Source organism: Psychrobacter sp. JCM 18901 (genome assembly GCF_000586435.1).
Classification (GTDB): Bacteria; Pseudomonadota; Gammaproteobacteria; order Pseudomonadales; family Moraxellaceae; genus Psychrobacter.
Genome location: NZ_BAWH01000001.1, coordinates 115,344 through 173,014 on the forward strand (window position 1 = coordinate 115,344; position 57,671 = coordinate 173,014).

Annotated in this window: 39 protein-coding genes and 16 pseudogenes (1 of these 55 only partly in view); 33 read left to right on the forward strand and 22 right to left on the reverse strand. The window is 42.4% G+C overall.

Going from position 1 to position 57,671, the window contains the following annotated elements; all coding sequences use genetic code 11:
• The first annotated feature begins 995 nt into the window (after positions 1-995).
• The 20 genes and pseudogenes from TT11_RS00565 (at position 996) to TT11_RS00655 (ending at position 21,441) form a co-directional block, all read left to right on the forward strand.
• Positions 996-1,417 (forward strand): annotated as a pseudogene (locus tag TT11_RS00565) (lipocalin family protein).
• A gap of 344 nt (positions 1,418-1,761) precedes the next feature.
• Positions 1,762-3,205, forward strand: a pseudogene (locus tag TT11_RS00570) (glyceraldehyde-3-phosphate dehydrogenase).
• A gap of 290 nt (positions 3,206-3,495) precedes the next feature.
• On the forward strand, positions 3,496-4,701 hold the full coding sequence (cgtA, locus tag TT11_RS00575; protein ID WP_057759175.1) for an Obg family GTPase CgtA: 1,206 nt from the start codon (positions 3,496-3,498) through the stop codon (positions 4,699-4,701).
• 78 nt (positions 4,702-4,779) lie between these two features.
• A pseudogene (gene proB, locus TT11_RS00580) lies at positions 4,780-5,954 on the forward strand (glutamate 5-kinase).
• Positions 5,955-6,112: 158 nt separating this feature from the next.
• Positions 6,113-7,187, forward strand: a pseudogene (gene hemE, locus TT11_RS00585) (uroporphyrinogen decarboxylase).
• Positions 7,188-7,324: 137 nt separating this feature from the next.
• Positions 7,325-8,393, forward strand: a pseudogene (gene argC / locus TT11_RS00590) (N-acetyl-gamma-glutamyl-phosphate reductase).
• Positions 8,394-8,496: 103 nt separating this feature from the next.
• Positions 8,497-8,805, forward strand: coding sequence for a hypothetical protein (locus TT11_RS00595; protein WP_261868744.1), 309 nt, complete (start codon positions 8,497-8,499; stop codon positions 8,803-8,805).
• Complete coding sequence (locus TT11_RS00600) at positions 8,748-9,362, forward strand: hypothetical protein (RefSeq protein ID WP_261868745.1); 615 nt, start codon at positions 8,748-8,750, stop codon at positions 9,360-9,362. Before TT11_RS00595 ends, TT11_RS00600 begins: the two co-directional genes overlap by 58 nt.
• 58 nt (positions 9,363-9,420) lie before the next feature.
• Positions 9,421-9,780 (forward strand): hypothetical protein, encoded by a 360-nt coding sequence (locus TT11_RS00605; RefSeq protein WP_370587726.1) that lies wholly within the window; start codon positions 9,421-9,423, stop codon positions 9,778-9,780.
• On the forward strand, positions 9,753-9,860 hold the full coding sequence (locus TT11_RS16780) for an ATP-dependent Clp protease adaptor ClpS (RefSeq protein WP_370587727.1): 108 nt from the start codon (positions 9,753-9,755) through the stop codon (positions 9,858-9,860). The genes TT11_RS00605 and TT11_RS16780 overlap by 28 nt, the downstream gene beginning before the upstream one ends.
• Positions 9,861-10,557: 697 nt before the next feature.
• Positions 10,558-13,101 (forward strand): annotated as a pseudogene (locus TT11_RS00610) (AAA family ATPase).
• 180 nt (positions 13,102-13,281) lie between these two features.
• Positions 13,282-14,019, forward strand: a complete 738-nt coding sequence (locus TT11_RS00615; protein WP_261868746.1) for a uracil-DNA glycosylase — start codon at positions 13,282-13,284, stop codon at positions 14,017-14,019.
• A 90-nt stretch (positions 14,020-14,109) separates the two neighbouring features.
• Positions 14,110-14,688: a tRNA adenosine(34) deaminase TadA gene (gene tadA / locus TT11_RS00620; RefSeq protein ID WP_370587728.1), complete on the forward strand. Its 579-nt coding sequence runs from the start codon at positions 14,110-14,112 to the stop codon at positions 14,686-14,688.
• Between the two features lie 74 nt (positions 14,689-14,762).
• Positions 14,763-15,530, forward strand: a complete 768-nt coding sequence (cmk, locus tag TT11_RS00625; RefSeq protein ID WP_261868747.1) for a (d)CMP kinase — start codon at positions 14,763-14,765, stop codon at positions 15,528-15,530.
• A gap of 301 nt (positions 15,531-15,831) precedes the next feature.
• Entirely contained in the window at positions 15,832-17,520 is a 1,689-nt protein-coding gene (gene rpsA / locus TT11_RS00630; RefSeq protein ID WP_261868748.1) for a 30S ribosomal protein S1, read from the forward strand.
• Positions 17,521-17,845: 325 nt separating this feature from the next.
• Positions 17,846-18,151: an integration host factor subunit beta gene (locus tag TT11_RS00635; protein WP_261868749.1), complete on the forward strand. Its 306-nt coding sequence runs from the start codon at positions 17,846-17,848 to the stop codon at positions 18,149-18,151.
• 62 nt (positions 18,152-18,213) lie between these two features.
• Complete coding sequence (locus TT11_RS00640) at positions 18,214-18,621, forward strand: lipopolysaccharide assembly protein LapA domain-containing protein (protein WP_102091942.1); 408 nt, start codon at positions 18,214-18,216, stop codon at positions 18,619-18,621.
• A gap of 104 nt (positions 18,622-18,725) precedes the next feature.
• A complete protein-coding gene (pyrF, locus tag TT11_RS00645) occupies positions 18,726-19,424 on the forward strand; it encodes an orotidine-5'-phosphate decarboxylase (protein ID WP_261868750.1) in 699 nt (232 codons plus the stop codon).
• Positions 19,425-19,633: 209 nt separating this feature from the next.
• Complete coding sequence (locus TT11_RS00650; RefSeq protein WP_261868751.1) at positions 19,634-20,446, forward strand: metallophosphoesterase; 813 nt, start codon at positions 19,634-19,636, stop codon at positions 20,444-20,446.
• Between the two features lie 159 nt (positions 20,447-20,605).
• Positions 20,606-21,441 (forward strand): annotated as a pseudogene (locus TT11_RS00655) (histidine phosphatase family protein).
• A gap of 147 nt (positions 21,442-21,588) precedes the next feature.
• Here the strand turns inward: TT11_RS00655 and rpsT are convergent.
• Positions 21,589-21,855 carry a 30S ribosomal protein S20 gene (rpsT, locus tag TT11_RS00660; protein ID WP_010200097.1) on the reverse strand — a complete coding sequence of 89 codons (267 nt, stop codon included), beginning with the start codon at positions 21,853-21,855 and terminating at the stop codon, positions 21,589-21,591.
• Positions 21,856-22,319: 464 nt separating this feature from the next.
• On the opposite strand from rpsT, the pseudogene TT11_RS16785 reads away from it, so the two are divergent.
• From TT11_RS16785 to TT11_RS00690, 5 genes and pseudogenes are all read left to right on the forward strand, one after another.
• Positions 22,320-23,023 (forward strand): annotated as a pseudogene (locus TT11_RS16785) (NAD-dependent epimerase/dehydratase family protein).
• 190 nt (positions 23,024-23,213) lie between these two features.
• Positions 23,214-23,750: a ribonuclease E activity regulator RraA gene (gene rraA / locus TT11_RS00675; protein WP_261868754.1), complete on the forward strand. Its 537-nt coding sequence runs from the start codon at positions 23,214-23,216 to the stop codon at positions 23,748-23,750.
• 218 nt (positions 23,751-23,968) lie between these two features.
• On the forward strand, positions 23,969-27,682 hold the full coding sequence (mfd, locus tag TT11_RS00680; RefSeq protein WP_261868755.1) for a transcription-repair coupling factor: 3,714 nt from the start codon (positions 23,969-23,971) through the stop codon (positions 27,680-27,682).
• A gap of 150 nt (positions 27,683-27,832) precedes the next feature.
• A pseudogene (locus tag TT11_RS00685) lies at positions 27,833-28,265 on the forward strand (HIT domain-containing protein).
• A gap of 414 nt (positions 28,266-28,679) precedes the next feature.
• The gene (locus tag TT11_RS00690) at positions 28,680-29,999 is read left to right on the forward strand and encodes an adenylate/guanylate cyclase domain-containing protein (RefSeq protein WP_261868756.1); all 1,320 of its coding nucleotides are present in this window, start codon (positions 28,680-28,682) and stop codon (positions 29,997-29,999) included.
• Positions 30,000-30,096: 97 nt separating this feature from the next.
• Here TT11_RS00690 and fdx read toward each other — a convergent pair whose 3' ends face one another.
• The 9 genes and pseudogenes from fdx to TT11_RS00735 all read right to left on the reverse strand — a co-directional run bounded on the left by fdx (position 30,097) and on the right by TT11_RS00735 (position 37,249).
• Positions 30,097-30,435, reverse strand: a complete 339-nt coding sequence (gene fdx / locus TT11_RS00695; protein ID WP_101206134.1) for an ISC system 2Fe-2S type ferredoxin — start codon at positions 30,433-30,435, stop codon at positions 30,097-30,099.
• Positions 30,436-30,522: 87 nt separating this feature from the next.
• Positions 30,523-32,402: pseudogene (gene hscA / locus TT11_RS00700) on the reverse strand (Fe-S protein assembly chaperone HscA).
• A 209-nt stretch (positions 32,403-32,611) separates the two neighbouring features.
• Entirely contained in the window at positions 32,612-33,193 is a 582-nt protein-coding gene (gene hscB, locus TT11_RS00705; RefSeq protein ID WP_261868757.1) for a Fe-S protein assembly co-chaperone HscB, read from the reverse strand.
• 176 nt (positions 33,194-33,369) lie between these two features.
• On the reverse strand, positions 33,370-33,690 hold the full coding sequence (gene iscA / locus TT11_RS00710; protein ID WP_021814983.1) for an iron-sulfur cluster assembly protein IscA: 321 nt from the start codon (positions 33,688-33,690) through the stop codon (positions 33,370-33,372).
• 227 nt (positions 33,691-33,917) lie between these two features.
• Positions 33,918-34,325, reverse strand: coding sequence for a Fe-S cluster assembly scaffold IscU (iscU, locus tag TT11_RS00715; RefSeq protein WP_261868758.1), 408 nt, complete (start codon positions 34,323-34,325; stop codon positions 33,918-33,920).
• A gap of 152 nt (positions 34,326-34,477) precedes the next feature.
• Positions 34,478-35,704 carry an IscS subfamily cysteine desulfurase gene (locus tag TT11_RS00720; RefSeq protein ID WP_057759220.1) on the reverse strand — a complete coding sequence of 409 codons (1,227 nt, stop codon included), beginning with the start codon at positions 35,702-35,704 and terminating at the stop codon, positions 34,478-34,480.
• The gene (locus TT11_RS00725) at positions 35,701-36,210 is read right to left on the reverse strand and encodes an Rrf2 family transcriptional regulator (RefSeq protein ID WP_057759222.1); all 510 of its coding nucleotides are present in this window, start codon (positions 36,208-36,210) and stop codon (positions 35,701-35,703) included. The genes TT11_RS00720 and TT11_RS00725 overlap by 4 nt, the downstream gene beginning before the upstream one ends.
• A 395-nt stretch (positions 36,211-36,605) precedes the next feature.
• The gene (locus TT11_RS00730; RefSeq protein WP_261868759.1) at positions 36,606-36,887 is read right to left on the reverse strand and encodes a hypothetical protein; all 282 of its coding nucleotides are present in this window, start codon (positions 36,885-36,887) and stop codon (positions 36,606-36,608) included.
• Complete coding sequence (locus tag TT11_RS00735; RefSeq protein WP_261868760.1) at positions 36,863-37,249, reverse strand: hypothetical protein; 387 nt, start codon at positions 37,247-37,249, stop codon at positions 36,863-36,865. The genes TT11_RS00730 and TT11_RS00735 overlap by 25 nt, the downstream gene beginning before the upstream one ends.
• 524 nt (positions 37,250-37,773) lie before the next feature.
• On the opposite strand from TT11_RS00735, the gene TT11_RS00740 reads away from it, so the two are divergent.
• The 3 genes from TT11_RS00740 to TT11_RS00750 all read left to right on the forward strand — a co-directional run bounded on the left by TT11_RS00740 (position 37,774) and on the right by TT11_RS00750 (position 40,273).
• Positions 37,774-38,046, forward strand: coding sequence for an HU family DNA-binding protein (locus tag TT11_RS00740; RefSeq protein WP_045445077.1), 273 nt, complete (start codon positions 37,774-37,776; stop codon positions 38,044-38,046).
• 353 nt (positions 38,047-38,399) lie between these two features.
• Positions 38,400-39,497: a SurA N-terminal domain-containing protein gene (locus TT11_RS00745; RefSeq protein WP_261868761.1), complete on the forward strand. Its 1,098-nt coding sequence runs from the start codon at positions 38,400-38,402 to the stop codon at positions 39,495-39,497.
• Positions 39,498-39,502: 5 nt separating this feature from the next.
• Complete coding sequence (locus TT11_RS00750) at positions 39,503-40,273, forward strand: hypothetical protein (RefSeq protein ID WP_261868762.1); 771 nt, start codon at positions 39,503-39,505, stop codon at positions 40,271-40,273.
• 179 nt (positions 40,274-40,452) lie between these two features.
• On the opposite strand, the gene purH is transcribed toward TT11_RS00750, so the two are convergent.
• From purH to mrcB, 7 genes and pseudogenes are all read right to left on the reverse strand, one after another.
• On the reverse strand, positions 40,453-42,033 hold the full coding sequence (gene purH, locus TT11_RS00755) for a bifunctional phosphoribosylaminoimidazolecarboxamide formyltransferase/IMP cyclohydrolase (RefSeq protein WP_201605573.1): 1,581 nt from the start codon (positions 42,031-42,033) through the stop codon (positions 40,453-40,455).
• A 156-nt stretch (positions 42,034-42,189) separates the two neighbouring features.
• A pseudogene (locus tag TT11_RS16790) lies at positions 42,190-42,358 on the reverse strand (helix-turn-helix domain-containing protein).
• 364 nt (positions 42,359-42,722) lie between these two features.
• Positions 42,723-43,763, reverse strand: a complete 1,041-nt coding sequence (locus tag TT11_RS00765; RefSeq protein ID WP_261868764.1) for a DUF3426 domain-containing protein — start codon at positions 43,761-43,763, stop codon at positions 42,723-42,725.
• A complete protein-coding gene (locus tag TT11_RS00770; protein WP_261868765.1) occupies positions 43,760-43,981 on the reverse strand; it encodes an MJ0042-type zinc finger domain-containing protein in 222 nt (73 codons plus the stop codon). Before TT11_RS00770 ends, TT11_RS00765 begins: the two co-directional genes overlap by 4 nt.
• Positions 43,982-44,152: 171 nt before the next feature.
• A complete protein-coding gene (gene prmA, locus TT11_RS00775) occupies positions 44,153-45,079 on the reverse strand; it encodes a 50S ribosomal protein L11 methyltransferase (protein WP_261868766.1) in 927 nt (308 codons plus the stop codon).
• Positions 45,080-45,206: 127 nt separating this feature from the next.
• Positions 45,207-46,019 (reverse strand): tetratricopeptide repeat protein, encoded by an 813-nt coding sequence (locus tag TT11_RS00780; protein WP_261868767.1) that lies wholly within the window; start codon positions 46,017-46,019, stop codon positions 45,207-45,209.
• Positions 46,020-46,083: 64 nt separating this feature from the next.
• Positions 46,084-48,529 (reverse strand): annotated as a pseudogene (gene mrcB, locus TT11_RS00785) (penicillin-binding protein 1B).
• Positions 48,530-49,011: 482 nt separating this feature from the next.
• Between mrcB and TT11_RS16795 the strand changes: the two are divergent.
• Positions 49,012-49,911 (forward strand): heavy metal translocating P-type ATPase metal-binding domain-containing protein, encoded by a 900-nt coding sequence (locus tag TT11_RS16795; protein ID WP_370587729.1) that lies wholly within the window; start codon positions 49,012-49,014, stop codon positions 49,909-49,911.
• Positions 49,823-51,811, forward strand: coding sequence for a heavy metal translocating P-type ATPase (locus TT11_RS00790; RefSeq protein WP_370587741.1), 1,989 nt, complete (start codon positions 49,823-49,825; stop codon positions 51,809-51,811). The genes TT11_RS16795 and TT11_RS00790 overlap by 89 nt, the downstream gene beginning before the upstream one ends.
• 119 nt (positions 51,812-51,930) lie before the next feature.
• On the opposite strand, the pseudogene TT11_RS00795 reads toward TT11_RS00790, so the two are convergent.
• A pseudogene (locus TT11_RS00795) lies at positions 51,931-52,651 on the reverse strand (Bax inhibitor-1/YccA family protein).
• Between the two features lie 319 nt (positions 52,652-52,970).
• Here TT11_RS00795 and TT11_RS00800 point away from each other — a divergent pair.
• Positions 52,971-53,972, forward strand: a pseudogene (locus TT11_RS00800) (NAD(+) kinase).
• A 55-nt stretch (positions 53,973-54,027) separates the two neighbouring features.
• Positions 54,028-54,339: a YeaC family protein gene (locus TT11_RS00805; protein ID WP_057759241.1), complete on the forward strand. Its 312-nt coding sequence runs from the start codon at positions 54,028-54,030 to the stop codon at positions 54,337-54,339.
• Positions 54,340-54,479: 140 nt separating this feature from the next.
• On the opposite strand, the gene TT11_RS00810 is transcribed toward TT11_RS00805, so the two are convergent.
• Positions 54,480-54,854, reverse strand: coding sequence for a HopJ type III effector protein (locus TT11_RS00810; protein ID WP_057759243.1), 375 nt, complete (start codon positions 54,852-54,854; stop codon positions 54,480-54,482).
• Between the two features lie 179 nt (positions 54,855-55,033).
• Positions 55,034-55,201: pseudogene (gene csrA, locus TT11_RS00815) on the reverse strand (carbon storage regulator CsrA); the annotation flags it as partial.
• Positions 55,202-55,215: 14 nt separating this feature from the next.
• Here csrA and TT11_RS00820 point away from each other — a divergent pair.
• Positions 55,216-55,344: a hypothetical protein gene (locus tag TT11_RS00820; RefSeq protein WP_261868768.1), complete on the forward strand. Its 129-nt coding sequence runs from the start codon at positions 55,216-55,218 to the stop codon at positions 55,342-55,344.
• A gap of 280 nt (positions 55,345-55,624) precedes the next feature.
• On the opposite strand, the gene TT11_RS00825 is transcribed toward TT11_RS00820, so the two are convergent.
• Entirely contained in the window at positions 55,625-56,911 is a 1,287-nt protein-coding gene (locus TT11_RS00825; RefSeq protein ID WP_057759246.1) for an aspartate kinase, read from the reverse strand.
• Positions 56,912-57,268: 357 nt separating this feature from the next.
• Positions 57,269-57,671: pseudogene (gene alaS / locus TT11_RS00830) on the reverse strand (alanine--tRNA ligase); it runs 2,272 nt beyond the window's last position.

Below are 57,671 nucleotides of genomic sequence, written 5' to 3' on the forward strand. Positions count from 1 at the left end.
CTTTAGACAAGTGACTAACCAAAAGTAATGTTCAAAATACAATAATAAAAAAGCTTTTGTAGAGTCAAGTTTTGCACGAATAATTTATACCAAAGCAAATGGCTTTTAGAAAACGAGACCAAATAGATGCCGTACATACAGCGTTTTTAACAATCACTATTTAAGAATGGTACTCCTATGAAACCAATAAGTTACCTGAGTCAGCATGGACTGATTCACAGGCAGCTGGTTCTCAACTTCAGCAGCCTAAGCAATCTAAGCAATCGCTCAATGACAATGAATATGGCGATGATACGCAACAGACAAAACAAGCTAGTAACGATGCTAGCTATAATCACGACAGCTCGAATGGCGAATATTCGCACCATCTGGCAAAAGACACGTCTTCGCAAGACAGCTATTTTGGATACAAAAGCGCCGACAAAAGCCCTAGGGCAAAAGAGTCAGCTATGAGTAACAACGAGATAAGCAAAGATCTAAAAAATAGCAATGAGGACAATGATGACGTGGCTAGAGGCTACAAATCATCTGGCTATAAGTCATCGCAAAATAAGCAGCCACGAAAGCTAAATGAAGATGAGCCATTAATGTCGGGACTGTTAGAGGATCAAATAGATAATCTAAACAATGGTTCTGAACACGCCATCGACGCTGAGCAAATGAGTAATGCATCAACAAACAATTCATCTTATAAAGAAATACCGGAGCGCATATTTATGAATGGACTGATCAAACATACAGGCATTGCCTTAGCAATTATTATACCGTTAGCAGCGTTCTCAGCCTATGCGGCCACGCCGCCAGTAAACATCGCAACTAATAACACGGCAGCTAATGGCATGTCTGATGATGCGATGAGCGAGAAGACCACGACTGATGTGCTATCGGTTAAGCCAAGCGATATTATTCATAAATCTGCAAGCACGCCAACTACTGTAGATAGTGTAGATCTGAACACCTATGCAGGTACTTGGTATGAAATCGGCCGTTTGCCGATGTATTTCCAGCGTAAATGTGCTGGTGATGTGACCGCCAATTATGCTCAAAAAGATGACGGCTCAGGAATCACGGTTACTAATAAGTGTGTGAGCGAGGACGGTTCAAGTATCGTGGCAGAGGGTTTGGCTAAGCCAGTCGATGAAAGTGGCAGTAAACTAAAGGTGACATTTTTACCAAAGTGGATTCGTTGGATTCCAGTCGGCCGTGCTGACTATTGGGTACTGGCACGTGATGCGGAGTATAAAACTGCGCTAGTAGGAACGCCTGACAAAAAATACTTATGCTACTAGCACGTTCGCCAAATATCAGTCAGGAAACGTATACTAAATATCGTCAAATTGCTCAGCAGCAAGGTTATGACTTAAAAGAGTTTACATTGACGTCGCAGAGCAACCAAACGGTAAGTCTAGCACCATAAGCGTTATAACTAAGTCTACTGCTCTAACTAATTAAGCCCTATAGCGATTATTATTTTATTACGTCTCGAATAAGGCAGCATATATAGCTGCCTTTGTTTTTATTACTAGTTATATATAAGAACTATATAAGAGAATGAAACCTATTATGCACGCTAGCTAATCGGTTACTACTGGCAAAATGAGGCGTTTTAGGCTAAAATCTAGGCGATTCAAATACTCTAGCGTCAATAACCCATATTGATAGTGGTTGATTATCATATTAGAGTCGCCATTTAGAGCATACACGACCTATCTATTTTACACTTCTTCATATTTTATTGATCATACATTACTGACCATAAGGATGTTTCTCGTGAGCAACGCTGATACCTTACGCCAATTACATCAAGACCACTTGAACAACTACAACAATCAAGAGCAACAAGCGATTGAGCTTATGGGGCTACTAAATAAGCTCTATAACAAGCAAGACGTACAAGTGACTTTGTTTGGCGAAACGCTAGACTCTACCTCAGTTGGTCAAATACTTGCTTTACATCAAAAAGTAGCACTACGCGACCATGGCGCCAAAGCTATCGATATTGCTGATACTCTAGCGATGGTAGAAGTTATTTCAGAAAATGCTGATATCCAAGCCACTCGTATCGATGTTGGTCAATTGATTGCTAATGATACTGACTTACAAACCGCTCTACAGTCTATCAACAACGCTGGTGCTGTAAACGGCGCCACGGACGTTGTACTTTACGGTTTTGGCCGTATCGGTCGTATCTTGACTCGTCTGTTATTGTCACAAGCGTCAAGCGCGAAAGGTCTACAACTAAAAGCGATCGTTGTACGTCCAGCCGCTGCTGGTGATTTGGCTAAGCGTATCTCATTGCTTGAGCGTGACTCAATCCATGGTAGATTTTTAGGCGGCATCAGCATTGATGATGATAATAACGGCATGATCGTTAACGGTCGTTTTGTACAAGTTATCTATGCAAAAGACCCAAGCGAAATCGACTATACTGCTTATGGTATCGACAATGCTCTTGTTATCGATAACACAGGTATCTGGAAAGACGAAGCAGGCCTTGGTAAGCACTTACAGTCTACTGGTGTGAAAAAAAGTGTTGCTAACAGCACCTGCTGGCGGCGATATCAAAAACGTCGTTTATGGCGTGAACAATGATACCGTTGGTGATGATACGATCGTTAGTGCTGCTAGCTGTACGACCAATGCGATTACGCCAACGCTGAATGTATTGAATGATGAGTACGGTATTGTAAATGGTCATGTAGAGACTATTCACTCATTTACCAATGATCAGAACTTGGTTGATAATTATCATAAAGCAGACCGCCGTGGTCGTAGTGCTGTGATGAACATGGTTATCACCAGTACTGGTGCTGCAAAAGCTGTTGGTAAAGCATTGCCAGAATTAAATGGTAAGCTAACGGGTAACGCTATTCGTGTACCAACACCAAACGTCAGCTTAGCAATCTTGAATGTGAATCTGAAAACTGCTCCAGCAAGCGCTGATGCGTTGAATGAGTTCTTGCGTAAAATGGCTAACAGCAGCACTTGGCAGTCGCAGATTGCTTATACAGATTCTACAGAAGCGGTATCAACGGATTTCGTTGGTACGACTCATGTTGGTATTATCGATGCTCAAGCTACTATTTTGACTGACAACCAAGCTATCGTATATGTTTGGTATGACAACGAAGTAGGTTATAGTACTCAGGTATTGCGTTTGGCGACGCAAATGGCCGGAATCAGCTACGCTCAGATTCCAGCATAGATTACCAAATACAGTAGAGCAATAACGTCATACCAAGTATAGTAGCGCTATCGTGTCATAAAAATGGCGCTGCAGTAGATGCTACTTTAAATAGCTTGGTAGGACTTTAACTGTCATACTTAAACACCCGATAGTCCGATTGATTATCGGGTGTTATTGTCATAATGGGCACTAAGTAAAAGTAGACTTTATACAGTGCTTATTTTGACGCAACAACATAGCAAAACCCCAAAATACAACCGTTGGTTGTAACCAGTTTATAGACTGGATTGTGAATTAAGGAACGTAAGATGCGATTTATTGATGAAGCCGTCGTAACGGTAAAAGCAGGTGACGGTGGTAACGGAATCGCCAGTTTTCGCCGAGAGAAGTATGTCCCACGTGGTGGACCTGATGGTGGTGATGGCGGCAAGGGCGGAGATGTATATGTCATTGCAGAAGACAACACCAACACCCTAGTTGACTATCGTTATACGCGTCGTCATGACGCCATGCGTGCTGAGAACGGCCATAGTAGAAACTGCTCAGGTAAAGGGTCTGATGATCTTTATTTACCAGTACCAGTTGGTACGACGGTAGTTGATACCGAAACAGACGAAGTATTGGGCGATTTGATTGAAATTGGCCAGACACTACTGATTGCCAAAGGTGGTGATGGTGGTCTGGGTAATACCCATTTCAAAAGCTCGACCAACCAAGCGCCGCGTAAAGCGACGTCAGGTTTTGAAGGCGAGCTAAAAGTTCTTAAGTTTGAGCTAAAAGTAGTGGCTGATGTTGGTTTGATTGGTTTGCCGAATGCTGGTAAATCGACCTTTATTCGTCAAGTCTCTGCTGCTAGACCAAAAGTGGCTGATTATCCGTTTACCACGCTAGTACCAAACTTGGGTGTGGTCGATATTGGTCGTCATCGTTCATTTGTAATGGCAGATATTCCTGGTCTTATTGAAGGTGCATCAGAAGGTGCCGGACTTGGTATTCGCTTCTTAAAACATGTTGCGCGTACGCGTCGTCTGCTACACTTAGTTGATGTCAAGCCTGTTGATGGCAGCGACCCAGTTGAGAATGCTCGTGTTATTTTAAATGAGCTTGAGCGTTTTTCTCCTGAATTGGCTAATTTGCCGCAGATTTTGGTATTAAACAAAATCGATCAAGTCAATGATGAAGATTTGAACGCGCTTTGTACTCATATCGTCGCAGAGCTTGGTTGGACTGGTATGGTCTTCCGTACGGCAACACTAACTGGTGAAGGCGTTGATGCGGTCAAATATCATCTAATGAATGATATCGAACTTGAGCGTGAGCGTGAAATAGAAGATCCTATCTTCGCTGAAGCACAAAAAGAACGTTTCGAGCGTTTAGAAGCTGAAGTACGTCTTAACACTGAAGCACAGCGTGAAGCATATCGTGCGGCTCGTAAAGCAGCACGTGAAGGCTTGGATGCGTCTGATTTTGACGACGATGATGACGATGGCGTTGAGGTAATGTACGTTCCTTAAGCTAGTATGCTTGAGCAGTTATATTTGAATTGTGAATTTAATCCCTACAATCAATTGATATGAAAAAAAGGAGTTTATATGGCAGATGACATAGCAAACACGATGGAAGAAGCAAGATTTGTTAAGCAAACTCGCAACTTTGATATTCAGCGCGTTATTGTCAAAATTGGTTCATCACTATTAACCAATAACGGTCGAGGGCTGGATCGTACTGCCATATATGAGTGGGCAAAGCAGATTGCTAAGCTGCACAAAAAAAAGGCGTTGAGGTACTGCTAGTATCATCAGGTGCTGTTGCTGAAGGTGTGGTACGTATGAACCTTGAGGAACGCCCTAAAAAACTAGCAGCACTACAAGCCTGTGCTTCTATTGGTCAAATGGGGTTGATTGAAACATGGTGGTCAGCTTTGATTCAGCATGGTATTCAAAGCTCGCAGCTACTGCTAACTCATGATGACTTGTCTAATCGTAGTCGTTATCTCAATACGACGGGTGCGCTGACCCAGTTATTAGAATGGCGCGTACTACCTGTTATCAACGAAAACGATACCATCACGATTGATGAGATTAAATTCGGTGATAACGATACCTTGGGTGCGATGGCAGCCGCAATGGTTAATGCTGATTTGTACATCATCTTAACCGACCAAGAAGGTGTCTTCACTGATAACCCACGTGATAATCCTGATGCCAAGATGATTCGCCAAGAACGTGCAATGGCGGATTATTTATTTGATATTGCAGGAGATGGCGGTAAGCTTGGACGCGGCGGTATGTTGACCAAAATCCGTGCTGGACGCCTTGCTGCTATGGGTGGCTGTCCTACCGTTATCGTCAGCGGTGCTATCGATGACGTTATCACCCGTGTGGTTTCAGGCGAAGCGGTAGGTACATTGCTGACGACTAATGACGAAGATAAAATCATCGCGCGTAAACAGTGGCTAGCTGCGCATCTACGTATGTCAGGTAGCTTGGTCGTCGATGCAGGTGCTGCAAGAGCATTGACTGAGCACAATAGAAGTTTATTGCCAGTGGGTGTTGTGGAAGTGCAGGGCGGTTTTGATGAAGGTGATGTGGTAGAAATCATTCATCAAGATACTGGCGAACGCATAGCCGTTGGGCAGGTAAACTTCTCATCGAATGATGCGCGCCGCGTCGCTCGTGAGCGTACCGAACAGTTCGATAAGATCTTTGGCAGTAGCGAAGAACGTGTGGTCATGGTACATCGCGACAATCTTGCATTAACTGTATAGCGCTTTTATATAACCTTTTTTTTATTCAACTTATTTTATCCAGCACAATATCCATTTATAAATATTGATATTGTGCTGTTTTGGAGATTTGTACATGAGTGCTTCAGACGGTAGTAACTCGGTTCAGCAACAGTTTGCACCTTTAAAAAAATGATAGATTGCTACGTGCATTACGTTTTGAGCCCATTGATACCACACCGGTATGGATGATGCGTCAAGCTGGTCGTTATCTGCCAGAATATAAGGCCACTCGTGCTGAAGCGGGTGACTTTATGAGTCTGTGCAAAGATACAGACCGCGCTACTGAAGTGACTCTACAGCCATTGCGCCGTTATGATTTAGATGCTGCTATTTTGTTTAGTGATATTCTAACTATCCCTGATGCGATGGGATTGGGCCTATATTTCGAAACAGGTGAAGGCCCTAAATTTAAACATCCCATTCGTGAGCAGGCTGATCTTGATAGATTACCAGTGCTTGAGCCAAACGACTCTCTAGATTATGTAATGCGTGCCGTAACCAGCATTCGTAAAGCATTGAATGGTCAAGTTCCATTATTCGGTTTTTCTGGCAGTCCGTGGACATTGGCTACTTATATGATAGAAGGCGGTAGCTCGAAAGATTATCGTTATACCAAAGGCTTTTTGTATAGTAACCCTGATTTTCTACATCAGTTATTAGACAAGCTTGCGACGTCAGTTATTGACTATTTAGATGCCCAAATCGTTGCTGGCGCTCAAATTGTACAGATATTCGATAGTTGGGGCGGGGCGTTAGGCCATCGTCAATTTATCGAATTCTCACATATTTATAATAAACGTATTGTCGCTGAACTAAAAGAACGTCATCCACAAGTACCTGTAGTGCTATTCACTAAAGGTGGTGGGTTATGGCTTGATATTCAGGCTGACAGCGAAGCGGACGTGTTAGGTTTAGATTGGACGATGCCGATTGATCGTGCGCGTCAAGTACTGACTAAGAGTCAGCGTCAATTGACTAAGAAGCATAAAAAAATTGCAAAGCAGCAAAGCTATCCAAGGTAACTTAGATCCAGCGACGTTATATGGTTCGCCTGCGACTATCCGTTCTGAAGTGAACGCCATGCTTGACCGTGCTTACGCTGACGGTGAAAAGACTGGTTACATAGCAAACTTAGGTCACGGTATCACCCAATGGGTTAACCCTGACAATGCCAAAGTGTTTGTGGATGCAGTACACGACTATAAAATTTAAGAGTCAGAATATTTAGAGAGTGATTCTGTCTTTGTTCTGTATTTGTGGAATTGAAAGATTTGTAGAACTGCATGAGTTACAAGCAAATATAGAATCTATCAGTGCATATTTAGTATTTACCAAGAAAAGGGTGTTTTATGATTTCAGCAGCGATCGTCGGTGGTACAGGCTATACGGGTATTGAGCTCATTCGCTTATTATCTGCTCATCCTGAGGTTTCTATTGATTTATTAACTTCTCGTAGCGAAGCTGGCACTCGTGCTGATGAAATCTTCCCAAGCTTACGCGGTGTGTCTGACATCGTTTTTAGTGACTTGGGTGATAATACGCTTGCTGCATTGCAAAAATGTGATGTTGTATTTTTTTGCGACGCCGCATGGTGTTGCAATGAAGCAAGCTGAAGCGCTTACACAAGCTGGGGTTAAGGTCATCGATTTGGCTGCTGATTTTCGTTTGCAGTCACTGACTGACTTTGAGCACTGGTACAAACAGTCACATGCTTGTCCTGAACTGTTGAAAACAGCAGTCTACGGTCTACCAGAAATCAATCGTGACAAGCTTGCGAATGCGTTACTAGTAGGCAATCCAGGCTGTTATCCAACCACTGCGATTTTGGGTCTAAAACCAATTATCGAAGCCCAGAATAAACAAGCAGAGCGTTTGATCGAGTCTCGTATCGTTATCGATGCAAAATCTGGTGTGTCTGGTGCAGGTCGGCAAGCATCACTTGCACTCAATTATGCTGAGACAACAGATAGCTTTAAAGCTTATAGCGTCGAAGGCCATCGTCATTTACCAGAAATTGAGCAGGGTGTTGCACAGTTATTAGACAGTCAGTTTACACACCGTATTCGCTTTTTGCCGCATTTGGTACCGATGATTCGGGGCATGCTAAGCTCTATTCATATGGAGCTTACCGATGCTGGCGCTGCTATCGATTGGCAGCAAGCGTTTGAAAATAGCTATGCGTCAGAGTTGTTTGTTGATGTCATGCCAAAAGGGCTTTATCCAGATACGCGCAGTGTTCGTGCTAGTAACCGTTTACGTATTGCGGTACATCAGGACAATGAGCGCGCTGAGCTAACAGTTATCGTCGTTCAAGATAACTTAGTCAAAGGTGCTGCTGGGCAGGCTGTGCAAAACATGAATGTGATGTTCGGTTTTGATGAGTCAATGGGGCTGAACTTTGCACCGATTGTTCCTTAATATCAACGACTTCATATTCCAATCATTCACATTTGCGGTGCTAGGTATTGATTATAAATTCGGCTATAATGACTTGCCCTTACCCTTAAGAGATACTGTCTAAATGCGTGTTCAGCTCGTACTACGCTTTTGCTCACAGCCAGCACGTCTATCGTGCAAAGACTCGGTTATACCTAGCTTGGAGCGCAAACAGCATTCCTTTAGAAATAATAATGTCCCTATAAGTGGTATTGCTAGCTCACAACGCGGCGCTTCTACATTGGTATTGGCACTGTTTGTAGTGGCAGTATTAGTGACAGCGGTGGTTGGACTGGTATTCGGTCATAAGCTTGGCTACCAACGTGGCTCCATTCGATGGAAACAGAAGCTAAGCAAGCAATCATCGATAGCACTGAAGCGACACAAGCACTAGAAGATTTGCGCCTTAGCAATAAGATAGCTACTAACCAAGCGGCAACTGCCAAACAAGAACTGGCTATCAGTTTGGCTAATTTAAAAGAACTGCGTGAAAGCCAGCAAGAACTAACAGTAGAAAATAAACAAGTGTCACAGCTCAATGAGCTATATTCAGATGTCATCCGTGAGAAAGGTGGTATGCCTTTACAGGTATTAGGTGCCAAAATTTCGCCATTACCTGAAAATGCTTTTGAGTATGGTTTTGATATTGGGATGCTAAGTAGCGATGGTCAAGCCAAACGCTTAAGGCCTGTATTGACGCTACTTAACAATGATGACCTTGTAGAAGTACCACTTGATCCTGCATACCATATGATCGAAGGTATCGTTCGGATACGTGGTCGCTTTGTAATGCCATCAGGCTTTAGACCATTGCAAGCAAAACTGACTTTGCAAGCTGGTGGTCAGAAAGTAGAGCAATTGTATGACTGGAAGCTCGGTGATAGTGTGGATAACATGCTACCATCGCTCCTAGATTTACCAGAAGTTGATGAAAGTCCTATCGTACCTTAATTACCTCATATTTTAATGAAATACTCAGTGACGATGCTGTGGTTGAAATCAAAGCACAATGACCTTAATTAGTGGTTGTGCTTTATACCATGCCTTATCGCCTGCCTTAACATTCTCTATCTTAAACTTACCTTATAATTATATTTTGATTATGATGAAAAAAATGATATCACAAGCCACGCCAACGGTTGCTGATTGGCACTTTCCCAATATGCCTGCTCATCGTGCACAAGACGGTGATACCGATGGCGAAACGTCACCGCAAGCAGATGTATTGGTCGCAGAGCCTGAAGTAGCCAAACCGCCCATGTATGCGGTCGTTATGTACAATGACACTACACGCCGATGGAGTTTGTTGTATACATATTGCAGTCAGAATTTCGTCATAGTATGGATTCTGCAGTTGAGATTATGCTGACCATTCATAATAGCAGCAAAGGCATTGCTGGCATTTATCCCAAAGATATCGCCGAGACTAAGGCCAAAAAAAGTAAATAGTCTGGCACATCGTGAAGGCTATCCCTTATTAACCCAAATCGAACCGCATCAAGGCGAGTAGAGCAATTTATTAGTTTCTTGTACTGATATATGGCTCTATTAAAGTTTTACCTACTGTTCCTTATTTCTAAGTAATCCTTCTCAAAGCTCACCTTTATAGTGAGCTTTTTCGATTTTTCAGTCATTCCCCTTATATACAAGTAGAATCTTTTAAAATAGATTTATTATCCATAGAGTCTTGATTTCTATAGCGAATAACCCTATCTATTAAACAGCCTATTCAATAGTCTTAGACTAAGTATCTCAGTTAAACTTGCTAAAACTCTGTCATTTCTAGCTTCTAAAATATCAATCTCTCTTTCTATCTAATCAGTTTTTCAACATTTAATATTCGTTATTAGAGTTGTCGCTACTAGCTTGTAGCACGCTTTGATACATTTTAGTCTGTGTTAATAGATTGACTCCGTTGAAGTATCGTGTTGATATAAAGAAAAGCGGCCATGGATAGTTGTGATTACTGTTGGCTGATAGCGAGATTATAGTATTTAATCAATAGTCTACCGCTCACCTCATTTATTCATGACTTCTAATAATACGAATATAGCCCTTGAACAATTCATCTACCGCCCTGATTTACTTACTAACTCATTCATAAAACTATCAATTATAAAGATAGATATAACCGTAGGAAGTTGTTATGTTAAGTCGTCATCTTGAAGTTTCTCTACGTTTAGCAATGACGCTTGCGCGCCAAAAATCGCATGAGTATCTCACTGTTGAACACCTGCTTTTGGCCTTATTAGAAAATACTCATGCTGCCAATACGTTGACTGCTTGTAATGCTAATGTCTCGGCGTTGCGTACTGAGCTTGAGATTTATATTAATAAACACACGCCAACCATCGATGCTGATACAGAACAGTCACCACAGCCGACACAAAGCTTTGATCGTATCTTGCAACGTGCTATTTTTCACGTGCAGTCGATCGGTGGTGGTCGTTTGGTGGAAGGGTCTGATATTTTGGTCTCTATGTTTTCAGAGCACGATACTTATGCTGTCTACCTACTTAAAAAACAAGGCATCAGTCGCCTTGAGCTAACCCAGTATTTATCACACGGCCAAGATAAAGAAGAGCCTTCTGAATCACGCGGTTCTGCAGGTGCTGAGCGTCGTAGTGCCTCGGAAAAGACCAGCAAAGATCCATTGGTTGAATTTGCGACCAATCTAAACCAGCGAGCTGCCGAAGGTAAAACCGATCCTTTGATTGGTCGTGCCTCTGAGATTGAACGTGCCGCCCAAGTACTGTGCCGTCGTCGTAAAAATAACCCATTGCTAGTAGGTGAGCCTGGTGTAGGTAAAACCTCTATCGCTGAAGGTTTAGCATGGTTAATCATTAACGATAAAGCACCAAAGCCACTTAACGGTTGCGTGATTTATAGCCTTGATATTGGCTCACTAATTGCGGGAACTAAGTATCGCGGTGACTTTGAAAAACGCATGAAGTCATTGCTTGATGCACTAAAGAAAAAATCAAATGCTATTCTTTTTATTGATGAAATTCATATGATTATTGGTGCTGGTTCATCTATGAGCAGCAACATGGACGTATCGAACCTTATCAAGCCAGCGCTTGCTAACGGTGAGCTACGTTGTATCGGTTCAACAACCTTTACTGAATATCGCCAAGTATTCGAAAAAGACCATGCATTGTCACGTCGTTTCCAAAAAAATCGATGTTAAAGAACCAAGTGTGGATGACACCATTGATATCCTGCGTGGTCTAAAACCTCGTTATGAAGAATTCCATAATGTTGAGTATACGGATGAAGCGTTGGTCACAGCGGTACAATTATCAGCCAAACATATTCATGAGCGTTTTTTTACCTGACAAAGCTATTGACGTAATTGACGAAGCAGGTGCGTATAAGCGCTTAGGCGTAGTGCCTGATGTCGATGATATCGAAGCGGAAGAAAGTTTCATTGCTGATTTAGAGCAAGATTTTGATGCGCAGATTGATGCTGATATCGAAGGTATCGATGGTGATACAGATAATGAAATGCAGGATGAAGCAGCGACTGCGAAAGCGAGCGATAGTGCTAAATCAGCAGATGGTGTGAAATTATCAAAAGGTCAAAAGCCACCGATGAAAATTGATGTTGCTGATATCGAAGCTATTATTGCTAAATTGGCACGTATTCCACCCAAATCTGTATCGAGTGATGACAAGAGTATCCTTGAACATTTAGATCGAGATCTGAAGCACTTGGTATTTGGTCAAGATGAGGCAATTGCCACATTGGCTGATGCTATCAAGCTATCACGTGCAGGATTAAAAGCACCAGATAAGCCAATTGGTTCGTTTATGTTTGCAGGTCCAACTGGTGTGGGTAAAACAGAAGTATCGCGTCAGCTAGCGAACCTGTTAGGTGTAGAGTTAGTACGCTTTGATATGTCAGAGTATATGGAAGCGCACACGGCATCACGCTTGATCGGTGCGCCTCCAGGTTATGTTGGCTATGATCAAGGTGGCTTACTTACTGAAAAAAATCAATCAGCATCCACATTGTGTGTTGTTGCTTGATGAGATTGAAAAGGCGCATCCAGATGTCTTTAACTTGTTACTACAAGTAATGGATCATGGTACGTTGACCGATAACAATGGTCGTGTAGCAATCTTTAAACAGGTCATCGTTATTATGACAACGAACGTTGGTGCTGATAGTATCAGTCGCTCGTCAATGGGCTTCACGCAACAAGACCATAGCCGTGATAATACAGAGTCGCTGAAACGTGTCTTTACGCCAGAGTTCCGCAATCGCTTAGACGCTATAATTCAGTTCAATCCTCTAGATACATCAGTTGTTGTATCGGTCGTCGATAAGTTCTTGGTTGAATTACAAGTACAACTTGATGATAAGCAAGTGACATTAGAGATTGATGATGATGTACGTGATTACCTAGCAGATAAAGGCTATGACCGTCTAATGGGTGCACGTCCGATGCAACGTCTGATTCAGGATGAAATCAAAAAACCATTGGCAAGTATGATTTTGTTTGGTGATTTGGTTAATGGCGGGGTAGTACATCTGACCTTAGAGCCTAAAGTCGATGATTCTCAAGAGAGTGATACGATGAAGCTTGATAAGGTATCAGACAAAGGCTCAGCTGATAGTCGTATTATTCTGACAGTCGTTGAAACTCATGAGCCACATCCTGATTCTGAGTCTCTTGCTAGCTAAGTTTTTTTGATATTGACATCATAAAAACGCTACCGTATTACTGCGGTAGCCGTTTTTTATTGCTATAATTCATCAACAAAGTGCACACCATTTTTTTGTTAGTATGATTATTTACAGTAAGCTAGCTTTAACGAAGCTATGGAACTTATAACAAGATAACAAGTATAAAAAGGACACAATATGGAACTGTTTGATGAACCGACAACCAAGACTCCAGAACAAAAACAAGCGATTTTAGACAATGTCCGTTTACCAGAAGATTGGAAAATGGCATTAGCAGATGAATTAACGTCTGAAAATATGGACAATCTACGCGCATTTTTAAAGGAAGCCTATCAGTCAGACGACAGTATCTATCCGCCTGCACCATTAATGTTCAATGCGCTGAACCTCACGCCTTTGTCACAAGTTAAAGTGGTAATCTTGGGCCAAGATCCTTATCATCGTCCAGGTCAGGCTATGGGGTTATCATTTTCTGTTCCTAAAGCCATTCCTAAGCCACCATCGTTAAATAATTTGCTCAAAGAAATGGCAGATGACATTGGCATTCGGCCTTCAGCGCATGGCGATTTGACATACTGGGCACAGCAAGGCGTTCTACTGCTTAATAGCTCACTAACTGTCCGAGAAGGCGAGCCAAACAGTCATCAGAATAAAGGTTGGGAGCAGTTTACTGATGCCGTCATCGATGCCGTCAATGAACAGACAAAGCATACCGTATTTATTTTGTGGGGTAGTAAAGCCCAGAAGAAAGGCAAGTATATCGATACGGATAAGCATTTGATTCTGACAGCGGTACATCCATCACCACTTGCAGCAAATCGTGGCGGCTTCTTTGGCACTAAACCTTTTTCTAAAACAAATGACTACTTGGTGCAGTATGGCCAAACTCCAATTGACTGGCAATTACCACAATAAATGCAAAATATACAGAATATAAGCTTAGTGCCGTATCAATCTTTAAATATTCAGGCCAGCACCTTTTGGTTAGCTGAAGATATTAAATGGATGCAACAAGCAATCCAACTTGCTAAACAAGGTGCTGAGCGAGGAGAGGTGCCTGTAGGTGCGGTATTGGTACATGAGCAGCAAGTTATTGGCCAAGGGTTTAATCAACCTATTAGTAGCCATGATGCTACTGCTCACGCAGAGATAGTTGCATTAAGAGACGCCTGTACGCGTTTAGAAAATTATCGACTGCCGCTACAGACTACTCTATATGTCACTTTAGAGCCTTGTACGATGTGTATCGGTGCTCTAATCCATGCGCGTGTAAACAAGTTGGTGTACGCAGCGAGTGAACCGCGTGCTGGGATGGTTGGTAGTCAAATGGACTTATCATTACAACCTTTTTACAACCACAGTATTCAAGCCTATAGCGGGTTATGCAGCAAGCATAGCAGTCAAATACTAAAGACATTTTTTTTCGTGAGCGTAGGCAAGCGGCGAAAAAGAATAAGGCCACTATGTAAACTCAAAATACTAATAAACAAGATATCAGTCTTGGTGCTAGTGGTCACGATGATTTTTTGCTATAATATTGCCCTATTTGATAGCACCCATCTTAATAGGCTATTAAAGACTTAACATGCGAATAAATATCGTTTTATTAATGACATATGATAAGCGATATAAGTAACGCATATTATTGAGTAAGTATTATGACTAGTTCTACACCTGATAATGTTTTACTCAATACAGAGGATAGCCATACCTCATCAGTACGCTACCCTGTTATTTGTATCGATGGTCCCAGTGGCGCTGGTAAAGGTACGGTCACATGGCGTCTAGCACAAGTGTTAGGCTATCAGTTATTAGACTCTGGTGCGCTTTATAGAATTGTTGGGCTAAAAGCCTTTGAAGCGGGTTTAATCAGCGCAGATGCCAGCCAACCAATTGACGAAGATGCTGTATTAGCATTGACTGAAAGCTTGGAGATAGCGTTTGTACCGAACAATGACTCAGGACGTGTAGATATCATTGTTAATGGACAAGCAGTAGGTGAGCAAGTACGCAATGAAACGGTCGGAGGCTATGCATCACAGATAGCTGTCTTTCCACAGGTTCGTCAAGCATTGCTAAAGCTACAACAAGATATGGCCACTCGTTCAGGTTTGGTTGCTGATGGTCGCGATATGGGTACGGTTGTTTTCCCAGATGCTGATGTTAAGGTGTTTTTGACGGCCAGTGCTGAAGCACGTGCAGAGCGCCGTGTGACTCAGTTATTGAACGCTGGTCAAACAGCAGATTTTGAAGCGATTTTAGCGACGATAAAAGAGCGTGATGACCGTGATGAAAATCGTAGTACAGCACCATCGAAGCCTGCGGCAGATGCATTATTACTTGATAGTTCAGAGCTTAGTGCTGATGCAGTATATGAGCAGGTCAAAAAGCATTGCCAAGATAAAGGTGTGTTTTTTAATAGTTAATAAAAACAACATATTAAGTACTAAAAAGTTTCCTGTAGTCCCTGTTTTTAATGTAGAATTGTACAGTTGGAAGTTAGTGTTTTTTTAACGATTAATTATTTATTAGGCTCAGTTGATAAAATTTTGTTTGATAGAATAAAGCAAGACAGTTGTTGTTAGTAAGTTTAAATATGCGCTTATTACCAACAAACGTTTTTATATATGATTGCATAAGATATAAAACCAGTATTCTCGTTTTATGCAATCATAAATTTGATCCGTACTGTGCTGGACAGGATACGGCTATACAAAGGTAGACATAATGGAATCATTTGCTGAACTATTTGAAGCGAGCATCGAAGAAACAGGCCTAGATATCGAGCGTGGCTCGGTTATCAATGGTACTGTTGTGGCCATCGATAGCGATTGGATCACAGTAGATACTGGTCTGAAATCTGAAGGTATCGTCGCTCGTGAAGAGTTTTTAAGCGAAGAAGGCGAACTTGAAGTTGAAGTTGGCGATAGTGTTGATGTCGTAGTTGAAGCGGTTGATAACGGCATGGGTCAAACCTTGCTGTCACGTGAAAAAGCTAAGCGTGTTGAAACTTGGAACTTCCTTGAAAAAATCGCTGATAACGATGAGATCGTAAAAGGTATCATTTCAAGCAAAGTTAAAGGCGGTTTCACTGTAGATATCGGTTCAGTACGCGCGTTCTTACCAGGTTCATTGGTAGATGTACGTCCTATCCGTGATACAACGCATCTAGAAGGCAAAGAGCTAGAATTCAAAGTCATCAAACTTGACCAGAAACGCAACAACGTTGTTGTTAGCCGTCGTGCAGTTATGGAAGCTGAAAACTCAGCTGAGCGCGAAGAGCTATTGAACAAGCTTGAAGAAGGCATCGAGATCGAAGGTATCGTTAAGAACCTTACTGATTACGGCGCGTTCGTTGATCTAGGTGGTATCGATGGTCTATTGCACATCACTGACATGGCATGGCGCCGTATCAAGCACCCATCTGAAGTTGTTGAAGTTGGCCAAGACCTAAAAGTTAAAGTATTGAAGTTTGACCGTGAACGCAACCGCGTTAGCCTAGGTCTAAAACAACTTGGTACTGATCCTTGGGATAACGTTGGCGGCACTTACCCAGTAGGTAGTGTTGTAAAAGCTCGCGTAACCAACTTGACTGACTATGGTTGTTTCGCTGAGATTTCTGAAGGTATCGAAGGTCTAGTACACGTATCAGAAATGGATCATACCAACAAAAACATCCACCCATCTAAAGTTGTTCAAGTGGGCGATGAAGTTGAAGTAATGATTCTTGATATCGATGAAGAACGTCGTCGTATCAGCCTAGGTATCAAACAAACTCTAGCTAACCCATGGATGAGTTTGATAAAAAAACATGAGCGCGGTGATAAAATCACTGGTACGATCAAATCAATCACTGACTTCGGTATCTTTATCGGTCTAGACGGTGGTATTGATGGTCTTGTTCATCTATCTGATATCTCTTGGAACGAAACTGGCGAAGATGCTATCCGTAACTACAACAAAGGTGACACCGTTGAAGCAATGGTATTGTCTGTAGATGCAGAAGCCAACCGTATCAGCCTAGGCGTTAAGCAGTTAAGCTCTGATCCATTCAACGAATACCTAGTCAACAATGACCGTGGTGCTATCGTTAATGGTAAAGTAAAAGAAGTAGACGCTAAAGGCGCTACTATCGAACTTGCTGACGAAGTTGAAGCTTATCTACGTGCTTCTGAAATCCAACGTGACCGCGTTGAAGATGCAACTAAGCATCTGACTGTTGGTGATGACGTTGAAGCGAAAATTATCAGTGTTGATCGTAAAACACGCAACATCAACTTGTCTATCAAAGCGAAAGACGAAGCTGAAGAGCGTCAAGCGATTAAAGATCTTGGTAGCACGAACACTACTGCTGCTCCAGGTTCTGATGCACAGCCAAAAACGATTGGTGATTTGATCAAAGAGCAAATGCAGTAAGCTGCAAACTATTGATATAAAAGTAATATAAAAAAAAGCGACTTCGGTCGCTTTTTTTTGTGATTAGATTTTATTAACACAGTTAGTAATAGAGGTTTTTAGCCAAATGGGCAAACTCTTATTCCCATTTACGTTAATATCCGCTATCATTTGCACCATTGAGTAACGAGATGATAATTATAAGCTTTTTATAGTCATAATGTGGTTTTGAAGGCCAATTTTAAGAAATTCAGTCTTTATAATTCAATTATCTAAACGCATTTACGTACTATAGAGCGTTGACTTATCATCAGCTTATCCATCAATCAACAAGGCAAGCGTAATAATGCAGCAAGCGATTAACAAATCCGAATTTATTAGTAATTTGAGTGCAAACTGTGACAACATGGCAGATACCGTGGTTGATGACGCAGTGCGTGAAATCTTAAACTTGATGACCCATACTTTAGCCAATGATGGCCGAGTCGAAGTTCGCGGATTCGGTAGTTTTTGTCTACATCATCGCCGCGCTCGTGTCGGACGCAATCCTAAAACGGGGGAGAGCGTACCAGTTCCTGCCAAAGCGATTCCACACTTCAAGCCAGGCAAGGCCTTACGCGAAGCAGTAAACGATACGGTAGCAAACGGTTAATTAAACCAGTACTGGCTATCTAACTGTCAAAATTTATCATTCCAAACTGAGGTAACTGTCTCATGCGCTTTTTACTATTTGTATTGCTATTCTTGAGCTTTGCCTATTCACTTGGTTTGGTATTGGCAAATAATACTGAGGTCGGAGTCAACCTACTGTTTTCACAAGCACCTACGATGAATCTAGGGTTGCTACTTATTTTGTGTTTGATGCTAGGTATTGTTATTGGTATTTTACTGGCATTGCTTATCTTTCGTGTGCTGCAAAATAAGTGGGAAATCTCACGTCTGCAAAAAGCAAACGCAAATCTACAAGAGCAATTGACTCAAGCCAATACAGTTATCGATCGTCAAGCAAGCGCGCCAACAGTAGATGAAGCTGTTTATGGTGCTTCTGCTGCTAATGTGCAAAGTAGTGACGCAACTAGCCTAACTGAAGGCTCTACTCTGTCTAAGCGTAGACGAGATTAAGTCGTTAAGTGATTTTTTATGTGATCTGCTAGGTGATAGCTTAACGATCGCAGTACTGACCTCAAATACGATACTTTGATAACTTCAAAATATATGGTAAAACCATGAATAATGTAATTAACTCTCCAGTTGTCGTCGCTCTAGACAATATGACGGTAGAGGCGTCTTTGGCGCTAGCTGACCGGTTAGATCCATCTCAATGTCGATTGAAAGTCGGTAAAGAGCTGTTTACGCGTTGTGGTCCTGATATAATCAAGGCATTACATCAACGTGATTTTGAAGTGTTCTTAGACTTAAAATTCCATGACATTCCGAATACCACTGCTCAAGCAGTATTGGCTGCCGCTGAGCTTGGTGTATGGATGGTGAATGTCCATGCTAGCGCAGGTCTAGAGGCCATGTCGTTGGCAAAACAGCGCTTGCTAGATAGAGATCTTGATACCTTGCTCATCGCAGTTACCGTATTGACCTCTATGGATAGTGAAGCGTTGATGCAAACAGGTATCACTGATAGCTTAGATACCCAAGTAAGCCGACTAGCACAACTGACTAAGCAAGCTGGTCTTGATGGTGTGGTTTGCTCGGCTCAAGAAGCAAAAGCACTTAAAGCGTTATGTGGTCAAGACTTCAAACTGGTAACGCCTGGTATACGACTAGCTGAAGACAATGCAGATGATCAAAAACGTATATGTACACCAAGTCAGGCGCTAATAGACGGTTCTGATTATTTAGTCATTGGCCGTTCGATCACTCAAGCCTCAGACCCTGCTGCTAAACTACAGACAATACTTCAAAGTATTTAAGTTTGAATAAATGTTAAGTAAAAAGACAGCCTAAATGGCTGTCTTTTTACTTTTTGATGGTATAGAAAAAGCTGCTACACTACTTAAATTTATTCTTACAACCTTTCTAAAATATAATAACTATATTAAAAACGCTCATTTAGCTAAATATTAGTAGTACTGCTATGAGCGTTTATCGCTAATTAGATTTTTAATAATAACGCCACTAAATGATGTTGAATAATATGAAATTACAGATATTGAGTGACTTACATATTGATAGTTATGCACGTCAATCGCACCCCGTTGGGCATATTCCTAAAACTGATGCAGATTTAGTATTAGTAGCAGGGGATACTGCTAATAGCGATAAAGGTATGCCGTGGCTGCAAGAACAAGCGGCGCGCTTAGAAGTTCCCCTGATTACTATCGCTGGTAATCATGAATACTTTGATGAAGATGTGTTGAGCTTTGACCATAAACTGGCAACTTGGGATAATTATGATGCTGTGTCTAAAAAAGGGGTTCGCGTCTTACAATGTCAGCATATCGATATCGGTGATATACGCCTTTTAGGTTGTACGCTTTGGACTGACTATCAGTATCATGCTAATGAAGACACCATGGCTGCTGCTAGGCATTTTATGCGTGACTACAAGCAGATTTACGCAGGCAATGAATTGTTTTCACCTGAAGTATCTATGCAGATTCATGCTGAGCATCGTCAGTGGCTACAGCAAGCTTTGATCGAATCTCATGAACTAGGTAAAAAAACAGTAGTCATGAGTCATCACAGCGTCAGTGCGTTATCGGTATCTGAAAAATATGCCAATCTACCAAGTAATGCGGCTTTCGTCAGTGACTTATCGGGATGGATGCACGAAGATTGGGCTCCGATGCTATGGGTACATGGACATACTCATGAAGCATTTGATTATAAAATTGGTAATACGCGAGTGATTGTCAATCCACGAGCCTATCCTAATGAGGTCAGTAGTACCGCATTAGAGTTCGCGTGGGACAAAGTCATTGATATTGGCTAGGACCGTGTGTAAATAATAGGCAAACCTCCATTTATTGTAGGTATAGACTCTTTTGAATAAAGCGTCTTTTTGAAAGAGTGAAGAATATTTAATAAGATATATTGCAACTAGATTTGTCTGTGGTTCATTCCTGATAAGAAATCTGCTAGGCTTGCTGTCATGAGTAAATATCTGAATAACACCCTGTCCAAAATATCTGCTGACAAGCTTGCGAGTCACACACCAAGCGCGCCTGCACCTTCGCACCTACCAGATAGTATGATTTCCTCCGTTAGCCTATTGCCTGAAAATAAGCGGCTGATACTATTTACCAGGCACTCTTTACGCGAGCGTTCTGATGGTAATGGCTTTGCTAGCTATCAGCTACCGTTGACTCCTAAAGGCCGTATACTGGCAAAGTCTTGGGGTCGTTGGTTATCAGGTCATCTACCATATTCGCTCGACGTCGATAGTATCTCTAGTCCTATTGGGCGTTGTATCGATACCGCGCAGCTGATGCAAGAGGGGGCAGGACTACGGCGTGACATTACGCATCAATCATTGTTGGTTGAGCCTGGCAGTCTCGTCACTGAGCCTGAAATAGCCAATCCTGTGTTCAAAGAAATTGGCGTCCTGAACTTTATTAATCGTTTTTTGCAAGGCAATCTCGAAGGGACCAAAAACACCTATCAAGGCGGTTTGGATATTCTATCGCTTTTTTTACCAGAATCAGCCGCAGCATGGCCATCTGATGCTCGCTGTGAGTCATGACACGTTGCTATCTGCGTTCTTAGCAGTCATGTTCGATGTGGTAGAGATTGATTGGAATGATTGGCCAAAGATGATGGAAGGCGTGTTCTTATGGTTCGATGATAAGCTTTGATCAAGCGAGCGCGCATTTTATTTGGCGGGGTCAGGTATATACTCGGCCGATTAGTTCATTATTAGACGGTTATCGTGCAGCTGGTTACCATCCTAGCAAGTTGCTATTGCCGCCAGAAGTGCAGTGGAATTGATGCTTTGTCCAAACATTAAAATGAGTTGATATTCGTTGAATTCGTTTCGAATAGGCATAAAAAAAACCTTGCCATGGTATTAGAACCAGTGACAAGGTTTTAGTCATTACGCTATAAAAGCGAAATGCGGTCTAACCAATACAAATCTTAAGCTTGTAGGCCTTTGATTGTTTTGTTTAGGCGGCTCTTACGACGAGCAGCTTTATTCTTATGAATAATACCTTTGTCAGCCATACGATCAAGAACTGGTACCGCTTTTTTGTAAGCTTCGGTAGCCGCGTCATAATCTTTAGCTGCGATAGCCGCATCAACACGTTTTAAGTAAGTACGAACCATAGAGCGTTGTGACGCAGAGTTCTGACGACGTTTGGTGTTTTGACGGGCGCGTTTACGAGCTTGTGCAGTATTAGCCACGCGTATCTCCTTGATAAAGATAGATAAAAATATGAATGTTGATTGCAATAATGGGTTTAACAATCATCGGTGACGAGCAGCCGTCTCGTCAAATATGATGTCGATGTCTGATATTAAAGTATCTAATATGAATAGATCATCGTAAGCGTCAGAGCTGTTTGGAATAATTAAACAGCGTTGACGTGTAAAGCCGATTATCTTAGCAAATTATTGAACTAAGGACAATATATTTGATGATTAATGCTCAAAGAAGTTACGTAATATCATCGAATTTGGGTCATTCTAGTAACTAAATCAATAGTAAGCGCTGACAGACATAGAGCGTTGATAAAATCTCTTACAATATATCCTATATAATAGCGTCAGTTATTGAGGAATTTAGGTATGATATTCTAACGATAGACCTTGATATAGGTATTTTCTCATCAATATAGTTCATCTAATGTTATATAAGTGGATAGGGTATGCAGCGAAAAGCAATTGTGATTGGCGCAACAGGGTTAGTAGGGCAGCATTTGGTAAAGCAACTGAGTGAGCTTTATGACACATTGATTGTGATTGCCCGCCGCCCGCCACGCTACATTAATGCCAGCATGCGTTTTTATCAAATCAATGATTTTGATAATCTCTCTGAAGTGTTTGCAAGTGTTGGTGCCGATCGAACCACGGATGCTTTTAGTTGTTTGGGTACGACAAAAAAAGCAGGCTGGTAGTGATGAGGCTTTTCGCAAAGTAGATCGAGACTATAACGTAAATTTTGCTAAGTTGTGTCGTGATAAAGGGGTAGAGAATTTCTTTTTACTCTCCTCAATGAATGCGGATATTGACAGTAGTTTTTTTATACAATCGAGTCAAGGCTGAGACAGAGCAGGCTGTTATGGCATTAGATTTTGGACAATTGGTCGTCTTCCGTCCGTCACTATTGCTTGGTAAGCATAAAGGTCGTCCGCTTGAAAGCATTGGTCAAAAAGCCTTTAAACTCATCTCGCCGCTCGTTTCAGAGTCACTATCGTTACATCCTATTTCTGCTAAACGCGTTGCCAGTGCTATGGCCATGAGTGCTCATGATATCTACCATCGTAGTAAATATCGTACTGAACCTCAAATTAAGCATATCGACATTATCGAAAATAAGCAGATGCTAGCGATGACCCGTGTCAAAAAATAAAAGGACAGCTTTTCTAGTGACAGATTCAGTCTCAAAACTGGAAAGCTACAGATACCGATTGTTAATTATGTCAGGACAAGTTTGCATTAGAACAAGAATACAAGAGTAAAAAACACAATAACTATTATCAAAGCATCAATAAGTATTGAAATAACAGTCAGGTGAAACACTAAAACAAGGAGCAGGAGCAATGTCAGAATCGATACAAATGGATAGAGGGAATTTTGTCACTTGTGATCTATTGGATGCCAATCCTGAGTCGCAAGTATGCTTACCAAACATCGAAGGTAAGTCATTCCGTCAGTTTGGTGCAAAAGACAAATTCTGCGGTGAAATCGTGACGGTCAAGTGCTTTGAAGACAATAGCTGTGTTAAGTCACTGTTGAATAGCGATGGCAAAGATAAAGAAGGCAGTGGCAAAGTGTTGGTTGTTGATGGCGGCGGCTCTATGCGCTGTGCACTACTAGGCGATATGATTGCACAATCGGCTATCGATAATGGCTGGGCTGGGGTTGTTGTATATGGTTGTGTCCGCGATGTTGATGACATGGCAGAGATGGATATTGGTGTGATGGCGCTTGGTTGTATCCCGCGCAAATCAACCCGCCGTGATGAAGGTCAAACGGATATCGAAATTAGTTTTGGTGATTTGACGTTGAATTCGGGTATGTTTGTTTATGCGGATAACAATGGCATCATCGCTAGCGATAAACCACTTATCAGCTGAAGTTTTAGGCTTGGCTTGACTCGCGAAAATGAAAACCTCAGCTGATAAGTTGGGGTTTTTTTGTTATGTAACGACAGTTAAAGCGCAATAATCGTTGTTAACCCTCAATCATTAATGAGTAAACTCTTAAGTGACAAACCGTTACGGCATAAGTTTTGGTAATTGCTCAAATATTCGTATAATAGCTTTCTGACTCCTTAACTTTGATTCTACTCTTTATGCCTATTACTGCTCTGACTGACGCGTTTGACCCTATTAACCAGCAGTTGTTTCCTATCCAAAATGCCGAGCGGCGTTGGCTAGCGCCTGTCCATGGTGCGGTCAGCAGTTTATGGTTGGCAAGCTTGGTGCAAACATCTATGTGGAATATTGCCGAGCGTCTAAAAGTCGTGGTGGCACGTGACCAAAACCAACTCAATCAAATAGAGACTGAGCTGGCATTTTGCGGAGTCGATGCTTATGTGTTCCCTGACTGGGAGACACTGACTTATGATGAGCTATCTCCGCATCAAGACATCGTTAGCGAACGCATTAATCTGTTGACGGATATGCCAAAAACGGGCGTGCTACTTATTTCGATACAAGCCCTCATGCATCGCGTCGCACCGCCAAGCTGGTTGATTGGACAGCATTTTGATTTGAGTGTCGGCGATCGTTTTGATATCAATACCCAGCGAGGGCTATTGGCAAAAGCAGGTTATCGCGCGGTTGAAAATGTCTTTGAACCAGGTGAGTTTGCGGTACGTGGCAGTATTATTGATATTTTTGCCATGGGTCAGCCTTTTCCGCTACGTTTAGACTTGTTCGATGATGAAATCGAAACGATTCGCTTTTTTCATCCTCAAACACAGCGTACATTGACCCCTGACGACCTTAAAGCGATGTTGACGGGCAACGATACCAGTATGGCGAAAGAGTCATTGTCACTGCTGCACAAGATGCCAGATATCTCTAAACCTATTGAACAATTTCAAATCTTGCCCGCAAAAGAGTTCCCGCTCGATGAAGGGCGTGAGACGTTCCGCACGAACTTTGCTGCGATGTTCCCTAATACCAGTAGCCGTAAGTCTGAGCTGCACAAAGACGTAATGGCAGGAATTGCCAGTAGCGGATTAGAGTATTATCAGCCGCTATTTTTTAATTTAAAAGACTGGGAGGCGGAGAGTAGTTTATTTTCCTATTTACCAAGCGATGCGTTGTTTATCACTGATGAATTAATCAATGAAAAACAAGCTGATTACTGGTCACAAATCCAGCGTCGCTACGAAGAGCGTCGTCATGACATAGATAAACCCATTGTGGCACCTGAATTGCTGTACCTACTGTCCAATGCACTGAATGAGCAGCTAAACCAGTATCCACGAGTAATATTAAGTGCTCGTGATGAACTGGCTACGATGAATGATGTGGGAGCACCAGAAAGTACAGATGCTTCTCAGCCGCAACTACCATTGGTGAGTGTCACTAAACAACAAGGACTGGTGACATTAAGTGCTCAAGAACCGCCACAGTTAGCAGTCAATCATCAAAAGTCTGAACCATTATCCGAATTGCTCGACTTCTTGGATACGCAATCAAAGACTTCAACACCCGTACTAATCGTTGCAGAGACTGCAGGCCGTCGCGAGATTCTCATTGAACTCTTCAAAGGCAAGATTGATATCAAGGCGTACGATAGCTTTGAGGCATTTTTAGCCGCAGATAAAACCAGCGCTATTGATAACAGTCATCTACCACATGTCGGTCTGACCGTAGCGCCAATTGAGCGCGGTGTCTATGTGCCTGAGCGCTTGGTGTTGATTAGCGAGACGCAGCTGTTTGGTCGTCAAGTTTTACAGACACGCCGTCGTCGCCAAAGCGGGGTATCAGAAGAATTCTTGGTTAAGAGCGTCACTGAAATAACAGATGGTAGTCCAGTGGTGCATATTGAGCATGGTATCGGTCGTTATAATGGCTTGATTACCTTAGATGTGGGCGATGGTGAGCAAGAATTTATCCATTTAAAATATTCTGATGACGCTAGTATCTATGTGCCAGTTGCCAATTTGCAAATGATTAGTCGCTATAGTGGCGGTGATCCAGCGTTAGCACCGCTACATAAGATTGGTAGTGGCAAATGGGACCGAGCCAAGCAAAAAGCATTGGAGCAAATTCATGACGTCGCTGCTGAATTGCTCAATATGCAGGCAAGACGTGAGGCCAAAGTTGGTATTCATTTTAAGATAGACCCATCACAGTATGAGCTATTCGCTAGCCAGTTTGCCTTTGAAGAAACCGCCGACCAAGCTAATGCCATTCATGCGGTAATGGAAGACATGAGACAAAACCAACCGATGGATCGTCTTATTTGTGGCGACGTTGGTTTTGGTAAAACAGAAGTCGCGATGCGAGCCGCCTTTATTGCCGTTAGTGCTGGCTATCAGGTTGCCGTACTGGTGCCTACTACGTTGCTTGCTGGTCAGCATGAAGACAATTTCCGTGATCGTTTTGCCGATTGGCCAGTTCGCATTGAAAGCTTATCGCGCTTTGGCGGCAAAAAACATCAAGAAATGGTATTGGCTGATTTGGCCGCTGGTAAAGTGGATATTGTCATTGGTACTCATAAACTGCTACAACCAGATGTGAAATTTGCCAACCTTGGCCTGATGATTGTGGATGAAGAGCATCGCTTTGGAGTGCGTCATAAAGAGCGTATCAAGGCCATTCAAACAGATGTGGATAGCATGTCTATGACTGCGACTCCGATCCCTAGAACGCTTAATATGGCGCTCTCAGGTATGCGCGATATGTCGATTATCGCCACACCGCCTGCACGACGACTTGCCATCAAAACTTTTGTGATGCAAAAGACAGAAGCCTTGATGAAAGAAGCCATATTGCGTGAGCTTCTGCGTGGTGGGCAGGTCTATCTACTACATAATGATGTTGCTAGTATTGAGCGTATGGCAGAGACCATTCGTGACCTAGTGCCAGAAGCGCGAGTAGGAGTAGCCCATGGGCAAATGCAAGAGCGTCAGCTTGAGCAGATCATGCAGCAGTTCTATCATAAAAAGTTCAACGTGTTGGTTTGCTCTACCATTATTGAAACGGGTATTGATGTGCCCAATGCCAATACGATCATCATTGAGCGTGCAGATAAGTTTGGTCTTGCGCAATTGCATCAGCTGCGAGGCCGAGTAGGGCGTAGTCATCATCAAGCGTATTGCTACTTATTAGTGCCTTCTCTGAAAGGCCTCAAAGGTGATGCCAAGCGCCGTTTGCATGCGATTGAGCGCGCCAATACCTTGGGTGCAGGCTTTATGCTGGCAAGTGAGGATTTAGAGATTCGCGGCGCAGGTGAGATATTGGGTAAGCAGCAAAGTGGCAATATGCAGGCGATTGGTTTTAGCTTATACATGGATATGCTTGAGCGGGCGACTAAAGCCATTAAAGCTGGCAAGGAACCTGATTTAAATACACCATTGTCGCTAACCAGTGAAATCAACTTACACAGCTCTGCCCTCATTCCAGAGGAATATCTACATGACGTGCATCAGCGCTTATTGTTCTATAAGCGTATTGGTAATACCGATGATAAAGAAGCATTGACGGATATTCGTACGGAGATGATAGACCGCTTTGGAGCACTGCCAGATCAAACCAAGCAGCTATTCGCCATTCATGGATTACGCTTACAAGCAGAGCCGCTGAAGATCAATAAAATTGATGCCAATAGTAGTAGTATGACGCTGGAATTTGCGCCAGATACTCCAGTTGATGCGTTAGCGATTATTAAATTGATCCAATCAAATGGTCAGCATTATCGTATGAATGGCGCATCTGGTATCCGTTACCAAAATAGCGATAAACTGGCCACACCGCAACAGCGCGTAACGGTCATACAAGAACTGCTGCGCTATTTTAGCGAGCATATGGTGACAGAGCCTGCTTAGTATATGGCTGGATATCAAGTAGGTTAGGTAGTCATTCCAAGCCAATAAATCATGGTGCTATTTTATCAACCAGATAACTGATAAAATAGCCAAACTAACTTTTTAACCTTCTGTATTTTATTTGCATTAAACAACAAGAGAACCGTCATTATGTTCCAACTTCATCATAAACTTGCTGCTGATAGTTTTTTTAGTGGGGGATTTTCCATTATCCACTTGTCGTTTAATCAATGACTGCCAATTTCCTTGGCTGATATTAGTGCCGCGTGTCTCCGGTATCAAAGAGTTATATGAGCTGTCTGAGGCAGACCAAACGCAGTTTTTACGAGAGTCGAGCTGGTTGTCGAGTCAGTTAGCCAAAACCTTTCAAGCCGATAAAATGAATGTGGCCGCTCTTGGTAATCAAGTGCCACAGCTTCACTTTCATCATATTGTCCGTTATCAAAATGATATGCAGTGGCCAAACCCAGTATGGGGTGTGCCAGCTGTGCCATATACTAAAGAAGTATTGGCGCAAATGCAGCAAACATTGATGATGGCATTACGTGGTCATCACCAAATGCCGTTTGACTGGCAAATGTAATTATCATTCTATCCTGCATTTAATAAGAATAGCTTGAACCTTAATTTTATATGTAAAAAGAGAGGCCAGATACTTAAATGTATCTGGCCTCTCTTTTTATTTAAATTTGGATAAAAACTGTAAAATCGCGAACAAACTAGACAAAAGGTCGTCTTTTAGTCATCAGTAACCTTGTTTTACCTTATTTGGAAAGTATAATATATTATTAGATATATCTTATGATAAATCGTCATAAGGGCAAATAATGCAAATGTGCTAGTGTAATGTATTCTTGTCTCTCATATCGCTCGAAACATTCAAGTGAACTTCTATATGTTCTTTTCAGAGACACTAAAATCAAGGTCGCCGCTGAAAGATGCTGGAGTTTGTCGTTTCGATTATCCAGAAGTCTTCGTGTTAATACTGACGGTTGTTTTGCGTGCTATATACTACGACTTCCGCTCTATCTCAATGGCACTATTGGTTATTATCACATTGCCAAGCCTCATGATCCTGATATACAACTACCGACGCCAGACCAGCTTTTGGACGTCTAATATCGTTATTATTCTATTATCAGTCGTCATCGGATCACTACAATGCTGTACGGTCATATCAATCAGCTTGGCTGCTTTGATTGGTGTACGTATCATTCTTAGCCGACCTGAGAATCACCTCAGACTGTTATCTGTATCTGTCGTGACTATCATTGTGTTTTTCTACGTTAGCACAGTCTTAAATGCGAATAGTATGGACTTTGATGAAGGTCTATTACCATTGATAGTAATGGTGGCAAGCTTAGGCGTTATTTTGTACCAGTTCAGGCGTATCTATCAGCAACATATTACTTTTAAAGCACGTGCCCATCAGGCCAGTGGACGCCTGAACACGATGGTATCAGTAATCAATAAGCTTACCCGTTTTGTACCACCACAAATTTGGGAGCCTATTGTCAAATCGGATAGCCCTGTTAGGGTTTCTAATAAACGCGCAAAAATAACTATCATGTTTTCAGATATCGTCGGCTTTACCGAGTTGTCTGATAGTCTAAGCTCTGATAATTTGGCAGATATTCTCAATACTTATATGCATTGCATGACATCGATTGCTGACAAACATGGTGCAGTGCTTGATAAGTTTATCGGCGATGGCATGGTATGTTTCTTTGGTGAACCGAATAGCCGCGGCTCGCGTCAAGATGCACTAGATTGTGTGGCGATGGCAATTGATATGCGCCGAGAAATGCGCACTTTACGTCAAAAATGGCGGCTAATGGGGTTTGAAGGCTTATATATACGTGTTGGTATCACCACTGGCTACTGTCACGTTGGTAATTTTGGTAGTAATAGTCGATTAAGCTATACCATCATTGGTAAAGAAGCCAATTTGGCCTCTAGGCTTGAGTCCTGTGCGGGCAAAGATCAGATATTGGTCAGTGAAAGCACTTACGATTATATATGCCATAACTATGAATGCGAGCACGTTGCCGCATTTTGCTTGAAAGGTATTGATGAAAAGATCGATGCATGGCAAGTACTTGATCCTAGTGCCAGTACAGGTCATCTGTCTAAATGGGTCGACCATACATTGCCCGGTTTCAATTTGCATTTGAATTTTAAAGATATGAAAGACAATGATTATCAAGATATTAGAGCTCGTTTAAATTTTGCGCTGGAACGCATCGAGCAAGAGGAAGAAAAAGTAGTAAAGGGCATAGTCGCAGAAAGTAAACGTGAGAATGCCAAACGTAAGTAAGCGTTACAAGTTTATCGTCTTAAAATCATATATAGAAAAAGGCCAGCTATCACATAGCTGGCCTTTTTTAATCTTAACTAGGAAGTATTATCAGTGTTTAATGATTTTCTTTAGCGTGATTGAGGGTATATTTAGGAACTTCAATGGTCAAATCCTCATCATCAAGCATGACCTGACAAGATAAACGTGAATCAGGCTCTAGTCCCCAAGCACGATCAAGTAGATCCGCCTCGATATCATCCATCTCATCCAAACTGTTGAAACCCTTGCGTACTACAACATGACATGTGGTACAAGCTTTTGACATCTCACAGGCATGCTCAATTTTAATGCCTTTTTCTAACAGTGCTTTGCATAAGTTTTCACCAGCTTGCAGCTCAACTTCTGCGCCTTCAGGGCAAATTTCGTGATGGGGTAGTACGGTAACTTTTGGCATAAATTATCTGTCCGATGCTAATCAATTTAAAAAAATATTAGAAGTTAGCTTAACGTGTCAGTTAAGCGATATATGTCGATGTATTTATTACCAGTCTTTGGCACTAGTACCGGCCATACTGGTCTTTACGCTTTGATTCATAATACGTGCAGCAAAGGCATCACTATGTGGTTTGAGCTGAGCTTGTTGCGTTTCGATAAGTGCTAAATCATCAGTGCTAAGAGAATTACGTAGCGCTTGTATATGCTCTGCTAGTGACTGTTGTTCTTCAGTAGAAAGCAACGCCGCAAATTCGTTAAGTGCCGACTCTAGGGCAAGTACTTCACGTTCCGCTTCTACTTTTGTCTCAATTAAAGAACGTGCATTTTTGTCTTCTTCTGCGTGCTTGAACCCTGCAACAAGTAACTGTTCTTTTTGCTCATCTGATAGACCATAAGAAGGCACAATCTCAATTTTGCTTTCTGTTTTGGTCGTAGTTTCTTGTGCACTGACAGTAAGCTGACCATTAGCATCAATACTAAAGGTAACTTCGATACGCGCAAACCCAGCTTTCATTGGCGGGATACCATACAGCTCAAAACGTCCCAGAGAACGACAGTTTCTACCGTTTCACGCTCACCTTGCACCACGTGAATCACCATGCCTGTTTGACCATCTTGATAAGTGGTAAACACTTGACGCTTCTTCACAGGGATAGGCGTGTTGCGTGGGATAAGTACTTCAACCAAACCGCCCATGGTCTCAAGACCCAATGATAATGGCGTTACGTCCAATAACAACAAATTGTTATCACTATCGCCATTAACCAATTGGTGAGCAGTCTGGGCAGCACCTAAAGCAACCACCTCATCTGGATTCAGGCGGCAAAGTGGCTGCTTAGCAAAAAACTCAGTCACGACTTGCTGTACGGCAGGCATACGAGTTGAACCGCCCACTAAGATAACTTCATCTAGATCTGTAGTAGACAGCTTAGCATCGCGTAGGACTTGTTCGCACACGCTTAGCGTACGGCGACTGACAGGTTCTACAATCGTTAGCACATCTGTACGGCTTAATACGCCTTGATAAGACTGACCATTGACCGTGAGATTGATATCTACTTGCTCAGCGTCAGTCAGTGCTTGTTTATAAGCCTTGGCTTGTTGAGCTAGTATTGATTTGTCGTGCAGACTTACGTCTTTTGGATCGATATTTAATTGTTTAATAATCCAATTGGTAATAAGACGATCAATATCATCGCCGCCTAGTGCGCTATTACCACCAGTTGCCAACACTTCAAAGACGCCGTCGGTAAGCTTTAAGATAGAGACGTCAAAAGTACCACCGCCCAAATCATAGATTAAGTAATAGCTTTCTTTCTTACTGTCTTCTGAAGATTGGTCAAGCCCATAAGCGACTGCCGCCGCCGTTGGTTCATTCAACAAGCGAAGTACGTTGATACCCGCTGCTTGAGCGGCATCTTTGGTTGCTTGACGCTGTGCTTCATCAAAATAAGCGGGAACCGTAATCACGGCGCCTTCAATGCTATCTGCAGGTAAAGCGCTTGCTGCACGTTGCTCAAGAGCGGCTAATACACGCGCTGATACTGCAACAGGAGAAACTTCACCTTGAGCCGTTACAAAAGCTGGCATATCGTCTTTGTTACCAGACAGCTCATAAGGATGAGAGAATTTGATATCAGCTTGACTACGACCCATAAAACGCTTAGCCGAGACGATCGTATTTTTTGGATCATCCGCTAAATGCGCTAGGGCATCATAGCCAACTAATGGCGTACCAGTCGCTGGATAATAGACAACAGACGGTAATAATGTATCTGTCGCTGCGCCTGCCTCTAAGACTTGTGCCTTACCTGAACGCACCACAGCAACCAACGAGCGTGTAGTGCCAAGGTCGATGCCCAAGCCAAATTTATGTTGGTGAGGTTGAGCGCTTTGATTGGGTTCAGCAATTTGCATTAAAGACATAAGGATAACTCAGAGATAAAATGAATAAGTGAAATGGAGCAAATATAGCATATGCAGTACGAGAACTTAACGTCGGTAATCTCATTCCATGGAATATGGATTCTGACAGTCTGATGCGCTTAGACTCAAAGATTATACGGTATCACGGTCACTATTTTAACCAAATATACAGAATTTAGCTTATTAGTGAGAGATATAACCATAGATGTTTAGACGTATAGGTCATCGTCATCTGAATGCGATGCATTTGCAACGTCATCAAGCCCCATCGTCACATCAGCATTTAGCTTAACTAAAAATTTCAGTTTCTGTGTCGCATCAATCGCTGTTTGCCAATCTTGATTTTGATAAGCACTATTAAAGCGCTCAGATTGATTTGCTAGACGCTCTGTAATTTGAGGGTGTAATTGCTGCAAGGCTGCAAGATCTTTGTCTTCGATAGCATCATCTAGATCCATACGCATCTGCATCGCATCTTCCAAAAAGTCTAAATCTGCGATTGAGTGCTCTATGTTCTGTGCTTGATCTACCATATCCAGTAAATAACCAGCACGGCTATCAGGAGCGCTTAGTGTTTGATACGCTTGATTGATCAAAGCCGATGCTTTTTCAGACTGTAACTGTGCTTGAACCATATCGGTCTGATTTTTGGCAACATTATCAGGATGAAAGCGTTTCTGCAGCAATCGCAAACGTTGCTCTAGACTGCTTTGGTTGATTTCAAATTGTACAGGCTGCTCAAATAGGGCAAAGAAGTTATCAAACTGTGGTTCTGAAGTAATATCTGTCATAATCTGATGCCTTGCTTTTTTTATTTATTTTTGAAGTCATGACCTAGCTAAGAATATCTCAATCGCTTGGGTACTTAATTATATTAGCCATTTTTCATAGCTATAGCAGAGATACCGCACTATTCTTATGAAAGTTTGTTGAAGCATAAATCTATCAGTTTTCAGCTATTAAACAATTAAACTGTAAACGACTCACCGCAACCACATTCACCTTTTTGGTTAGGGTTGGTGAATTTAAAGCCTTCGTTTAGACCTTCTTTTTCATAATCCATCAACAAGCCGTCTAAATACACGAGGCTTTTAGGATCAATAAAGATGCTAACGCCACGACTTTCATAACGCGTGTCATTCTCATCAGGGGTATCTACAAACTCTAAAACGTAAGCCAAGCCCGAGCAACCCGCCGTACGGATACCAACTCGAATGCCTTCGCCTTTGCCGCGATTGTCCAAAAAGTCTCGAACATGCTGAGCGGCGCGTTCTGTCATTTCAATCATGCCAACTCCCATTGACTATTAATCATAAATATCAATAAAAAAATCTAGATAAACTGACAACCAGAATTACAAGATTGCCAAAACAATAGGCTTGCGACTATTAGAAAACAAAAGGTGACAATTACATAAGTGTCATTGTCACCTCTTTAGCGTCAGTAGCGATTACACATTGCTACTTTAGCGTTGCTAGTACAACGTAGCGCATACGCTAGCAGGTTTAGCTTAGCTTAGATCGCAGCTTCTGCTGGAGCTGCTACGCCATGCTTACCTTTATAGTCGCTAATAGCGGCTTTAATAGCGTCTTCTGCGAGTACAGAGCAATGCACTTTTACTGGTGGTAATGCTAGCTCTTGAGCTATATCATTGTTTTTGATTTCGCCAGCTTGATCCAAGCTTTTGCCTTTTAGCCACTCAGTAACAAGCGAGCTTGAAGCAATCGCTGAACCGCAGCCATAAGTCTTGAAACGTGCATCTTCGATAATACCATTATCGTCGACTTGGATTTGTAGACGCATTACATCGCCACATGCTGGGGCACCGACCATACCGGTACCAACGTTTTTGGCATTTTTATCAAGATTACCAACGTTGCGTGGGTTTTCGTAATGATCAATAACTTGGTCACTATAGGCCATGGGGTTTTCTCCTAGTTAGATGATGAGTAGTCGTTTATCAACTTTAAATGTCTAACTACTCATCGATAATTGGGGTCAAACGCTTAATTTAATTGTCTGATCAATTGTTTAATAAATATATTGCTAGCTATACTAAAAAGCCATATTAGAAATTAGTGCTCAGCCCACTCGACTGAATTTAGATCAACACCTTCTTGATACATATCCCAAAGTGGTGATAGGGCACGTAGTTTATCAACAGCTTCATGCATCTGTTTGATAACAGTATCGATGTCTTCGTCAGTAGTATAACGGCCGAAGCTGAAACGGATTGAGCTATGTGCCAATTCATCTGGGCGACCGATTGCACGTAGTACATATGATGGCTCAAGCGTTGCTGAGGTACAGGCTGAACCTGACGATACCGCTAAGTCTTTAAGTGACATCATCAATGACTCGCCTTCAACGAAGTTAAAGCTGATGTTTACAATATTTGGTACGCTATTCTCAAGATCACCGTTTAAGTAAATCTCTTCGATATCTTGTAGGCCATCCCAAAGTTTTTGACGTAGTTTGGCTGCATGTGCATGGTCGGCTTCATAGCTTTCATTAGCTAAAGCAAATGCGGCGCCTAGACCAACGATCTGATGCGTCGGTAGAGTACCTGAACGCATACCGCGCTCATGACCACCGCCGTGTTGTTCAGCTTTCAAGCGAATACGTGGCTTACGACGAACAAACAATGCGCCGATACCTTTAGGACCGTATGCTTTATGACCTGAGAAGCTCATCAAATCAATTTTCATTTCTTCAAGATTGATTTTTACTTTACCAACAGACTGTGCACCATCAACATGAAAAACTACGCCAGCTTCGCGAGTGATTTCACCAATCGCTGCAACATCAGTAATAGTACCAAGCTCATTGTTCACCATCATAAGTGATACTAAAATCGTATCATCACGTAGTGCTTCTTTTACTTGCTCTGGCAGGATAAGACCTGTGCTTGGCTGTGGCTCAAGATACGTAATCTCAAAACCTTCTTGCTCAAGCTCACGGCAAGTATCTAATACAGCTTTGTGCTCAATTTTACTGGTAATGATATGTTTGCCACGAGACTGATAAAAATGTGCTGCACCTTTAATGGCTAGGTTGTCAGACTCAGTTGCGCCAGAAGTAAAGACGATTTCGCGTGGATCAGCGTTGATTACTTCAGCAACTTGACCGCGAGCAGTTTCTACTGCTTCTTCCGCTTGCCAGCCGTAACCATGTGAGCGTGAAGCTGGGTTACCAAAGACACCATCTACAGTCAAATACTCGCTCATTTTAGCAGCTACTGATTTAGCAACTGGAGTAGTGGCGGCATAATCTAAGTATATAAGGTTGTTATGTTGGCTCATGCTGGGTTTGCCTCGCTGTTCGATAGGGTAATAGTATTAATGTCTTTTATGGAAATATCTTTTGTAGAGGTGTGCTGACGCTCTGAGACTGACTGCACGTTTTCCATATCTAATAATTGCGCTAATGTTATATTTTTCAAGTACTGTTCGATATGATTTGATAGTGCACACCACAGATCGTGAGTTAGGCACATTGTACCACCTTGACAGTCACCGCGTCCTTCACACTGCATCGCGTTTACTGACTCATCAACCGCAGATATAATGCTCATCACATCTATCTCATTCAATGGCTTAGCTAGGTGATAACCACCTGCAGCACCGCGAATACTCGTGACAAGGCCGCGTTTGCGGAGCTTAGAAAATAACTGTTCAAGATACGATATTGAAATCGATTGTCGTTTGGCGATATCGGATAATGATACAGCACTGTCTTGTTGGCTAGTCTGTAATGCCAAATCTAATAATGCGGTAACAGCGTATCTGCCCCGAGTAGTCAAACGCATGTGTTATCTCCAAACTTAATGTCATTTATGTTTAACAACGATCTTAGCTAAAAGTCTTAATAAGTACTCATAAGATAAAAAGAGCAACCAATAATACGTCAGCTAAGTTTTGTCTTATCGTTATTGAACAACAGATGATTAACCCGATGTGTGCAACGATTAAGGTAATTATACTTAATCCCGAGTAATTTAGTCAAGATTAAAGTGTGGTTCAATGGTTAATCAAGCTTATTGCTGTAATTGATAAAAACAATGATGTTTAGAAGAGATATATGAGTGAGACATAAGTAGCTTAATTCGTCTGCTACAAATATATTTAATGAAGTAAAAAATAAGCGTTCAATATCTATAGAAGACATTGAACGCTTATTTATAGGTAATTCAGCGAACCAAAACTAATTCATCAATAGTGCGATGACTGAACCGATCATAATGACGAGGGCGACAACAGTGACAATCATCAGTGTCTTTTGCTTGCTTTGAAGCTCTTTTACGGTTGTTTCAAGTTCACGATTTTTAATGGTCAAGGTATTAATCTGTGTTTGCTGTTCTTTAATACGAAGTTTGTAGTTGTTCTTTTTTTCTTCCAAGTCAGCTTCTGTAGGTTTGGTTTTGGCTTTACCACCCTTTATCTTTTTGATCAGCCCCTGAATCAAGCTGCCAAGCCCAAGCTGCATAATAAACTGTTTGACCAGTTGTACTTGAATCGACTCACCGCGCATCTGTAGCTTTTCGGTGGTTTCGCTATCATGAGTCGTGATGGCGTTGATAACTTGAATGCTATAGGCGTTGATAACCACGTCAGGCTCACTACGACCAATCGGCAGCTGGCATCTAGTAACACGCCCTTGGTACTAAAGGTGGCAAATACTTCTACATGTGGTAAATACAGGCGAAGCGCCACCACGGTGCCTTGCTTAGCAAGCGGATAAGCGGCCTTACGCAGTTCAGGATCCAAACGTAACAATAATGTCAGCGCCGACTCGATAAATACTAAAATGATATTAAGAAAAGAGTGAGACAACGTAGAACGCTTCATGTAAGTAATCCGTTTTTTATTTAGCAAGTTTTAGATATTGAGCAAACAGAAGTCTGTATTTGCCCAAGTCTTGCAGTGATATTTTGCTTATAGTAACGTCTTTATAATAAAAAGTAACGCTAGTTTCTGTAGTGGCTAAACTATTACATTACAATTTAGCAGTCAATAAAGACACTCTTATTTATGACCAGTAATATACAAACTTAATGTATAGCAATGCACAGACGGCAATTGACAAATCTTTCAAAGCGTAGAAAATAGGAAAGCCAATCGTCTCAGTTATTCAGAGCCACTTATATATAAATTCCTAACGCTTTGCGTAACATTAGGTGTCAAATACGTAGTGTAGAGCACAAAAATATGTAAAATCGCTTGCGCTCCTTATGCTGCCTTGATATAAAGACGATAACAAAGAAGAACCTGTTAATGCGCCAGTTAGGTAGTTTTTATTGCGTAAGCACCATGAGAGCGTTACAATACTTGGCGTGAGCATTTATTACCCCCTTAAACTTGAAGGAAATTTTATGAATAAGTCAGAATTAATTGATAGCATCGCAGACAAAAGTGGTCTAAATAAAACCCAAGCTGGTGATGCACTAAACGCTGTTATGGAAAGTGTTGGCGAAGCGCTAGAAGCTGGCGATAGCATCTCATTAGTTGGCTTTGGTACTTTCAGTGTAAAAGATCGCAAAGCACGCACTGGTCGCAACCCTAAGACTGGTGAAGAGCTAAGCATTCCAGCAAGCAAAGTACCAAGCTTCAAAGCTGGTAAAAACTTAAAAGAGCGCTTGAACTAAGCCGATTTTTTTAAGCATAAAATGATAGTCGGTGGTCTATAGCTGAAGTAATGAGCTAACCATCGAAGAGAGCACCTAATATTTAGGTGCTTTTTTTATCGCTATAGTTTGTATCATGCGTCGTGAATATTTTGAGTCTGCATGAAAAATCACGTATCATAGGGCGCGGGATAGGTGTGTCATTTAAGTCAGATTTCTTTAGTAAATTTTGTTTTTTTACTATAAAATGCATACGCTCTTACTCTTACCATTGCTAGCTTAGATAGCACTGATGTTGGCAGGTTGCACTCAACAGCTCCTAACAGTATTACAATGGTTTTTCATCAATATAGGTTAATAAAGCAGAGATAACTATGGATAAATTGCGCGATTTCTTAAAAAGCTGGCCAGGTCGCATTTTATTGATTTTATGCCTATCGCCGCTCGCTCTCTTGGGTGTCGAAAGCTATTTTGGCGGCAACGTCGATCCCAACCAGATTGCGCAGGTAGGTGAGGCAAGCGTAGGACTGTCCGAGTATCAAACTGCTGTCAATAGCCGTCGTTCTGAAGTACTAGAGCAAGTCGAAGATGCCAGCTTATTGAATGAAGATGTGCTTCATGAGCAAGTATTAAAAGGTCTAATCGACCGTACGTTGTTAGAGCAGCAAGCAGGCAAGCTTGGTATGACCGTGTCTGACGACACGATCAATCGTCTGCTGCGTCAAGAAGAAATATTCCAAGATGCAGAAGGTAACTTTTCAAACGATCAGTTCTCAAACTTTTTGCGTCAGCGCGGCATGACCAAAAACCAGCTATTTGCAGAATTTCGCAATCAGTTAAGCTTGGATCAATTAAATGCCAGTATCGTTGGTACGGCCGTCTATCCCATGCAAGCGGTCAGTCAATTGATTGATTTGCAACTTGAATCGCGCAACGTTTGGGTACATCGTTTTAATTGGCAAGATTATGCTGACAAAGTTAAGCTTAGCAAAGCAGACATTCAATCATATTATGATGCTAACAAAGACACATTGAAAAGTGCAGCGATGGTTGACTTGGCGTATATCCAGCTCAGCCCGCAAACTATTAAGGTTGATGAAGTAACCGCAGAAGAGTTGCAGCAACAGTACGAAGCATATAAGCAGAGCATCGCGGCTACTGATGAGCGTAAAGTCAGTCAGATTCTGTTTACTGGTAAAGATGCTAAGACAAGAGCCGACAAAGTGAAAGCACGTCTGAATAAAGGTGAAGCGTTTGCTGCGCTTGCTAAAGCAGAGTCGGATGATCCATCAGGTGAAACAGGTGGTGATATCGGACGCTTTAATCCGTCAGTGTTTGGCAGTGATGCAGATACTGTGCAAGAGGCACTAGAAGGGTTGAGCGTTGGTGATGTGACTGCGCCTATCAAACCAGCTTTGGTTATCAGATATTTACGGTTACTGAAGACAATGGCAAAAAGACTCCAAGCCTAGACAGTATGCGTGATGAGCTGACTGCGAAAGCAAAAGAATATAAACGTCAGGAAGTCTATGCTGATAAAGTGACATCAATCAATGATTTGGCGGCAGATGGTTTCAGTATCGAAGATATTGCACAGCAAGAAAACGTCAGTTTAAAGCGTATCAAAGATTATCGTAAATTGAATAACAAATCAGCACTGCCGCAACCAGCAGTCGTTAAACAGGCATTTGATGAGTTTACTATTCAAGATCAAGCGGTAACGGCAGGTGTAGAAGTTGGCAACGGTACCGTATGGTTACAGCCAAGCAATTATCGTCCTACTAAGACGCTTGCTTTGGCAAATGCAACTCCAAGAATCACTCAAATACTCCGTCAGCAGAAAGCGACAGCATTAGCTTTAAAAGATGCTAAAGCATTGGCTGCTGGTATCAAGACGCCAGCTGATATAAGTAAGCAGTCGGTAAGCTTCCAAGCACTGGGTGAGATTAACCGTCAAACGACACAGTTAACGGACAAAGAGCGTGGATTGGCCTTTAGCCAGCAAGCCGCTGATAATGGCGTCGTCGCGATTGCTAGTGAGACTGAGATGGGTGCAACGCTACTGGTTGGAGACCGTATTAAAACTGAGCAGCAGTCACCACTGTCTGATATGCAACGAGCGCAAACAGCTAGTATTATCCGTGACAATTTAGGCCAAGACCAGTTGCAAGACTATTTGGACTATCTACGTATGGTATATACGGTTGAGATTAATGAAAGCAACATGGCAAACGCACAAGGACGCTAAGTATTTGCTAGTTCGTTATTCTTAGCTATTAAAAAAGCCACTGTATCGATTGATGCAGTGGCTTTTTTGGATGATGAGTTAACGACAATTATCACGAATACTATAGAAGCTGAAAATTAGTCGCAGTAACAAATACAATTGCTGCGACTAATCCCAGTCTTACACTAATAAGTGATTGTTTAATGGCGGAAATGGCGCATGCCAGTAAATACCATCGCGATACCATGCTCATTAGCAGCAGCAATGGTCTCGTCATCACGCATAGAGCCACCTGGCTGAATGATAGCAGAGATACCTACTTCAGCAGCATTGTCGATGCCATCACGGAAAGGGAAGAACGCATCTGATGCCATAACAGCACCTTCAGTTGCGAGTCCAGCATGTTCTGCTTTGATAGCAGCAATACGTGCTGAGTTAACGCGGCTCATTTGGCCCGCGCCAACACCGATAGTACGTTGGCCTTTTGCGTAGACAATGGCATTAGATTTGACGTATTTTGCTACGTTCCAGCTAAACAATAGATCTGCCACTTGCGCTTCAGTTGGTTGTACATCAGTGACGATTTTTAGGTCGTTAGCAGTGATTAAGCCTAGATCTTGCTCTTGTACCAGTAGGCCACCGTTAACGCGCTTATAGTCAAGTTGGATATCGCGCTGATCTGGTGCTGGTAGCTCGCCGCATACCAATACACGTACGTTTTTCTTGGTAGCTGTCGCTTCAAGTACACCGTCTTCGATACTAGGTGCAATGATTACTTCTACGAACTGATTGTCGATAATGGCTTTTGCAGCAGCAAGCGTCAACGGACGGTTGAATGCGATAATACCACCAAAAGATGATTCAGGATCGGTGCTAAAAGCAGTACGATAAGCCGCTACTTGGTCATTATCAACCGCGACACCGCAAGGGTTGGCATGCTTAACGATAACGCAAGCAGGCGCGCTGAAAGCTTTAACGCACTCAAGCGCAGCATCGGTATCAGCGATGTTGTTATAAGACAATGCTTTGCCCTGTAACTGTTTAGCTGTTGCGATTGAGGCTTGTTTGCTTTTTAAAGGCTGGTTTTCAGTATAGAAAGCTGCGTTTTGATGCGGGTTTTCACCGTAGCGTAGGTCTTGTGCTTTTTCAAGCTGTACATTGAATGTACGTGGGAAGTTTTCTGGCTCTTGAGTTTCGTTGACACGGCTACCTAAGAAGTTTGCAATCATACCATCGTACTGTGCCGTATGCTCAAACGCCTTTACTGCTAAGTCATAACGCAAAGCAGTTGTCAGTTCGGTGCCACCGTCTAACGCGTTAAGTACACGGTCATAATCAGCTGGATCAGTGACGATACCTACATGAGCGTGGTTTTTCGCTGCTGAACGCACCATGGTAGGGCCGCCAATATCGATGTTTTCGATAGCGTCGTTCATAGTCACGTCAGCACGTGCAATCGTTTCAGCAAACGGATATAAGTTCACGACGACTAAGTCGATACGTTCGATCGCATGATCACTCATTACTGCATCATCTGTACCACGGCGTCCTAGAATACCACCGTGAATCTTAGGATGTAGCGTTTTAACACGGCCATCCATCATTTCAGGAAAGCCTGTGTAGTCTGATACTTCAGTCACGTCGACATTGTTTTCTGTGAGCAGACGATAAGTACCGCCAGTAGATAATAAACCAAAACCTGCTTTGAGAAGGCCTTGAGCAAACTCGACGATATTAGACTTATCGGAGACCGATAGTAGGGCAAGTGGGGTTGTACTCATAAGAAATTTTCCATAAAAAAAGCCTGACGTAAACGTCTGGCAAGGTGATGATGACAATGGTATGCCGTATCATGATAGATAAAGCGCGGAACATTTAATTGCCATACATAATGATAGTCAATGATGGGTAAGCTCATATAACAATGTTACATTAAATCATAGGTTTTCATTTTTTTTGCGCAAAGTGCCTCGATTTAGGCCTAATATCTGAGCACATTTGGTTTGGTTGCCTCTGGTTTTTTTCTAGGACGACAGATAAGAGAGGCTCTTCGACTTGCTTCAAAATCAGCTCATATAAATCAGTGGGCATCTCATCTCCTAGCATCGCAAAGTACTGACGTACCACACGCTCTACATGAACCCGTAGAGGTTGCTGCGCACTATTTGTATAGTGTTGACTAGCAAAATCAAAGCCGTGCGTAGGTGGTTGGTATTCGTCTTTATTATAATCGGCAGGGTGCTCAGAGCTTTTAGCAAAATGATTGGCATTATGCTGTGCATGAGGTGCCATAAAATAATATCCTTGAGATGAAGAAAAATTCTGATTGTGAGGGGTCAGAACCATAGTATATCAAATTAATATCGCCTAGCGCTGATAGATTCATCGTTATCTTGGCTATCACGGTCTAATTGAAAATGAATTTACGGTGTATTTTCTACTCACGCTTATTTATATATGACAACTTAATTTAATAAAGAGCGGTCATAGTAATGTCGCGGATCTGTGCATTAGCGACAGGGATAGTAAATAATAGCTGTCTATCGGTGTTGGCAGCTAACTGACTTTGCTTGCCTAATAAATAATCGTTTGGATCTGCAATAAACTCTCCAATAAGCTCATTTCTACCGTAAACGCTTATTTTTACATTTGGGTATAGTTGTGATTGCGGGCTGCCATTACTTAGAGTAGCGCCTATATCGCTAAATGTACCAGCAGTTTTAATCTGACTGCTTCTATGAAAGGTATTGCTGATGGTAAGCGCTGATAAATCTGCACTGGGCAAGCTGCAGGCAGCGACAGAGCATATCGATTGGAGACGCTGAGCATAGGCTGGGTTTTTGACTAAATTTTCTAAATTAAAAATAACATACTGTGCCGCGAGTAGCAGTGCTAAGACCAAACAACCTAATATCCATAATAGTGATGCAATTGAACGTGTCGTTTGGGTTGGTGCAAACGGTAGCTGGGTTTTTCTTAAACGATCGTCGGCAACAGGCTCTTCATCTTTAATGGGTACTCCCATATCAGATAGAAGCTGTGATAAGTCTGTGTCATCTGGTGGTGTTTCTTCGGCTTGATTTTGTTCTTCTAATAGTTTTTGCAGCCATGAATTGTTATCAGTACTCTCAACATTGGCATGAATATCATTGGCCGCTGCCGAGCTGAGCATGTTCTGTGCTGATGCTGATATTGTACTAGTAGATGGTTTCTTTATTGATGGATTAGGGCTTTTGATAGTTTCTTTAGAAGAGGGCGCTTTTGGTTTTTCTGTGGTTGCTACGCTAGGACTGGTATTACTGGCTTGGGTTAACCATGCATCCATGCTATCTAAAGAGTCATACTCTTGAACATCTTCTTCTGGATCGTCTATATCCATATCATCATGGATTAAACCATCATAAATCAAATTATCGGATGGCTTTTTCTTATTGATTGAAGGTGTAGGGCGATTTGGCACATTTTGAAGTTTATGCTGATTACTACTAGTAGACGCTTTTTGCTCGTTCAATATTGGTTGAGCTTGAGTTTTTTTGTTGAGCAGGAATGTTTTTTTTGTGGTGTTGGTTTTTGAATAACCTCAGAATTTACCACAAGATGCTTATTGACCAAAAAACTTTGCTGGCACCGATCACAGCTGATGGTAGCATTGACTTGATTTAGTTGAGTTTGTTTAACGCTATAGCAAGCTTGGCAATGGGGGCATTGGGTTTTTATTGGTGTGGTCATAGAGGCGAATCCAAAAAAGTATGGTTATCAATACCGCTTAGCCACTCACCAATAGCTGCCCACAATACTCATTTCACTTATTTAATTTCGATGAATTATGGGCAAAGACAGAGTGGCGTCAAACACGTAACATTTGACTGCCTCTATCGTAACAGATGTAATTAAATGTTGCTAGCTGGTAAATGTACCTGATAAACGCTGCCAATGTTGGTCTTCTTGTGCAGTAAAAGCATGCTTCGAATCCAGTGCAAAATATGGCTGATAAGCTTCAGTGACTTGCTCAGTTTGCGATTCAATCAAACCTGCCAAAACGATACGGCCCTTTGGCGCAATCAGTGTTGCAAAGTAAGGTGCTAAACCAATAAGCGGCTTTGCTAAAATATTGGCAACAATCACTTCTACAGGCAACACGTCATTTTGCGAGCAGTACTCTGTAAATTCTTCTGGTAGAAATGCCTGCAAACGATCGCCTACATTGTTGCGTACTGCATTCTGATTGGTAGCAAGTACCGCCTGCGGGTCAATGTCGACTGCATATACTTGACGTGCACCCAATAGCAAAGCAGCAATCCCTAGAATACCGGAGCCACAACCATAATCGATAACCACTTTGTCTGTTAGGTCTTGCTCTGTTAGCCAGTCTAGGCACAGGCGAGTCGTAGCATGATAGCCAGTACCAAATGCCAAGCCTGGATCCATAATGATATTAGTGGCTTCAGGGTTAGGCGGCGTTAGCCAGTCAGGCACAATCCATAAGTCATTAGCACATTCAATAGGATGATAGTTGCTCATCCACTCGCGCTCCCAGTCTTTATCATCAACAGCCGTTAACCAAATACGAGTAGCCTGTACTTGTGCAGCAATTTCATGACTTAATTGCTCAACCGCTTGACGACTACCTGCATCAGTAGTCGCATCAAATAGTCCTGTTAGTATCACCTCATCCCAAAGCGGCGATTCACCTGGAAGTGGCTCAAACAAAGGTTGATCGCCAGCATCGTCTAAAGCTATTGATAATGCGCCTGCTTCTAATAAAAGCGCTTCAGCCAAGTCGACGTTTGATTTTTCGCATTGTAAATGCAGTTGTTGCCATGCCATAAAGATAACCTTAAGCGGAAATAAAAATAAGTGTTAGGGAATACCCTAGATGAATCTACATACAATGAAATGTATGATGTATATAGGTGTTTTAACTAATGAATCTAAAATGTGCAAATATCAGATATTAGCGCAGTGCTTGTTTTGCTTCATTGACCACGCGTGAGTTACCCTGAGCTTGTCCTGATTGCAATATAACTTGCCATAGTGCTCGTCTACGACTGCTATCCTGAGAGACGCTAAGACCACGACGTGCCATCGCTTCTGCTTTACGAGGCTGGTTCTTTTTTAATGCTACTTGTGCCAAATAAAAATATACCGCCGACGATTTGGGCGCTAGACGCTGTGCACGGGTAAAGCTGTTCTCTGCATTGGTTAGATTGCCAGCTTTCAACTGACTGATACCTACTTGCATCAAATTGCGAAACGCAGGCAGATTACTATTATTGCTGGCAGATTGTTGAGTACGTTGCTGCGAGTTTCTTCTAGCGTGCTCAAGTAACTCATTATGCGACGGTACCGATGGTTCAGAGATGATATAGTCGTTACGAGAAGGCGCAATGATAACAGGATCAGGCTGCGTCACTTCTGGTGCAGGAGGCGTAAATACAGGTGTCTCTTGCGTTAATGGATTTGGGGTTTCGGACTGTTCAACTGTAACGTAAGGCTCGGTTGGATAGTTGCTTTGATCATTTGCTTCAGTGATAGGCGCTGGAGCAGTTGTCGTTGATTGTACTGTCGGTTGTGACGTTGGCAATGTTTGAACAGGCGTTGTTTGCACTGTGGTCGACGTGCTAGGTGCCGTCTGACAAGCACTTAGGCTTAATATACCAACGACCGCGCTGCCTGCAAGTAAGGTATTGCTTGACGTGATTTTATTACGCCATAGCATTATTGTTTGTTTTACTGAAGTAGTTGTCCGTAAGGATGACACCATCATGTTAAAACCTTTTTTTAAATATTAAAAGCTAAATACCAAAAACACTATTAAAGCCATTCAATAGCTAGAACCATTCAACAGCGCGGTCATACCAAGTATCAGCACGGTCTTCATCACCTTCACTTTGCTCGCTGCTACCTTCTGCACCCTCAGATTCAACAGCTTCGCCATTTGGAATCTCTAAACCTTCGCGGCGACGTTGTTGATTGATATCACCTTGCTGGTTCTGAAACTGTATCTGTTCACGAGCGCGATCTTGCTGATACAGGCTCAGCGCACAACTGCTGGCTTCTTCTGGTAGGTGAGCTGACATTACTGGTAGGTAGCGAGCGTTAGCACAGCGCTCATTAGACAGTTTGCCTGAATTGTTCTCTAGCCATAACCACTCGATACCTTCTGGCTCTGGTAGAGCAACCGGAGTCAGCTTTAGGCGTTTCATATAATCTACCCAAACTGGTAAGGCGCCAGTACCACCACTCAAGCCAATCGGTTTGTTATCATCACGGCCAACCCAAACGACACTCACATAGTTACCACTATAACCTGCAAACCAAGCATCGCGGTAGTCGTTTGTTGTACCTGTTTTTCCGGCTAGGTTTAAATTACTGCCGAGTGATTGGGCGCGTCTGGCCGTACCATTTGAGACGACTTGCTGTAATGCATAGTTGGTCAAAAAGTTGGTTTCAGGTGGAATGCTACGCTGAGTGTTAAGCCCAGTACGCTGTAAGATACGGCCGCGATCATCAATGACCGTACGGATACTATGAATAGGCGTACGGAAGCCACCAGTGGCAAAGACTTGATAAATGCCAAGCATATCCATTGGACTCAAATTAACTGAGCCTAGTAATGCTGATGGGTAAGGTGGAATTTTTTTTCTTTGATGCCCATGCGCTGTAATTGCTTAGCAAAGGTATTAACGCCGAACTCCATACCTAAGCGTACTGCCGCTTGGTTATATGATTGAGACAATGCCGTGGTAAATGGTACATAGCCATGATCACGATTGTCATAGTTTTTAGGGTTCCAGTCAGTACCGTCGTTTAGATTGACCGTAATAGGGGAGTCATCTACTGAACTGGCTAAGTTATAACGACCGCTCTCAAGCGCAGTCATATAAATGATAGGCTTCAGCAGTGAGCCAACTTGGCGTTTGGCATCTACGCGCGGTTAAACCCTGTAAATTCACTACCACTACCCACGACAGACACTAGCTCGCCAGTCTCAGGATTGGCACTCACTAACGCGCCTTGTAAATCCTTAGTTTTGCTACTATTACGGCGCAGTTCACCAAGTTTTCTATCAACAGCTTTGTCTGCGGCTAATTGAGCGATAGGGTCTAGAGTACTGATAATAATCAGACCTTCGTTTTTGAGGTCGTCAGAATAATAAACGGTATTTAGCTCACGTTTGACAATATCTAAGAAGTCAGGGAACTGACTTTTGCCTTCAGCAGGCTTATCCACGATACCAAGCGGTTGCTTTAAGGCTTTGTCGTAGTCTTCTTGGCTCAGTGTGCCCATTGTCAGCATGTTATTAAGTACCACATCGCGGCGTGCTTTTGAGTCATTTGGATTGCGACGTGGGTTATAAATACTTGGACCTTTTGCCATACCAACCAGCATTGCTTGCTGATCTAAGCGCAGCTCATTAAGAGGTTTGTCAAAATAAAACTGTGATGCCAAACCAAAACCATTAATAGAGCGATTGCCATTTTGACCCAGATAAATCTCATTCAAATAGGTCTGTAGAATTTCATCTTTGCTGTAATGCAGCTCAAGCAGCACGGCCATCAATGCTTCGTTGGCTTTGCGTTTGATAGTGCGATCTGAATTGAGATAGAAGTTTTTAATCAGCTGCTGGGTAATGGTCGAGCCACCTTGTCTGGCACCACCAGTAAAGTTATTAATTACGGCACGGGCGATACCACGTACCGATACCCCTTTGTGCTCATAAAACGCGCGATCTTCGGTAGCGATAAGGGCATCAATCAACGGCTGAGGCACTTCGTCCAAAGACACAACCATCCGATCTTCATTACTGTCGGGATAGATACCACCGATATTGACAGGCTCTAGACGAATGATACCGCTTTTGGCAGGCAGAGTACTTTGAATAGACTCTACTTTATTGCCAGAAATCGTCATTTTGATGACTTGCTCGGCATCTTTATCATTAGCACTATACGTAAAGCCGCGAGTGTGAATAAAGTAAGTATTACCTGTTCGGTGATAGGTACCTGTGCGGTCATAAGCTTTGTTGCTTTGATAATTGAGCAACTCTAGCCATGTCTTCATTGTATCTCTATCGACATTGGCGCCTTGGTACAGCTCAAGCGGCTGCGAATACACTTTGGCTGGAATGTCCCAGCGCTTACCCTCAAACTTATGAGTAATGGTGCGATCAAGTTTGATTAAATACAGTGCCAACAGCACCATGCCTGCGATGATGATAATTAATAGCAGACTACTAAAAACCAAGCCGCGCTGCTGCGAGGGTAGCGTATGCATAGCAGACTTAGATGACGCTGGTAACTTGTAATTAGGTTTTTGCACGGATGTCGCACCATTTTTGGATAAAAAACTGCCTCATAATGACGCAAATTGACAAATTTTTCAATCTATCATCGTCAACGCAGGCATTTATTGGTCGTAGACCATGAGCGATGGTACTGCTCATAGCGATGGCTTATAGTATAATCCCTATTAAAATACCGATACTTGTAATAAAGCGTCAGTCACTTTCAATCTGGTAGATAACCGCCATATAAGATAACAATTTACGATTGTCCTCACGATGTATTTTGTATGAATTCGCTGTTGCTAATTGTTTGCTATTAGCCGTTTGTTATGAATACTATGCTACTAACAGTAGTAATATTCATGTGATTAAAAACGGCTCTATTGCATGACGTACAGTACAGTCAATACAAGCAAGTTTGCTTTAAATGAATGCATTTTAAGCAAGCCTGTCAAAGGAAGTAAGCGCGACTATGTCTAGTATCCCATCATCAGTATCATCTGCTACCAATCACTCTTATGAAGACACCTCTATCATCGAAGGCTTAGTGCTTCCATTGGCTAACCACTGCTTTCACTGTGGTGACCCTGTACCTCAGCCACCGTTTTATGCTGAGATATTAGGTCAGTCACGAGAGATGTGTTGTATGGGCTGTCAGTTAGCTGCCCAAAGCATTGTAGAGGCTGGTCTTGAGCAGTATTATCTTGACCGTTCAGAGATTAACCGTACGGCAAGTTTGCCAACTCAGCTGACGCGTCTCGAGGTCTACGATCATGACGAGATAAAATCACAGTTCGTTTACGCGCAAGATGGCATGTCAGTAGCAGAGCTGTCTGTTAATAACTTACGCTGTGCTGCCTGTACTTGGCTGATTGAGTCGCGTCTCGATGAGCTAGAGGGTATTGGTAAATGTCAGGTAAATTTGACCAACCAACGTATGCGGGTCATTTGGGATGAGAACAAATTACCCATCAGTCGCATTTTAGCGGTCATCAACGAAATCGGCTACGAAGCCAAGCCTTATCGCCAAGATACACACGAAGCCATGCTGGCACGTCATAATAATCAAATGCTATTGCGTCTCGGCATCGCTGCACTAGGTTCGATGCAAGCCATGATGTATGCCGTTGCGCTTTATTTTGGTGAATATAGCGACATGTTGATATTTCAACGTGACTTTTTGCGTTGGGTGTCTTTATTTGTTAGTACGCCTGTTTTCTTTTATGCTGGTATTCCTTTTTTTTACCTCTGCATGGTCAGCGATTCGTGCCCGCCAAGTCAATATGGATGTGCCCGTCAGTCTTGCATTGATTATTACTTTCTTTGCCAGTCTCTACGCTACCATCACTGGGCAAGGAGAGACATACTATGACTCGGTCAGCATGTTTATTTTCTTTTTGTTGGCAGGGCGTTATATCGAGCATAACGCACGTCTAAAAGCTGCGACTATGGCTAATGATTTGGTCGTAGTTGAGCCGGTATTAGTACAAAAAGTCGCTGAAGACAAATCAGCAGCTGAGCATATTTTACAGCAGCTGAAAGAAAATACGTCTCAACAAGATGAAGCTATCGAAGATAATGCTCAAAAGGGTTCGAGTGTAGCGGCTGAATTTATGCCTGACTTTATGCAGCGTATGGACGCCAATGTTCATCAGCTCACATCACGTATCGCTCAAGACTGGCAGCAGGCACGCAACAAACAGAATGCGCAATCACAAGCAGAAGACGATATAGAGTTAAAGAAAATGGTCACCGCTCATAGTTTACAGGTGGGTGACATCATTTTAGTTGAAGCGGGCTCTGAGATTATCAGTGACGGCATCTTGCTAAGTTCTACTGCAACGGTGTCACAAAGTCTACTGACTGGCGAAGGTGATTTAATCATCAAATCCCAAGGTGATTATATCGTCGGCGGTGCACAAAACGATAGCCAGCCGTTCGAAATGCTCGTCACCGCCTTACCAAAAGACAGTCAGATAGGTTTAATTGATCGATTGATGAATCGTGCCATGAGCGAAAAACCCAAACTGGCGCAACAAGCAGATAAGCTGGCACGTTGGTTTGTCGCGCGTATTTTGGTTTTATCCGTCTTAGTATTTGTCGGCTGGTATATTGTTGACCCAAGCCAAGCGATTTGGGCTACCGTAGCAGTCTTGGTGGCTACTTGTCCTTGTGCGCTATCGTTGGCGACACCGATTGCCTTGACCGTCTCAACCAATCGTCTGGCAAGCTATGGTTTTTTGACGACGCGTGGCCATACCTTACAAACGCTGGCTGAAATCACGCATGTCGCTTTTGATAAGACAGGCACGCTGACTTATGGCAAACCAAATTTATTAAATATCGAGTTAATAAGACCAAAAAGCCAGACCGAAATTGACGATTTATCATTAACAGCGCAAAAAGATACGCTGCTGGCAATTGCAGCTGCACTAGAAGTAGGGAGTCGTCATCCAATTGCCCACGCGTTACTGACGGCGGCCTATCAGTTACACCTGCCATCGACGCAAGCCGTACAGCATTATCCAGCAGGCGGTGTAGAAGCAATGATTGATGGCACTGTATATCGAATCGGTCACAAGGACTTTGCGTTAGATAAAACAGATAATAGCGTCAATGATATAGATGCTAGTAATGATTTAACCATCGATCTAGTAGCGCAACGAGCCAGCTCAGCAGTGGTATTGTCTTATCAAAATACAGATAGCAAAAAATGGCAGGCGCTGGCATGCTTTTATTTTAATGACAAGGTACGTGATAGTGCGCAGTCGATGCTCGATACGCTCAAAGGACTAGGTATCGAGTCTGTTATGTTGACAGGTGACCCAAGCCCGCAAGCGCTAGTGATGGCTGATAGTTTAGGTATGCAAGCTGCATACAACGGACTATCACCGACTGATAAGGTCAACCATATTCAGCAGCTGCAATCCAAAGGAGCTGTGGTGCTAATGGTGGGTGATGGTATCAATGATGCACCAGTATTAGCAGCAGCAGACGTTTCGACTTCGATTGCAGGTGCGGCAGACTTAGCACAAGTATCTAGTGATAGTATTATCTTAAACGGACAAATAGAGGCCATCACTGCGGCTAAACGTATCTCTGATAAGACGGAACGTATTATCAAGCAAAACTTCCGTTGGGCACTCGCTTATAATAGTATCGTCCTGATACCAGCGGCTTTAGGTTATGTACCACCTTGGCTTGCTGCAATTGGTATGTCGCTCAGTTCGTTATTTGTCGTGTTAAATGCATTACGCTTAAAACGTGCTTAGTCTCTTTAAAAAGCATTTAATATAAACAGGTCTGTAAAGTTTGCTCATAAAAAACCGCCTTCCATCAAATGAAAGGCAGTTTTTTTCTATACAGAGATACAGTTAAGTAGCTCTTACAATTAGTCTTGTAGATAGCTTAATAGACGCATAAATTCGATATACATCCAAACTAGGGTCGCAAGAATACCAATACTGAACAACCACTCGTAATCTTCAGAAACACCCATCGCCACACCGCGATCAATATTATCAAAATCTAATAGCAAGGTGAAAGAAGCGATAACGATGACAAATAAGCTAAAGCCAATAGCGATAGCGCCACCTTCAAATAGGAACGGTAGTGATGAACCAAACGCTAAAGAAAGTACCCACTGTGCTACATAAACAAGCATAATGCAATAACTGCCGAGGTCACGATAGAGCGGAACTTTTCAGTAACCTTAACTAGACCTGAACGATATAACCCAAGCATAACTGCAGCTGTGACAAAAGTTGCGCACATTGCCGTGACTGGTACCGTTGGATACATTCTCATGAAAAATAATGAGATGCCGCCCAAAAAGATACCTTCTAGCAAGGCGTAAGGCACTGCCAAGGTTTTGGCTTTTTGCGGCTTGAAGGTAATAAAAAGCGCCAGAACAAACGCAGCAATCATGCTACCAAAGGCTGCCATCGTAATAAAACCTTGCGATAAACCTGCCATAAGCGCATAAAAGAAAAAGCCCACACCAGTAATGCTGATAAGCCAAGTAACAAACTGGTCTTTTGAATTACGCCCTTGACCGTCATTGGATTACCGCCGATCGCAAGTTCTGCGCGACTGACAATAGGATTGGCCATACATAAGTCCTTAATAATAAGATATAAAAATAGTAATGATAGTTACTTTAGCAAAACCGCCATTATTGTCAACTGTGTTTGCGTGACAATTGCTGCGGTGCAACCTTAGACTGCTCATTGGCTAGCGCATCGAGCTACTGTATCGCTCAATACGCTAATTGAAAAACTGAACAGAAAGATCTGACTAAGTAAAACATTCGATAGCTTTTATATGGGGTCAGTTACGACAGTTAACAACGATAATTCATAAACATGCTAGTCTAAGCGCGCATTTATCGCTATCATTACCTTGTACTTTACCGTTATACCGAGTCGTTTTATGGAAAACTCAGCGCAGTCAGCAAGATTGCCACACTTACATGAATCAGAGCTATTCCACGCTATTAAAAACCCCGCCTTTAGCGTATTGGTCTAATGGGCCGTGCTGGTAAACGTAGTGTCACTCAAAGCTTGGTACAGATTGCCCAAACCGTCAATGATATGAATTTGACTTTGATAATGGATGTACAAACAGCCAATTTACCAACGCTTGACCTCACAGATATAGAAAGAGTCAAAATCGTCAAACGTGGTTTGATTGGTGAGATTTGTGATTTGGTTATTGTTGTTGGCGGTGATGGTTCGATATTACATGCCGCTGAGGCGCTAGCACGCTACCGTGTACCTGTATTAGGGGTTAACCGTGGTCGTCTAGGATTTTTAGCAGACGTAAAACCTGATGAGCTGCCTTCAAGTTACGCCAAGTATTGATGGGAGACTATCAACTGGACATCGGTTTTTATTGACGATGGAGATACGAGAAGGTCGCAAAATTATCCATGAAGACATGGCCCTGAACGACATCGTACTGCATGCTGGTAAATCCGTACATATGATTGATTTTCAGATGAAAATTGATGGACATGACGTTTATAGACAGCATAGTGATGGCTTAATAGCGGCAACACCGACTGGCTCTACTGCTTATGCCTTATCAGGCGGCGGTCCAATCATTCATCCGAGTATGGATGCTATTTGTCTGGTGCCAATGCATCCCCATACGTTATCTAGCAGACCGATTGTGGTCAGCGGTAATAGTGAGGTCTGTATTCGTATCCACGAAGACAATCGTACTCAACCGATGGTGAGTGCAGATGGTAAGCCAAGCGTGCCACTTGAGCAAGAGCAGCGCCTACATATTCGTAAGCATCCTGATAAGCTTACCTTGTTGCACCCACCTGGGTTTGACTTTTATGAGGCCTGCCGTACAAAGCTGCACTGGAACGTACATGCCGAAGAATTCAGTCTTGATGTCGATGATGATATTATAGACGATGAATAAGCGTATCTATTAGACCCAAATATGATACAAAAAATGGTAGTGGAGAGTAGGTAAGATGGATAAACAAACAATACTAGCAAGTCTAACGCCCGAAGTGGTTGATAAATTTCGTATGGCGATTGAGCTAGGTAAATGGCCTGACGGTCGTAAGATTACCGCTGAGCAGCGTGAGACTTGTATGCAAGCAGTGATGGTATGGGAGCATGAGCATCTGCCGCCAGCCGAGCGTACAGGTTATATTCATAAACCGGTAAAAGATGATGGTTCTGTCGTTGGTGCTGAATGTGACGTCGAGCACGAGCATCACTATCCTAATATGCCGAATCCTAAAGGCGCGGTACAGCCTGTTAAGTTTCGTGATAAATAGATCTATAAATAAGTTGTAATAGTTGTTATAAAAACACTCATCATAAAAAGCCACGCTATATAGCGTGGCTTTTTTTACTTTATCAATAATTAAATTATCAATAATTAAATTATCAGAAATAGCTTAATCATTATAGACGATTAAATAGCAGTCGTATCGACACTAGGACGAACCGTTAGCGGGTTCTTTTGCATCAAAAATCCTTGCCAGCCCCAATGTAAAAAATTACGGATATTGGCATGATCGGTACCGTTAGGCGTTGCTTGAACCTTGGCATAATGCTCGCCAAATAGTTTAAGCGTGTCCAATTGGTTCAGACCATGGTGCTTAGCAAAACCAAAGATCTTTGCGCTACCTTCGTTCTCACCGGCTGCATTATGTACCATCCCATTTACAAAAGGGGCAGGTGCATAGCGATAAAAATCATCGATAAAGCTGATGACATCATTGAATCCAATGGCTTTTTTGTTCAAACCATTAAGTAATGCCGATACATCTGATTGGCGGATACTCATAAATAAATGACCTCAGAGCAGATTAAAAAAACAATATAATATTTATGTGTGCTCAATGATGGTAATAGCCGTTGAGCGTTCAGCATTATAATTTAGCTAGCTTAGCGATTAAAGTAGTCTTCGTCATCAAACGAAGGCGAAAAGTTGCCTTGCTCAAGATGCTGCATTTGCGACTGTACAGAACGCTCATGCTGAATACGTTGATAAATCTCTTCGCGGTGTACTGCAATATCTTTAGGTGCGTTTACACCGATACGTACTTGATTGCCTTTGACGCCTAGAACCGTCACACTTACTTCGTCGCCAATCATTAGCGTTTCGCCCACGCGGCGTGTCAAAATTAACATGCGTCACACTCCTTATGTCGCATCAACAAATTATTACTCATCAGATTACTTCTCAATTGCAGAACATCACCGCAGCACCAAACACGCAATATAACCATTATCACGATGCCAGATATCGTGCCAATAGCGGTAATGATAGGTAGATTCATTTAGCCCAAATGAAAGCCCCATTATAGGCGGCATAACAGATACTGTCACGGTTTTTCACAAAACTATTAGGTAAATGCTCATTTCAACTATGCTAAAAAATAAAAATAGGACCTAAAAAGATCCTATTTTATTTAAGTACTGTATTTATTTGGATATTATTAATTTAAAAGCTATTAATCCATATGCTGTTTATCTACATACTATATAAAGTCATTAATAGCGGTTAATAGATAACCATCAATGCTAATGCTATATTTTAACAGTTTTTATGTCTTATAGCCCAGCGATTTTGCTTTCGCCGTCTTCACGATCTAGGCCAAATGCCGTGTGCAATGACTTAACGGCTTTTTCTAAGTGTTGATCTTGAATCAGAACCGATACTTTGATTTCGCTGGTTGAAATCATTTGGATATTGATGTTGTTTTCAGCGAGTGTTTGGAACATGAGGCTAGCGACACCTGCGTGTGAGCGCATGCCAACACCAACTAGTGACACTTTGACGACTTCACTGTTGCCCAATATTTCTTTGGCGCCAATTTCATCTTTTACTTCTTCGTTAAGCACTTTTAGCGTCTTATCTAAATCAGTGCGGTTAACCGTAAAAGTAAAGTCAGTAGTACCGTTATCCGAAAGATTTTGTACAATCATATCGATTTCGATATTGGCACGACCAATTGGGCTTAAGATAGCAGAGGCGATACCAGGATGGTCAGGCACGCCGCGTACTAAGATTTTTGCTTCGTCTCTGTTGAACGCGATACCTGAGATGATTGCCTGTTCCATATTGTCTCCTTCGTCTATCGTTATTAGGGTACCCACGTTGTCTTGAAACTCTTGGTCAAAGCTACCGTCTGTGTTTTCATCAAAGCTAGAGAGTACACGTAGCGGCACGCCATATTTACCAGCGAATTCTACTGAGCGAATTTGTAGAATCTTAGAGCCAAGACTTGCCATTTCAAGCATTTCTTCAAACGTAATTTTTTCAAGCTTTTTGGCTTTTGAGGTCACACGAGGGTCAGTGGTATAGACACCATCGACATCGGTATAAATTTGACACTCGTCAGCGCCTAAGGCTGCAGCAATCGCCACACCTGTGGTATCAGAACCGCCGCGTCCTAATGTGGTCGCGTTGCCTTCTTCGTCAATACCTTGGAAACCTGCCACAATAACGATATTGCCAGCATCTAATTGCTCGCGTATGTTTTTGTCATCGATACTTTCGATACGGGCTTTGTTATGGGCGTTGTCGGTCTTAATCGCTACTTGGCGACCAGTCATTGAACGGGCACCAATACCAAGCTCTTTAATCGCCATAGCGAGTAGTGAGATAGAAACCTGCTCACCTGTTGAGACCATTTGATCGTATTCGCGAGGATCAGGTTGCGTGCTAATTTGGCGAGCTAGATCAATCAAACGGTTAGTTTCGCCGCTCATGGCTGAGACCACGACGACCACTTGATGACCATTGTCATGCCAGCGTTTGACTCGTTTGGCGACGTTTTTGATGCGGTCGATACTGCCCATCGAGGTGCCGCCGTATTTCTGTACTATTAACGCCATAAAAATCTACCTATTTATTCAATAATGACTTTTTATTGTCATTGATGAGAGTCAATGTGATACTCGCCAATGCTTGTATAGATAAAGCCAGATGATAAGAGTTATGCCTTTAGGTTTTTCATTCTTTTAATGGTATGTATCAACCTTATAGAATGAACAATATGCCCAAACGTTGACCTTTATACCATATCTACCGCATAACTTTAAGCCTCAGGAGCGCTTAGATGTATGGCGATTGGTTATAGTAGTTATAACCAATCACGTATTTTATGCGTAGTAGAGTAAAGCTATGCGATAAATATAAGGTACATTGTGACGCGCTATACCAATATATTCGCTAGATTAATATTCACTAGCTTAGCTAAGCTGGGTTTCAATCCAAGCAGATAGAGCGCTGATAACCGCTGCACTGTTACCAGACTTCGGTGCGCCACCTTGTGCGTAGTCAGGCTTACCGCCACCTTTACCACCAAGCTCACCTGCCAAATGACGAATAATATCACCAGCCTTCACTTTGGCAGTGACAGGTTTTGCGACGCTTGCTGCGAGTGCTAATTGGTCATCTTTATCACCAATCAATACAATCACGCTATCAGGCAGTTTTGATTTGATATCGTCCATCAGTGTACGGATGGATTTACCATCGATACCACTTAAGGTGCTGATAAGAACTGGCGTACCTGCGATCGTTTGTACATCATCAAGCAAATTGGCTGCTTGAGCACTGGCGATTTTTTTGTTGCAAACGCTCTAGTTGTTT

Excerpts from the sequence above, each read along its gene's own strand:
- iscA (WP_021814983.1), bottom strand. The coding sequence starts at position 33,690 with ATGATTGAAATGACAGAACGCGCCGCTCAGCATGTTCGAGACTTTTTG.
- mfd (WP_261868755.1), top strand. The coding sequence starts at position 23,969 with ATGCCTATTACTGCTCTGACTGACGCGTTTGACCCTATTAACCAGCAG.
- iscU (WP_261868758.1), bottom strand. The coding sequence starts at position 34,325 with ATGGCCTATAGTGACCAAGTTATTGATCATTACGAAAACCCACGCAAC.
- TT11_RS00635 (WP_261868749.1), top strand. The coding sequence starts at position 17,846 with ATGCAGCAAGCGATTAACAAATCCGAATTTATTAGTAATTTGAGTGCA.
- TT11_RS00805 (WP_057759241.1), top strand. The coding sequence starts at position 54,028 with ATGGATAAACAAACAATACTAGCAAGTCTAACGCCCGAAGTGGTTGAT.
- TT11_RS16780 (WP_370587727.1), top strand. The coding sequence starts at position 9,753 with ATGGATTCTGCAGTTGAGATTATGCTGACCATTCATAATAGCAGCAAA.
- tadA (WP_370587728.1), top strand. The coding sequence starts at position 14,110 with ATGCAACAAGCAATCCAACTTGCTAAACAAGGTGCTGAGCGAGGAGAG.
- hscB (WP_261868757.1), bottom strand. The coding sequence starts at position 33,193 with ATGACAGATATTACTTCAGAACCACAGTTTGATAACTTCTTTGCCCTA.
- TT11_RS00720 (WP_057759220.1), bottom strand. The coding sequence starts at position 35,704 with ATGAGCCAACATAACAACCTTATATACTTAGATTATGCCGCCACTACT.
- TT11_RS00745 (WP_261868761.1), top strand. The coding sequence starts at position 38,400 with ATGGATAAATTGCGCGATTTCTTAAAAAGCTGGCCAGGTCGCATTTTA.
- TT11_RS00725 (WP_057759222.1), bottom strand. The coding sequence starts at position 36,210 with ATGCGTTTGACTACTCGGGGCAGATACGCTGTTACCGCATTATTAGAT.
- TT11_RS00770 (WP_261868765.1), bottom strand. The coding sequence starts at position 43,981 with ATGACCACACCAATAAAAACCCAATGCCCCCATTGCCAAGCTTGCTAT.
- TT11_RS00640 (WP_102091942.1), top strand. The coding sequence starts at position 18,214 with ATGCGCTTTTTACTATTTGTATTGCTATTCTTGAGCTTTGCCTATTCA.
- rpsA (WP_261868748.1), top strand. The coding sequence starts at position 15,832 with ATGGAATCATTTGCTGAACTATTTGAAGCGAGCATCGAAGAAACAGGC.
- TT11_RS00790 (WP_370587741.1), top strand. The coding sequence starts at position 49,823 with ATGGATGTGCCCGTCAGTCTTGCATTGATTATTACTTTCTTTGCCAGT.
- cgtA (WP_057759175.1), top strand. The coding sequence starts at position 3,496 with ATGCGATTTATTGATGAAGCCGTCGTAACGGTAAAAGCAGGTGACGGT.
- TT11_RS00595 (WP_261868744.1), top strand. The coding sequence starts at position 8,497 with ATGCGTGTTCAGCTCGTACTACGCTTTTGCTCACAGCCAGCACGTCTA.
- TT11_RS00735 (WP_261868760.1), bottom strand. The coding sequence starts at position 37,249 with ATGAAGCGTTCTACGTTGTCTCACTCTTTTCTTAATATCATTTTAGTA.
- TT11_RS00605 (WP_370587726.1), top strand. The coding sequence starts at position 9,421 with ATGACCTTAATTAGTGGTTGTGCTTTATACCATGCCTTATCGCCTGCC.
- purH (WP_201605573.1), bottom strand. The coding sequence starts at position 42,033 with ATGAGTACAACCCCACTTGCCCTACTATCGGTCTCCGATAAGTCTAAT.
- prmA (WP_261868766.1), bottom strand. The coding sequence starts at position 45,079 with ATGGCATGGCAACAACTGCATTTACAATGCGAAAAATCAAACGTCGAC.
- cmk (WP_261868747.1), top strand. The coding sequence starts at position 14,763 with ATGACTAGTTCTACACCTGATAATGTTTTACTCAATACAGAGGATAGC.
- TT11_RS00810 (WP_057759243.1), bottom strand. The coding sequence starts at position 54,854 with ATGAGTATCCGCCAATCAGATGTATCGGCATTACTTAATGGTTTGAAC.
- TT11_RS00820 (WP_261868768.1), top strand. The coding sequence starts at position 55,216 with ATGTCGCATCAACAAATTATTACTCATCAGATTACTTCTCAATTGCAG.
- TT11_RS00615 (WP_261868746.1), top strand. The coding sequence starts at position 13,282 with ATGGAACTGTTTGATGAACCGACAACCAAGACTCCAGAACAAAAACAA.
- TT11_RS00730 (WP_261868759.1), bottom strand. The coding sequence starts at position 36,887 with ATGCAGCTTGGGCTTGGCAGCTTGATTCAGGGGCTGATCAAAAAGATA.
- TT11_RS00750 (WP_261868762.1), top strand. The coding sequence starts at position 39,503 with ATGCGTGATGAGCTGACTGCGAAAGCAAAAGAATATAAACGTCAGGAA.
- TT11_RS00650 (WP_261868751.1), top strand. The coding sequence starts at position 19,634 with ATGATGTTGAATAATATGAAATTACAGATATTGAGTGACTTACATATT.
- fdx (WP_101206134.1), bottom strand. The coding sequence starts at position 30,435 with ATGCCAAAAGTTACCGTACTACCCCATCACGAAATTTGCCCTGAAGGC.
- rraA (WP_261868754.1), top strand. The coding sequence starts at position 23,214 with ATGTCAGAATCGATACAAATGGATAGAGGGAATTTTGTCACTTGTGAT.
- TT11_RS00780 (WP_261868767.1), bottom strand. The coding sequence starts at position 46,019 with ATGATGGTGTCATCCTTACGGACAACTACTTCAGTAAAACAAACAATA.
- TT11_RS00600 (WP_261868745.1), top strand. The coding sequence starts at position 8,748 with ATGGAAACAGAAGCTAAGCAAGCAATCATCGATAGCACTGAAGCGACA.
- TT11_RS00740 (WP_045445077.1), top strand. The coding sequence starts at position 37,774 with ATGAATAAGTCAGAATTAATTGATAGCATCGCAGACAAAAGTGGTCTA.
- pyrF (WP_261868750.1), top strand. The coding sequence starts at position 18,726 with ATGAATAATGTAATTAACTCTCCAGTTGTCGTCGCTCTAGACAATATG.
- TT11_RS16795 (WP_370587729.1), top strand. The coding sequence starts at position 49,012 with ATGTCTAGTATCCCATCATCAGTATCATCTGCTACCAATCACTCTTAT.
- TT11_RS00825 (WP_057759246.1), bottom strand. The coding sequence starts at position 56,911 with ATGGCGTTAATAGTACAGAAATACGGCGGCACCTCGATGGGCAGTATC.